Annotated in this window: 38 protein-coding genes (2 of these 38 cut by a window edge); 10 read left to right on the top strand and 28 right to left on the bottom strand. The window is 74.8% G+C overall.

Features of this window, described 5'->3' with window-relative positions:
- On the top strand, positions 1 to 809 hold the 3' portion of the coding sequence (locus tag ACA514_RS30425; RefSeq protein WP_375044699.1) for an amidohydrolase family protein. 370 nt of this gene lie to the left of the window's left edge; the window shows 809 of its 1,179 coding nt (coding positions 371–1,179); its start codon lies beyond the left edge, outside the window; the stop codon is at positions 807 to 809.
- A gap of 153 nt (positions 810 to 962) precedes the next feature.
- On the opposite strand, the gene ACA514_RS30420 is transcribed toward ACA514_RS30425, so the two are convergent.
- Entirely contained in the window at positions 963 to 1,262 is a 300-nt protein-coding gene (locus ACA514_RS30420) for a glyoxalase/bleomycin resistance/dioxygenase family protein (protein WP_375044698.1), read from the bottom strand.
- Between the two features lie 231 nt (positions 1,263 to 1,493).
- The gene (locus ACA514_RS30415; RefSeq protein ID WP_375044697.1) at positions 1,494 to 2,645 is read right to left on the bottom strand and encodes an epoxide hydrolase family protein; all 1,152 of its coding nucleotides are present in this window, start codon (positions 2,643 to 2,645) and stop codon (positions 1,494 to 1,496) included.
- Between the two features lie 103 nt (positions 2,646 to 2,748).
- Here ACA514_RS30415 and ACA514_RS30410 point away from each other — a divergent pair, with 103 nt between their 5' ends.
- Positions 2,749 to 3,324 (top strand): CGNR zinc finger domain-containing protein, encoded by a 576-nt coding sequence (locus ACA514_RS30410; RefSeq protein ID WP_375044696.1) that lies wholly within the window; start codon positions 2,749 to 2,751, stop codon positions 3,322 to 3,324.
- Between the two features lie 51 nt (positions 3,325 to 3,375).
- On the opposite strand, the gene ACA514_RS30405 is transcribed toward ACA514_RS30410, so the two are convergent.
- Positions 3,376 to 3,684 (bottom strand): hypothetical protein, encoded by a 309-nt coding sequence (locus tag ACA514_RS30405; RefSeq protein WP_375044695.1) that lies wholly within the window; start codon positions 3,682 to 3,684, stop codon positions 3,376 to 3,378.
- A gap of 143 nt (positions 3,685 to 3,827) precedes the next feature.
- Here ACA514_RS30405 and ACA514_RS30400 point away from each other — a divergent pair, with 143 nt between their 5' ends.
- From ACA514_RS30400 to ACA514_RS30380, 5 genes are all read left to right on the top strand, one after another.
- The gene (locus ACA514_RS30400) at positions 3,828 to 5,816 is read left to right on the top strand and encodes a sensor histidine kinase (protein WP_375044694.1); all 1,989 of its coding nucleotides are present in this window, start codon (positions 3,828 to 3,830) and stop codon (positions 5,814 to 5,816) included.
- Complete coding sequence (locus ACA514_RS30395) at positions 5,804 to 6,454, top strand: response regulator (protein WP_375044693.1); 651 nt, start codon at positions 5,804 to 5,806, stop codon at positions 6,452 to 6,454. Before ACA514_RS30400 ends, ACA514_RS30395 begins: the two co-directional genes overlap by 13 nt.
- 202 nt (positions 6,455 to 6,656) lie before the next feature.
- On the top strand, positions 6,657 to 7,736 hold the full coding sequence (locus ACA514_RS30390) for an endonuclease/exonuclease/phosphatase family protein (RefSeq protein ID WP_375044692.1): 1,080 nt from the start codon (positions 6,657 to 6,659) through the stop codon (positions 7,734 to 7,736).
- Positions 7,737 to 7,875: 139 nt separating this feature from the next.
- On the top strand, positions 7,876 to 9,093 hold the full coding sequence (locus ACA514_RS30385; protein WP_375044691.1) for a threonine synthase: 1,218 nt from the start codon (positions 7,876 to 7,878) through the stop codon (positions 9,091 to 9,093).
- A complete protein-coding gene (locus ACA514_RS30380) occupies positions 9,090 to 10,028 on the top strand; it encodes a DMT family transporter (RefSeq protein ID WP_375044690.1) in 939 nt (312 codons plus the stop codon). The genes ACA514_RS30385 and ACA514_RS30380 overlap by 4 nt, the downstream gene beginning before the upstream one ends.
- Before the next feature lie 12 nt (positions 10,029 to 10,040).
- Here the strand turns inward: ACA514_RS30380 and ACA514_RS30375 are convergent, their stop codons facing one another.
- Genes ACA514_RS30375 through ACA514_RS30360 form a run of 4 tightly spaced genes read right to left on the bottom strand, consistent with a single transcriptional unit; the run spans position 10,041 to position 13,951 of the window.
- Positions 10,041 to 11,054, bottom strand: coding sequence for an ABC transporter substrate-binding protein (locus ACA514_RS30375; RefSeq protein WP_375044689.1), 1,014 nt, complete (start codon positions 11,052 to 11,054; stop codon positions 10,041 to 10,043).
- Positions 11,051 to 11,917 carry an ABC transporter permease gene (locus ACA514_RS30370; protein WP_375044688.1) on the bottom strand — a complete coding sequence of 289 codons (867 nt, stop codon included), beginning with the start codon at positions 11,915 to 11,917 and terminating at the stop codon, positions 11,051 to 11,053. The genes ACA514_RS30375 and ACA514_RS30370 overlap by 4 nt, the downstream gene beginning before the upstream one ends.
- Positions 11,898 to 12,686 (bottom strand): ABC transporter ATP-binding protein, encoded by a 789-nt coding sequence (locus tag ACA514_RS30365; protein ID WP_375044687.1) that lies wholly within the window; start codon positions 12,684 to 12,686, stop codon positions 11,898 to 11,900. The genes ACA514_RS30370 and ACA514_RS30365 overlap by 20 nt, the downstream gene beginning before the upstream one ends.
- Positions 12,683 to 13,951 (bottom strand): amidohydrolase, encoded by a 1,269-nt coding sequence (locus ACA514_RS30360; protein ID WP_375044686.1) that lies wholly within the window; start codon positions 13,949 to 13,951, stop codon positions 12,683 to 12,685. The genes ACA514_RS30365 and ACA514_RS30360 overlap by 4 nt, the downstream gene beginning before the upstream one ends.
- A 237-nt stretch (positions 13,952 to 14,188) precedes the next feature.
- Between ACA514_RS30360 and ACA514_RS30355 the strand changes: the two genes are divergently transcribed.
- The 3 genes from ACA514_RS30355 (at position 14,189) to ACA514_RS30345 (ending at position 19,010) form a co-directional block, all read left to right on the top strand.
- Positions 14,189 to 15,604 (top strand): dihydrolipoyl dehydrogenase family protein, encoded by a 1,416-nt coding sequence (locus tag ACA514_RS30355; RefSeq protein ID WP_375044685.1) that lies wholly within the window; start codon positions 14,189 to 14,191, stop codon positions 15,602 to 15,604.
- Between the two features lie 179 nt (positions 15,605 to 15,783).
- Complete coding sequence (locus tag ACA514_RS30350; RefSeq protein WP_375044684.1) at positions 15,784 to 16,545, top strand: ABC transporter ATP-binding protein; 762 nt, start codon at positions 15,784 to 15,786, stop codon at positions 16,543 to 16,545.
- Positions 16,539 to 19,010, top strand: coding sequence for an FtsX-like permease family protein (locus tag ACA514_RS30345; protein ID WP_375044683.1), 2,472 nt, complete (start codon positions 16,539 to 16,541; stop codon positions 19,008 to 19,010). Before ACA514_RS30350 ends, ACA514_RS30345 begins: the two co-directional genes overlap by 7 nt.
- 33 nt (positions 19,011 to 19,043) lie before the next feature.
- Here ACA514_RS30345 and ACA514_RS30340 read toward each other — a convergent pair whose 3' ends face one another.
- From ACA514_RS30340 to ACA514_RS30240, 21 genes are all read right to left on the bottom strand, one after another.
- A complete protein-coding gene (locus tag ACA514_RS30340; protein ID WP_375044682.1) occupies positions 19,044 to 20,315 on the bottom strand; it encodes an MFS transporter in 1,272 nt (423 codons plus the stop codon).
- On the bottom strand, positions 20,308 to 21,336 hold the full coding sequence (locus ACA514_RS30335; RefSeq protein WP_375044681.1) for a serine hydrolase domain-containing protein: 1,029 nt from the start codon (positions 21,334 to 21,336) through the stop codon (positions 20,308 to 20,310). The genes ACA514_RS30340 and ACA514_RS30335 overlap by 8 nt, the downstream gene beginning before the upstream one ends.
- Positions 21,333 to 32,033 carry an amino acid adenylation domain-containing protein gene (locus ACA514_RS30330; protein WP_375044680.1) on the bottom strand — a complete coding sequence of 3,567 codons (10,701 nt, stop codon included), beginning with the start codon at positions 32,031 to 32,033 and terminating at the stop codon, positions 21,333 to 21,335. The genes ACA514_RS30335 and ACA514_RS30330 overlap by 4 nt, the downstream gene beginning before the upstream one ends.
- Positions 32,034 to 32,095: 62 nt before the next feature.
- Entirely contained in the window at positions 32,096 to 34,525 is a 2,430-nt protein-coding gene (locus tag ACA514_RS30325; protein WP_375044679.1) for an MMPL family transporter, read from the bottom strand.
- Between the two features lie 59 nt (positions 34,526 to 34,584).
- The gene (locus tag ACA514_RS30320; protein ID WP_375044678.1) at positions 34,585 to 35,007 is read right to left on the bottom strand and encodes a hypothetical protein; all 423 of its coding nucleotides are present in this window, start codon (positions 35,005 to 35,007) and stop codon (positions 34,585 to 34,587) included.
- A 122-nt stretch (positions 35,008 to 35,129) separates the two neighbouring features.
- Positions 35,130 to 35,402, bottom strand: a complete 273-nt coding sequence (locus ACA514_RS30315) for a hypothetical protein (RefSeq protein WP_375044677.1) — start codon at positions 35,400 to 35,402, stop codon at positions 35,130 to 35,132.
- Positions 35,395 to 35,751: an ArsR/SmtB family transcription factor gene (locus ACA514_RS30310; protein ID WP_375044676.1), complete on the bottom strand. Its 357-nt coding sequence runs from the start codon at positions 35,749 to 35,751 to the stop codon at positions 35,395 to 35,397. The genes ACA514_RS30315 and ACA514_RS30310 overlap by 8 nt, the downstream gene beginning before the upstream one ends.
- A 155-nt stretch (positions 35,752 to 35,906) precedes the next feature.
- Positions 35,907 to 37,499, bottom strand: coding sequence for a tryptophan halogenase family protein (locus tag ACA514_RS30305; protein WP_375044675.1), 1,593 nt, complete (start codon positions 37,497 to 37,499; stop codon positions 35,907 to 35,909).
- Between the two features lie 10 nt (positions 37,500 to 37,509).
- Positions 37,510 to 37,848 carry an acyl carrier protein gene (locus tag ACA514_RS30300; RefSeq protein WP_375044674.1) on the bottom strand — a complete coding sequence of 113 codons (339 nt, stop codon included), beginning with the start codon at positions 37,846 to 37,848 and terminating at the stop codon, positions 37,510 to 37,512.
- A gap of 51 nt (positions 37,849 to 37,899) precedes the next feature.
- Positions 37,900 to 39,609, bottom strand: a complete 1,710-nt coding sequence (locus ACA514_RS30295; RefSeq protein ID WP_375044673.1) for an acyl-CoA dehydrogenase — start codon at positions 39,607 to 39,609, stop codon at positions 37,900 to 37,902.
- Complete coding sequence (locus ACA514_RS30290; protein ID WP_375044672.1) at positions 39,606 to 41,318, bottom strand: acyl-CoA dehydrogenase family protein; 1,713 nt, start codon at positions 41,316 to 41,318, stop codon at positions 39,606 to 39,608. Before ACA514_RS30290 ends, ACA514_RS30295 begins: the two co-directional genes overlap by 4 nt.
- Complete coding sequence (locus tag ACA514_RS30285; protein ID WP_375044671.1) at positions 41,315 to 43,030, bottom strand: fatty acyl-AMP ligase; 1,716 nt, start codon at positions 43,028 to 43,030, stop codon at positions 41,315 to 41,317. Before ACA514_RS30285 ends, ACA514_RS30290 begins: the two co-directional genes overlap by 4 nt.
- Positions 43,027 to 43,707, bottom strand: a complete 681-nt coding sequence (locus ACA514_RS30280) for an NADPH-dependent FMN reductase (protein ID WP_375044670.1) — start codon at positions 43,705 to 43,707, stop codon at positions 43,027 to 43,029. Before ACA514_RS30280 ends, ACA514_RS30285 begins: the two co-directional genes overlap by 4 nt.
- Positions 43,708 to 43,711: 4 nt before the next feature.
- Positions 43,712 to 45,037, bottom strand: a complete 1,326-nt coding sequence (locus ACA514_RS30275; RefSeq protein WP_375044669.1) for a cation:proton antiporter — start codon at positions 45,035 to 45,037, stop codon at positions 43,712 to 43,714.
- Between the two features lie 43 nt (positions 45,038 to 45,080).
- A complete protein-coding gene (locus ACA514_RS30270; protein ID WP_375044668.1) occupies positions 45,081 to 51,020 on the bottom strand; it encodes an amino acid adenylation domain-containing protein in 5,940 nt (1,979 codons plus the stop codon).
- Positions 51,013 to 51,783 carry a thioesterase II family protein gene (locus ACA514_RS30265; RefSeq protein ID WP_375044667.1) on the bottom strand — a complete coding sequence of 257 codons (771 nt, stop codon included), beginning with the start codon at positions 51,781 to 51,783 and terminating at the stop codon, positions 51,013 to 51,015. The genes ACA514_RS30270 and ACA514_RS30265 overlap by 8 nt, the downstream gene beginning before the upstream one ends.
- Before the next feature lie 3 nt (positions 51,784 to 51,786).
- Positions 51,787 to 52,788 (bottom strand): TauD/TfdA family dioxygenase, encoded by a 1,002-nt coding sequence (locus tag ACA514_RS30260; RefSeq protein WP_375044666.1) that lies wholly within the window; start codon positions 52,786 to 52,788, stop codon positions 51,787 to 51,789.
- Positions 52,789 to 52,827: 39 nt separating this feature from the next.
- Positions 52,828 to 53,769 (bottom strand): TauD/TfdA family dioxygenase, encoded by a 942-nt coding sequence (locus ACA514_RS30255; protein WP_375044665.1) that lies wholly within the window; start codon positions 53,767 to 53,769, stop codon positions 52,828 to 52,830.
- A gap of 52 nt (positions 53,770 to 53,821) precedes the next feature.
- Complete coding sequence (locus tag ACA514_RS30250; RefSeq protein WP_375044664.1) at positions 53,822 to 55,186, bottom strand: MFS transporter; 1,365 nt, start codon at positions 55,184 to 55,186, stop codon at positions 53,822 to 53,824.
- A complete protein-coding gene (locus ACA514_RS30245; protein WP_375044663.1) occupies positions 55,183 to 56,118 on the bottom strand; it encodes an ornithine carbamoyltransferase in 936 nt (311 codons plus the stop codon). Before ACA514_RS30245 ends, ACA514_RS30250 begins: the two co-directional genes overlap by 4 nt.
- Before the next feature lie 34 nt (positions 56,119 to 56,152).
- On the bottom strand, positions 56,153 to 57,671 hold the end of the coding sequence (locus ACA514_RS30240; protein WP_375044662.1) for an amino acid adenylation domain-containing protein. It continues 18,755 nt past the right edge of the window; the window shows 1,519 of its 20,274 coding nt (coding positions 18,756–20,274); its start codon lies off the right edge, out of view; it ends in the stop codon at positions 56,153 to 56,155.

Below are 57,671 nucleotides of genomic sequence, written 5' to 3'. Positions count from 1 at the left end.
CGAGCCTGCTCGAGGAGCGGATGCGCGACGACCCCGAACTGACCCACGTGGTCGTCCACGCGCTGAACCAGTGGATGGACGAGGTCTGGTCGTTCAACTACAAGGACCGCATCTTCCCCACCCCGGTGATCACCCTCCCGATCGTGGAGAAGGCCGTCGAGGAACTGGAGTGGTGCCTGGAGCGCGGTGCGCGCGCCATCCTGATCCGTCCGGCTCCGGTGCACGGATTCCACGGCCCCCGGTCGTTCGCCCTGGAGGAGTTCGACCCGTTCTGGAAGCTGGCGCAGGACAGCGGCGTGCTGGTGGCCTTCCACTCGTCCGACAGCGGCTACGAGCGCTACGCCGGTGAGTGGGAGGGGAAGCAGCGCGAGTTCCTGCCGTTCAAACCGCAGCCCTTCCGCCAGATCGGGCAGTGGCGGGCGATCGAGGACACCGTCGCGTCGATGATCTGCCACGGCTGCCTGTCCCGCTTCCCGGACCTCAAGATCGCCACCATCGAGACCGGCTCGGCCTGGGTCCGGCCGCTGCTGGAGAAGCTGGCCGACGCCTACAAGAAGATGCCGCAGGGCTTCCAGCACGACCCGGTCGAGCAGATGCAGCGCCTCATCCACGTCAGCCCCTTCATCGAGGACGACATGTCCGCCCTGGCCGACCTGCTCGGCATCGACCGGGTGCTGTTCGGCTCCGACTACCCCCACCCCGAAGGCAAGGCCGACCCCATCACCTACGTCGACGACCTGGCGGCCCTCAGCGACTCGGCCAAGGCCAAGATCATGGGCGGCAACCTCTCCCGGCTGATCCCCGCCTGACACGGACCCTGCCCCGGGCCTGCCGCCCGCTCACCGCGCGGCAGGCCCGAGCGCGCGCCGCCACGACGGCCCGGACGTCGTCGCGTCCCCATCGTCTCTGACCACGCCGGCCTCCCATCAGCAGCTTCGCGACTCACCGTGGCATTGGCGCGGTCACGGCTGGACGGCCGTGACGGTCACTTCGACGGCGCGGCCGTCGGGGTCTTGCAGTACGTGCCGTCCTGGCTCGAGCGTCGGGGCCGTCCGCGTGGTGAAGCCCAAGCGCAATCTGCCGGTCGGCTCCCCTGCGCCTGCCGGGTACAGCTCGAACACAACGCCCTCATCGAGGACGGCGGCGTAGTGAGCCGGGCCGGAGCCATGCCGTTCCGGGTGCAGGTGCAAGCCGAGCCCGGCGTAGAACGCGCGGCACTCCTCGAGCCGGGTGGTGTAGATGACGGTCAAAGCACTGCGCATGAGGTCCTTCCGGATGCGGGGCCGTGTCGAGGTACTACACCACGTCTCCGGTGGGGCGGATGAGGATGGAGATCTGTGCCACACGGCCGGGTTCGTCGAGTCGCCCGCCGAGCCCGTCCCCGGATCCCGCGGTGCGCCCGGACGCCAGGCGCAGCGCGGGCGTCTACCTGTCGAGCACGAGCGCGGGACGTGCGCGTTACCTGCACACGGGCCGGGCCGACGTTCGCGCGTTCACCGGTTAGCCGCCAGCACTGCCGCCAGGCCTTCTTGTAGGTCTTTGACGAAATACTCGGGAACCTCCAGCGACGGGAAATGTCCCCCGGTCTCGGGCGACCTCCATCGGACGATCTGTCGGTACCGCTCCTGGGCCCAGGGCCGCGGATACTTCTCGATGTCGCGGGGATACATGGTGATCGCCGACGGGACGTCGACCCGGAGTTCGGGGTCGAGCGAGTTATGGCTCTCGTAGTAAATGCGGGCCGACGATGCACCGGTCCGCGTCAGCCAATAGAGGGTGACGTCGTCAAGAATCCTGTCTCTGGAAATCGTCTCGAACGGGCTGTCTTCGGTGTCCGACCACTCGGCGAACTTGTCGAGGATCCAGGCGAGGAGCCCGACCGGTGAGTCGACGAGCGAGTAGCCGATGGTCTGCGGCCGGGCCGCCTGCTGCTTCGCGTACGCCGCGCGGTGATGCCAGAAATCGTGGGTTTCCTCGGTCCATCTGCGCTCGGCGGCCGTCAGCCCGTCCGTTGTCAATCCGGGCGGTGCCTGTGCGGTCGTTGTGTGGATGCCCAGCACGTGCTCCGGGAACCTGCCGCCGAGGATTGTGGTGATCACTCCTCCCCAGTCGCCGCCGTGGGCTACGAACTTGCTGTATCCGAGCCTTCCCATCAGCTTCACCCAGGCGGCCGCGATCTTCTCGGTTCCCCACCCGGTGGTGGCCGGCCTGTCGCTGTAACCGAAGCCGGGCAGCGATGGAACCACGACGTGGAACGCCGGCGTGTCCGCGTCTTTCGGATCCGCCAGCTCGTCCACCACATCGATGAACTCGGCAATGCTGCCGGGCCAGCCGTGCGTCAAGATCAGAGGAGTGGCGTCTGCACGCGTGGAACGGCGGTGCAGGAAGTGGATTCCCAGCCCGTCAATGGTCGTGCGGAACTGGCCGATCCGGTCGAGGCGCTCTTCGAACGACCGCCAGTCGTACCCGGTACGCCAGTAGTCCACGACCTCGACCAGGTCGGCGAGAGGAACGCCCTGTTCCCACCGGCGAGGGTCGGGTGCGGCGCGGTGGACCGTCTCGGCCTCCGGTAGCCGCGCCGCGGCCAGTCGCGCGCGCAGATCGTCGAGGTCGGCGTCGGTTGCGCGGGCTTCGAACGCTTGCACGTCGCCTGTTGGACGGGGCATGAGACCTCCCGGTCATCGCGGAACCAGCTAAGACGGTTCTAACATGTCGTCCTGCCGGCCTGCAACCGGCTAAGGTGGTTCCATGCGCGCCGGCTTCCCTGACTTTCGCCTCGGTACCGTGCTGGCGACCAGCTTCACGGCGACTCTGACGGAGCGTCGCGGCGACGCCGTGGAGCGCATTCCCACGCCGCAGCGACTCGTCGACTGGCTGGGGGTGAACGGCCTGGCCGTGGACTCCTGCACCACCGCCCAGCTCGATCTCGCCCGGGAACTGAGGGAGTCGATCCACGCCGCTGCGACAGCGGCCGCGATCCAGGACGCTCTCCCGGCATCCGCTGTCCAAGTCATCAATGACTGCAGCGCTCAAGGGCGGGCCGCGGCCATCCTGACGCCCGAGGGTAAGCGGCAATGGCGGCTCAGCTCGGCTTCCCGCGTGGAAGACGCCCTCAGCGTGATCGCCGCCGACGCGATCAGCATCATCGCCGGCGAACGGGACGGAAAATTGGCCCTGTGCGCGTCACCGACGTGCCGGGCCGCCTTCTTCGACACCAGCCAGAGCCGCACCCGCAAATGGTGTGACATGAACACGTGCGGGAATCGCCAGAAGAAGGCGCGCTTCAATGCCAAACAGCACAAGAATCCCGGATCGGCGGAGTGAGCGTACCTCGGGCGCCCTCCCGGTGAGGTGGGGGGACGCCCGGGCGGTTCGTCAGTGGGCGAGGTCGACGGCCTCGGCGTTGCGGCGGCGGAGGCGGGTGCGGACGGCGTGGCCGAGAGTCACGAGGCCGAAGCCCGCGGCATAGATGGCGACGTTGGCCAGCACGTACGACCACGGGACCGCGCCGGGGTCCTTCGGGAAGGCGGAGTGGTCGCCGCCCGACCACTCCCTCACCAGTTCCGTGTTCTGGAATGAGAACACGAAGGAATGGACCGCGATGTAGGCGACGTAGGCGGTCCCGCGGCTCCGGACGAAGAATCCGAGCGGGAATGCGACGACCAGGGTGACGATGAGTTCCATCTCCGGTTCCTTTCGGTGTGATGGTGTCCACGATCGCGTCCGGAAGGGCGGATGCCATCCGGGCCCGCGCCGGACCTCGTTGCGCGTCGGACCTACGTGCTCGCACTGATGACGGGCCGTTTCCGGTAAGGGATGATGACCCCGTGGCGGCGATTTCGCGGGTGCGTGCGGGCGTCGCACTGCCCGGCCTGGTCTTCGCCGGAGCCTGCGTGGCGCGAGCCGGTGCGACCTTCGGGGCGCGGGGCGTGTCGCCTGCGGACTGGGCGGTGACGGTGGCGCTGCTGGGCGTCCCCGTCGCGACGGGGTACCTGCTCCGGCTGCGGGCGCCGGGCACGCCGGTGGGCACGGCCCTGAGCTGGGTCGGCGCGGCACCGGCCGCGGTTTTCGCGGTAGAGGACTGGGGCGAGACGGTCACGGCGCCGCACCCGTGGCCGGGCGCCGAGATCCTCTACATGCTCAAGCTGGGCGCATGGGTGTGGAACCTCGCCGGTTTCGCCGCGCTGTGCCTGGTCTTCCCGGACGGTCTGCTCCCGGGCCGCGGCTGGCGGATCGCCGCCGCCGGAGCCGTCGTGGCAGGGGTAGGGCTCAACCTGACGATGTCGTTCGTCCAGCCGGCGGACGAGGTGGATCCGCACCTCCAGGAGCGGTTCGTCCTCGTCGTCCCGCGGCCCGCGGCGTTCACCCTGGCGGGGGTGGCGTTCGCGGGGGTCCTGGCGGCGCTGGTGGTCTGCGTGTCCGCGGTGGTCGTCCGCTACCGGCGCGGCGGAGCGGTCGTGCGGGAGCAGCTGCGGTGGCTGATGCTGGGCGCCGGGGCCGTCCCGGTCCTGCTCGCGGCCGGCTGGGCCGCCGAGATGCTCGGCGCTCCGCTCGGTGTGGCGTACCTGGGCTTCCTCGTGGCCATGGTCGCGGCGGTGCCGGGCGCGATCGCGGTGGCGGTGCTGCGGCACGACCTGTTCGACGTGGACCGGCTGCTGGGCGCCACGCTCGCGTGGCTGCTCACCTCGCTGCTGTCGGCGGCGACCTTCGCCGTCCTGGTGTACGGGACGGCGGTGCTCGCCGGGGCGGGCACCCGGGCCGGACTGACCGGGGCGGCGTTCGCGACCGCCATCTGCCTGCCGCCGACGCACCGGGTGCTGCACGGCCTGGCGGGACGGCTCGTCGACCGGGAGCGGACGGTCGTGCACGCCCGCGTCGGGGAGTTCGTCCGCCGGGTCCGCGACGGCGAGGCGGAGCCGGAGGAGGCGGAGGAGCTGATGCGCTCGGTGCTCGGCGACCCGGGGCTGCGGCTGCTCGTCCGGCTGCCGTCCGGGGCGTCCGGCGCCTATGTCGACCTGGCGGGCGACCCCGCCGAGGTGCCGGCCGGGGCGGCGCGCGTGCCGCTGACGGCCGGGGGCGCCGAGGCCGGCGTCATCGTGCTCGGGGCGGCGTCGGCGCGCGGGCTGCGGCGGGCGCGCGAGGTCGCGTCGCAGGCCCGGCTGCCGATCGAGGTGAGCCGGCTGCGGCTGGAGCTGCGGACGGCGCTGGAGGAGACCCGCTCCAGCCGGGCGCGGCTGGCGCTGGCCGCGGCGGCCGAGCGGGAGCGGCTGGCCCGCGACCTGCACGACGGGGCGCAGCAGCAGATCATCGCGGTCGGGATGCGGCTGCGGTCCGCGCAGCGGGCGCTGGACCCGGCGCAGCCCGTCCACCGGGACCTGGAGGCGGCCGTGGACGCCCTCGCCGGCACCGTGGCCGACCTGCGCCGGCTGGCGCACGGGGTGCGGCCGGGCCGGCTGGAGGACGGGCTGCCCGCCGCGCTGCGGGCGCTGGTCGCCGGCTGCCCGGTGCCGGTGCGGATCGAGGTGGCGGACGTGGCGGCGTCCGAGGCGGTCGCCACGACGGCGTACTTCGTCGTCGCCGAGGCGGTCGCGAACACGCTGAAGCACGCCCGCGCGTCCGCGATCCGCGTCGTGGTGGGGCCGCACGGCGGCGGGTTGCGCGTCGAGGTGTCCGACGACGGGGCCGGGGGCGCCCGGCCCGCGTTCGGGCTGACCTCCGTGCGGGACCGGGTCGCCTCGATCGGCGGCGAGTTGACGGTGCACAGCCCGGCGGGCGCGGGCACCACGATCCGGGCGACGTTCCGATGCGCATCGTGATCGCCGAGGACTCCGCGCTGTTCCGCGAGGGGCTGGCGCGCCTGCTCGCCGAGGCCGGCCACGAGATCGTGGCGGCGGTCGGGGACGCCGACGCCCTCGTCGACGCGGTGGCGCGGCACCGCCCCGACTTCGCGGTCATCGACGTGCGGATGCCGCCGACGATGACCTCGGACGGCGCGCGGGCCGCGCGGCGGCTCCGGGAGGAGCACCCGCGGCTGCCGATGCTGCTGCTGTCCCAGCACATCGAGACCCGCCAGTGCGTGCCGCTGGTCGCCGCGGGCGGGTTCGGCTACCTGCTGAAGGACCGGGTGCTGCGGGTGGACGACTTCCTCGACGCCGTCCGGCGGGTCGCCGCGGGCGGCTCGGCGCTGGACCCGGAGATCGTCGCGGCGCTGCTCGACTCGGCCGGGCGGGGCGACCCGCTCGGCGCGCTCAGCGGCCGGGAGCAGGAGGTCCTCGCGCTGGCCGCGGAGGGCCTGACGAACGCGGCGATCGCCCGACGGCTCGTCCTGTCCGGACGCACCGTCGAGACCCACATGCGGAGCGTCTTCCAGAAGCTCGGCGTCCCGGACACCGGCGACGGTCACCGCCGCGTCCTCGCCGTCCTCGCCTACATGAGCCGCACGACCCCGACCTGAGCGCAGGCGGCAGGCGGCAGGCCGACCCGGGTGGTTCATCAACGCACGCGTGCTCTCCAGGCTACGGGCCGGTGCATATCGTCGGCGTATCGAAAACCACATACGTGACGGCAACACCGCCTTGGCTTGACTGGCAGCATGATTCGGCCCCCCACCCAGGTCCGTGGATGCAGCAGTGACCGGTAGTGAGCGAGGACAGGCGATGGCGCAGGTGGACACGGCGGAGATCGAAGAGGACGGCGCAGTCCGCCCGGATGCCGTCGCCGAAGGCTGGCGCGCGGGCATCCGCCGGGCGGTCCGCAACGGCTCGCGGCCGGAGCCCTGGAGGCGCGGCCTGGTGCTTGCGGCGCTGGCGCTGCTGCTGGGTCTGTTCATGCTTCTGCACGCGGCGATCCCGAACCGGATCGGGAACCTCGGCAGCCTGGTGGAGTCCCTCCTGCCGTGGTTCGGTGTGTTCATCCCCGTCCTGATGATCGCGGCGCTGTGGCGTCGCTCCGCCTCCGCGGTGGCCGCGCTGCTGCTGCCGGTCGTGGTGTGGCTGAGCCTCTTCGGGGGCGTGCTCAGCCACAAGTCCCACTCGGGCGGCGACCTGACCGTGGTCAGCCACAACGTCGGCGCCGACAACCCCGATCCGGTCGGCACCGCCCGCAAGCTGGCCGCCTCGGGGGCGGACGTGCTGGCACTGGAGGAGATGACCGAGCAGGCCAGGGGCACGTACGGGAAGGAACTGGCGAAGGCGTACCCGTATCACACGGTGGGGGGCACGGTCGGGCTGTGGAGCAGGCTGCCGCTGTCGGACACCGAGCCGGTCGAGATCGAGACCGACTACGGGCCGCTGGCGGCGACCAGGCCGGCCGACGTCAGGCTGGCCTCCTCCCGGGCGCTGCGCACCACGGTGGCCACGAAGCAGGGGCCGCTGGCGGTGTACGTGGCCCACCTCGGGTCCGTACGGGTGAATCCCCGGGCCGGCTTCTGGACGGACACGCGGGACAGGAACGCGCAGGCGCTCGGCAAGGCCATCGCCGCCGAGCGGAACAAGCGGGTGGTGCTGCTCGGCGACATGAACGGCACCACGGACGACCGCGCGTTCGCCGACATCACCTCGCGGCTGAGCTCGGCCCAGGAGACGGCGGGGGACGGCTTCGGCTTCACCTGGCCGGCGAAGTTCCCGCTGGTGCGGATCGACCAGATCCTGGTCCGCGGCGTGAAGCCGAGGAGCTCATGGGTGCTGCCGACCACCGGCAGCGACCATCGGCCGGTGGCGGCGCGAATCAGCTGGTGAACACCGCCGCGCACCGGAACCGGAGCCCGCGCCTGCCTCCCGCGCCGACCGGCGGCCGACCGCCCACTCGTCAACGGCCCGCCAATTCCTACTAGTCTAGTGGGAATATTGCGATCGTGGGCGTCGGGAGGAGCCGGGCATGGCTTTCAGCCACCTTTCCCATCTGGAGTGCGGTTGGTGCGGGATCGAGCGGGACGCCGACGTCCTGCAGAACCTGTGCCCCGAATGCGGGAAGCCCCTGCTCGCCCGCTACGACCTGCCCGCGGTCCGCGCGGCGGTGCGCCCGGAGGACGTCGCCGGGCGCGGGCCCGACCTGTGGCGCTACCACGAGCTGCTGCCCGTCAGGGCCCCCGAGGCGGTGGTGAGCCTCGGCGAGGGCATGACGCCGCTGCTGCCGGTGCCCCGGTACGGCGGGCGCATCGGCCTGCCCGGGCTGCTGATGAAGGACGAGGGACTGCTCCCGTCCGGCTCGTTCAAGGCCCGCGGCGCGGCCGTCGGCGTCTCGCGGGCGGCCGAGCTCGGCGTCGAGCGGTTCGCGATGCCCACCAACGGCAACGCCGGTGCCGCCTGGGCCCTCTACGGCGCCCGGGCCGGCCTGACCGCCACGGTCGTGATGCCGGTCGACGCCCCGGAGATCACGCGGCGCGAGTGCGCGGCGTCCGGCGCCGACCTGCACCTGGTCGACGGCCTGATCAGTGACGCCGGGCGGATCGTCGGCGAGCTGGTCGCGGCGTCCGGGGGCCGGGTCTTCGACGCCTCGACGCTCAAGGAGCCCTACCGCATCGAGGGCAAGAAGACCATGGGCCTCGAGATCGTCGAGCAGCTGGGCTGGACCCTGCCCGACGTGATCCTCTACCCGACGGGCGGCGGCGTGGGGCTGATCGGGATCCACAAGGCCCTGACCGAGCTGCGCGAGCTGGGCTGGATCTCCGGCCCGTTCCCGCGCCTCGTGGCCGTCCAGGCGGAGGGCTGCGCCCCGGTCGTCGAGGCGTTCGAGCGGGGCGAGCGCGTGACCCGCCCCTGGGAGAAGACGAGCACGGTGGCGTTCGGCATCAACGTCCCCAAGCCCTTGGGCGACTTCCTGATCCTGGACGCGCTGCAGGAGACGTCCGGCACGGCGGTCGCCGTGACCGACGCCGAACTGCTGGCCGAACTCGGCGAGGTCACCGCGCTGGAGGGCGCGTTCGTCTGCCCCGAGGGCGCCGCCGCCTTCGCCGCCGCCCGCAAGCTGCGCGCGGCGGGCTGGTTGGAAGAGGACGAGCGCGTCGTCGTGCTCAACACCGGTGCCGGCCTGAAGTACCCCGAGACCGTGTCCGTCGAGGCGCCGGTCCTTCCGGTCGACGGACACCTCGCGTGAGCGCCGGGCCGGAGGCCGCGCCGTCCGAGTGCCGCGAGTCCGTAGGCGCGTCACCGCGGCGGTGGGCAGGGCGGCTCGCGGCGGCCGCCCTGCCCGTGGTGTTCGTGCCGATCTGGAGCAGCGGCTACCTGGCCGGGACGCTCGGGGCGCGCAGCGGGGCGTCGCTCGCGCTCGTCGCCTGGCGGTTCCTCGCCGCGTTCACCGTCCTGGGGACGGTCGCCCTCGTCACCCGTGCGCCGTGGCCGAAGGAGCGGCGCACGTACGCGCACCTGCTCGTGACGGGTGTGCTGCTCCAGACGGTGCAGCTCGGCGGGGTGTTCTTCGGGCTGGGGCACGGGGTGCCGGCGGGGCTGTCGTCGCTGATCCTGAGCGCCTGCCCGCTGATCGTCGCGGCGGTCGCGGTCCCGATGTTCGCCGAGCGGCTGACCGGCCGGCAGTGGGCCGGTCTCGCCCTGGGGCTGGCGGGCGTCGTCGTCTGCGTGAGCGGGAACGTGTCGGGCGGAGCCCGGACCGCCGGGTACGCCTACACGGGCCTGGCCCTGGCCGGCCTCGCCGCGGGGACGCTCTACCAGAAGCGGTTCGGAGGCTCGGTGGACCTGCGGACGGGGACCACCGTCCAGCTCCTCGGCGCGACCCTCACCACGTTCCCGCTGGCGATGGCGCACGGCGGGCTGCGCATCCCGCTGACCGGGCAGGCGCTCGGCTCGCTGGCGTGGCTGGCGGTCGTCAACTCGATCGGCGCGCTCATCCTGCTGTTCGTCCTGCTGCGGCGCGGAACGGGCGGCGCCGCGACCAGCCTGCTGTACCTGGTGCCTCCGGTGACCGCCGTGCTCGCGGTGCCGATCCTCGGGCAGGCCCTCACCGCGAGCGTGATCGTCGGCATGGCGGTCTCGGGAGCCGGCGTCCTGCTCGTGCTGGCCCGGGCTCCGCGGTGACGGGCGTCCGGGTCAGGAGCCGTTCTCCTTCTTCACGGTGTCGAAGACGGCGTCCCGCCAGTCGCCGGGGACCTTCTTGACGGCGCCGACCTCCTTCATGAAGGCGCCGATCTTCAGCAGCGCATGGGGCGTGGTGGTGAACTCGATGCCCTTGTAGGTCAGGTACTCCTTGTACTTCGCCGGGGACACCTTGCCCTTCTCGGCCTTCGACAGGATCTGCGCGGCCTCGTCCGGAGAGGCGACGATGAGCTGGTTGGCCTTGGCGATGTTGCGGTGGACGGCGTCGATGACGTCCTGGTTCTTCTCGGCGTACTGCTCCGTCGCCACCATGACGTTGAAGCCGTGCTGCCCGAACAGGTCGTAGCTGTCCACGAGCTTGCGGGCGCCCTGCTCGACGGCCTGGAACTGGAACGGCGGCGAGGTGTAGGCGGCGGCGATCTGCCCGCCGATCAGGGCCTGCAGGGCGTCCGGATGCGCCATCGAGACGATGTTGTGGTCCAGCGCGTGCGCGTCGCCGAGCTGCTGCTGGGCGGCCTTCTGCAGCATCACCGACTGGATCGAGCCGGGCGCGATCGCGGCGATCTTGTCGGCGGACCGGAAGTCCCGGAGGCCGCGCAGCCGCGGGTCCTTGGCCACCAGCCAGAGCGGCATGTCGTTGAGCGAGGACACGATCTTCCAGGGGACGCCGGCGCCCCAACCGATGAGGAACGGGCCGAGGCCGCTGCTGCCGAGGTGCAGCTTGCCGGAGACCAGGCCGTCCCGGGTGGCGTTGCCGCCGCTGACCGTCCGCCAGCTGACGGTGCGGCCGGGCAGGTCCTTCTCCAGCCAGCCCTTGGCCTGCGTGATGATCAGTGCGGCATAGCTGATCCCCGAGCCCTGGGAGATGACGATCTCCTTGCCGGAGCCGCCCGAGCCGCCGCAGGCCGACGCCATCGCCAGCGCTCCCGCGCCGACCGCGCCGAAGCGCAGGACGTCGCGTCGGCCGTAGCGACGCTCTCCCCCGAGGGGGGCCGAGGACCAGGTCATGCGGATGCGCCTTCCTTCATTCCCCAGCGGACCACCGTCCGCCGTTCGATCACGTTGAACACCAGGTCGAGGGCGATGCCGATGAGGGCGATCACGACCAGCCCGGCGAAGACGTCCGGGATCAGCGCGTAGTAGCGCGCGTTGTTGATGAAGAACCCGAGGCCGCCCTTGGAGCCGGCCGCGCCGAACACCAGCTCGGCGGCGATGATGGTGCGCCAGCCGAAGGCCCAGCCGGTCTTGAGGCCGGCGAGGGCGTGCGGCAGCGCGGCCGGCATCATCACGTCCCAGGTGAGGCGCCAGCCCTTCAGCCCCAGGTTGCGGCCCACCATGACGAGCGTGACCGGCGTGGTGCGCAGCCCCATGCTGACGCTGACGGTCATCGGCCAGAGCACCGCGTTCGCCGTCACGAAGATCAGCGCGGTGTCGGTCAGCCCGAACCAGAGCATGGCCAGCGGCAGGATCGCCACCGACGGCAGCGGATTGACCATGGACGAGACCAGGGACAGGACGTCGTCCCCGAGCGTGGTGGTCACCGCCAGCGCGGTCAGCACGACCGTGAGCGCGATCCCGATCGCCATGCCGGTGCCGAGCATGCGCAGGGTCGTCCAGGTCGAGGTGACGAGGTCGCCGCTGGACACGCCGTCGGCGAGCGCCTTCGCCACGTCCCACGGACCGGAGAAGACGAACGCGCTGACGCCGGACACCGAGGTGTAGAGCTGCCAGATCCCGATCAGCGCGGCGAACACGATGGTGCGCCGCAGCCAGGTCGGCAGGCGCGCCCACGGGCCCGCCGTCCGCCCGCCGTCGTCGGCCTCTTCGCCGGAGAAGGCGAGGGTGTCGGGGCTATTCGTAGACGCCGTCAAGGATCTCCCCCTCCTCGGCCAGCAGGGACCGCAGCCGGTGCCGGGCGTCGGCGAACCCCGGCGCGTCCGGGCCGTCGAGCGCGGACACGTCGACGATCTCCGCGACGTGCGAGGGCCGCCCGGCGAGGACCACGACGCGGTCGCCGAGCAGCACCGCCTCGTCGATGCTGTGGGTGACGAACAGCAGGGTCGACCTCGTGCGCGCGACGATCCGCGCCAGCTCGCCCTGGAGCCGGCCCCGGGTCTGCGCGTCGAGGGCGCCGAAGGGCTCGTCCATCAGCAGCATGAGCGGGTCGACGGCGAGCGCGCGGGCGATCGCCACCCGCTGCTTCATGCCTCCCGACAGCTGGTGCGGATGGCTGTCCAGCATGTCCCCGAGCCCCATGAGCTCCAGGTGTTCGGCGGCGCGCCGCCGGGCGGTGGCACGGTCCACTCCGGTCACCCGCAGCGCGTGGACGACGTTGCCCAGCACCGTGCGCCACGGGAAGAGCTGGTCGAACTCCTGGAAGACGACGGCGCGGTCGGGGCCGGGTCCGGGGTTGGCCCGGCCGTCCACGAGGACGCGCCCCGACGAGGGGCGCAGGTAGCCCGCGACGGCCTTGAGGACGGTCGACTTGCCCGACCCCGACGGGCCCAGCAGCATGATCTTCTCGCCCCGGCGCACGTCGAACGTCGCGTCCGCCACGGCGGGCACGAACCGCCCCCGCCGCCGGTAGCCGATCGCGACATGGTCGACCAGCAGCGCCCGGTCGTCACCGCCGCCGCTCATCCGCCACCGCCCGCCGCGCTCCGGACGGCGCGTTCCAGCACGTCCGCGGCGATGCCGAGGGACGCCTCGTCGATGTCGAACCCGGGGCTGTGGTGCGGCGCCGGGCTGGAGGCGCCGACGACGGCGTACGTCGCCGTCCCGCCCCGCGCCTGCACGTCCCGCATCAGCAGGGTGGCGTCGTCGCTCGCGCCGAACCGGTGGTCCTCGTGCACGGCGGTCACCGGGGGCAGCGAGCGCGCCGCTTCGGCGACGGCCCGCACGGCCGGCGGATCGCAGACGGCGGTCGTGGCGGCGCCGATCCGCTCGATGTCCACCTCCACCTCGCCGGCGGCCCCCGCGGCGGCCAGCACGTTGCGGGCGCGCCGCTCCAGCTCGTCACAGACGTCGCCGTCCGAGGCCCGCAGTTCGAGGGCCATCTCGGCGCGTCCCGCGACGATGTTGGGCGCGGTGCCCGCATGCAGGACCCCGACGTTCACCCGCGTGTCGGCGGCCGCGAAGCGGGGCAGCGCGTGCAGCGCCACCGTCGCCTGCGCCGCCGCGAGCAGGGCGTTGCGTCCCTCCTCCGGCGCGGCGGCGGCGTGCGATTGGCGCCCGGTGAAGACCGCTCGCACCTTCGCGTTGGCGAAGAAGCCGTGCGTGCCGGCGGCGACCTCGCCGACCGGCAGGCCCAGACCCAGGTGCAGCGCGTACAGCCGGTCGACGCCTGCGAGGGCTCCCGCGTCGAGCATCGCGCGAGCGCCTCTCCCGCCCTCCTCGGCGGGCTGGAACAGCAGCCGGACCCGCCCGGCGAGCCTGCCGGACGCCAGGCGGCGCGCCAGTTCGAGACCGACCGCGATATGACCGTCATGGCCGCAGGCGTGCATCGCGCCGGGTTCGAGCGAGGCGAACCCGTCGCGCGCGGGGGCGTGCTCCGGCGCCGACGACTCCGTGAGCGGCAGCGCGTCGATGTCCACGCGCACCGCGACCGTGGGGCCGGGTGCCTCGCCCTCGATGTCGGCGACCACCGCCGTGTGCCCGTCCCGGACGTGGGCGAGGTCGTCCTCTCCCGCGCCCCAGGCCCGGGCGCGATCGAGGGCCGCGTCCAGTTCGTCCCTGCCGGGCAGGGCCGGGACGCGGGAGAGGTCGATCGCGTCACGTCCGGTTCGCACGCGCAGGCCGAGCCGCCGCAGCTCCACCGCGATCGCGGTGGACGTCCACAGCTCGGTGAACGCCGTCTCCGGCCGCGCATGGAACAGGCGGCGCCGATCGACGAGATCCGCGCTCACGGGCGCCCGGCCGGCCGGGGCCGCACTCGGGCGCGCGGATCGTGCGGAGCTTCTCGGGCTGGCAACATGATCATGCAATTTAGCCAAGTATCCCGACATGTCAAGTAGGAAAGATGGGACGCGCCGTGTCGCGTGAGGTCGACACGCCCGTCGCACCGCAGCGTGGCCCGTCACCAGCAGTCTCGGATTCCGGAAGGATGCGAGGGGACTGACGGTGCTGTTCGGAGGGCGGGCGTGATGGACGAGTTCGATGTCGTGGTGCTGGGCGCAGGGCCGACCGGGGAGAACCTGGCGGACCGGGCGCACGCCGGCGGGCTCAGCGTGGCCATCGTGGAGAGCGAGCTGGTCGGCGGCGAATGCTCGTACTGGGCGTGCATGCCCAGCAAGGCGCTGCTGCGTCCGGCCGCCGCGCTGGCGGAGGCGCGGCGGCTGCCCGGTGCCCGCGAGGCGGCCGGCGGACGGCTCGACGCGGCGGCGGTGCTCGCCCGCCGCGACGAGTTCACCTCGCACTGGAAGGACGACGGCCAGGTCGACTGGCTGAAGGCGGCCGGGCTCGTGCTGGTACGCGGCCACGGGCGGCTGGACGGGGCCAAGCGCGTCGTGGTGCAGACCCCCGACGGCGAGCGGAGGGTGCTGACGGCCCGTCACGCCGTCGCGGTGTGCACGGGCACCCGCGCGGCACTGCCGGAGCTGCCGGGTCTGGCCGAGGTCCGCCCGTGGACCAGCCGTGAGGCGACCGCGTCGGCGCAGGTTCCGACGCGGCTCGCCGTCGTCGGCGGCGGCGTGGTGGCCTGCGAGATGGCCACGGCCTGGCGGGCGCTGGGCAGCGAGGTGGTGCAGCTGGTGCGCGGATCGCGGTTGCTGCCGCGGATGGAGCCGTTCGCGGGAGAGGCGGTGGCGGAGGGGCTGCGCGCGGCCGGCGTCGACCTGCGCTTCGGCGCGTCCGTCACCGGCGTCCGCCGCGACGGGCCGGTGACGCTCACCTTGGACGGCGGCGACACGGTCACCGCGGACGAGGTCCTGTTCGCCACCGGACGGGTGCCCGCCACGGCCGACCTCGGGCTGGAGACGGTCGGGCTGGCCGCGGGCCGTCCGATCGAGGTCGACTCCACCGGCCTGGCGGCCGGGGTGCCCGGCGGGTGGCTCTACGCGGCCGGGGACGTCAACGGACGGGCGCTGCTGACCCACCAGGGCAAGTACCAGGGGCGGATCTTCGGCGAGGTGATCGCCGACCGTGCCGCCGGACGGCCGCTCGACACCGCCGACTGGGGACGCAGCGTGGCGACCGCGGACGAGCGGGCGGTCCCGCAGGTCGTCTTCACCGACCCCGAGGCGGCGGCCGTCGGCCTCACCCTGGAGCAGGCCGCCCGCGAGGGGCACCGGGTCCGGGCGGTCGACTACGACCTCGGCGGCGTCGCCGGAGCCGCCCTGCACGCCGACGGCTACCAGGGCCACGCCCGCGCGGTGGTCGACCTGGACCGCGAGACGCTCCTCGGCGTCACCTTCGTCGGGGCCGGCGTGGCCGAACTGCTCCACTCGGCCACGATCGCCGTCACCGCCGAGGTCCCCGTCTCCCGCCTGTGGCACGCCGTCCCCTCCTACCCCACCATCAGCGAGGTCTGGCTCCGCCTCCTGGAGACCTACCGCGGCTGAGGGCGCTCTCGGCACTCGTGGCGCGTGCTCGGGCCGAGCCTCGGCATCACCCGGGCAGGCGCCTCGGGGCGGCGATATTGCTCCGGTATAGGGCGGGGCGAAAAGATTGCGCCTGTTCGCTTTGGTCCCGCTTCAAGGACGAGGTTGCCGGTGCGCATCAGGATCGATCGGCGTTCGGCGTGGTGACGGCGGAGCCGGCGGTACGGCTCTCGTCGCTGCGCAAGGCCTTCGGCGGCGCGGACCGCACGGTGACGGCGCTGGACGGGGTGTCGCTGGAGTTCGAGGCGGGCACGTTCACCGCGATCATGGGGCCGTCCGGGTCCGGGAAGTCGACGCTGCTGCAGTGCGCGGCGGGCCTCGACCGGGTGGACGGCGGGCAGGTCGTGATCGGCGGGACCACGCTCAACGGGATGCGCGAGAAGGCGCTCACCGAGTTCCGGCGCCGCCGCGTCGGGTTCGTCTTCCAGTCGTTCAACCTCATGCCCTCGCTGACGGCCCGGCAGAACGTCGAGCTGCCGCTGCTGCTCGGCGGCGCCCGGCCCGACCCGGCCGGTGCGCTCGAGGTGCTCGGACGCGTCGGGCTGGCCGAGCGCGCGGAGCACCGGCCGAGCGAGCTGTCGGGCGGCCAGCAGCAGCGCGTCGCGATCGCCCGGGCCCTGGTCACCCGTCCCGAGGTGCTGTTCGCCGACGAGCCGACCGGCGCGCTGGACTCGCGGACGTCGCGCGAGCTGCTGGAGATGCTGGCCGGGCTGGCCGGCGGGCAGGGGCAGGGGCAGGGGCAGGGGCAGACGATCATCATGGTCACGCACGACCCGGTGGCGGCGGCGTACGCCGGGCGGGTGGTCTTCCTGGCCGACGGCCGGGTGGTGGACGGGATGGACGCGCCGACGTCCGCGTCGGTGGCCGCGCGGATGGCGCGCCTGGAGGCGGCGTCTTGCTGAGGCTCGCGCTCGCGACGCTGCGCACCCGATGGGTGAGCTTCCTCGGGGCGTTCGTGGCGCTCGTCCTCGGCTCGGGCGTCATCGCGACGATGGCCCTGACGATGGCGGCCACGCTCGGCACGCCCTTCCCCGGGCCGCAGCGGTTCGCCGACGCGCCCGTGGTAGTGCTGCCCCACGACGGTGTTCGCTTCGCCGGCGACGACCCCGGTGAGGACCATGTCCTCGACCGGCCCCCGGGCGTGCCGCCGGATCTGGTCGCGAGGATCGCCGCGACGGGCCGGGCGGTCGCCGACCGCACGTTCCCGGTGGGCCTGCCGGGCGGGCCGTCCGACCAGGTCGGGCACCCGTGGTCGGCCGCCGCGCTCACCCCGTACCGGCTCGTGGCGGGGCGGGCCCCGCGGGGGGCCGGTGAGGTGGTGGTCGGCGGCGGCGCGGAGGCGAGCGTGGGCCGCACCGTGCCGGTCACCACGCTGGACGGCGTGCGCCGCGCCACGATCGTCGGCGTCACGGGCAAGGTCTGGTTCGAGCACGCGGTGTTCTTCGGCGACGCCGAGGCCGCGCGGATCTCGCCGCGGGTCGACGCCGTCGCCGCGTACGGGCCGGCGGGCAAGGTGCGGGACGCGGTCGGCAAGGCCGCCCAGGTGCTGACCGGCGACGGGCGCGGTCGGGCCGATCCCGACACCAGCGGCGGCCGGGACGGGCTGCTGAACGCCCAGGGCATGGCGGGCACCGCCACCGCGGTCGTGGTGTCGGTCGCGATCTTCCTGGTCGTGGTCACCTTCGCCTTCGTCGTCGACCAGCGGCGCCGCGAACTGGCGCTGCTGCGCACCGTGGGGGCCACCCCGGACCAGGTCCGCAAGCTCGTGCTGGCCGAGGCGGCGCTCGTCGGCGTCGCCGCATCGGTCACCGGATGCGTGCTCGGGACCCTGGCGGTCCCCGCGCTGGCGGACTGGATGGCCGGCCAGGGCGTGGCGCCCGAGTGGTTCACGATCGGCGTGAACCCGGTGGCGCTGGTCATCGCCTTCCTGCTCGGCCTGGTCGCCGCGGTCGCCGGGGCGGCGGCGGTGTCGCTGCGCGCCGGGCGGGTCCGGCCCACCGAGGCGCTGCGCGAGGCCGCGGTGGACCGCGGCGGGATGACCGTGGTGCGCTGGCTGCTGGGCCTGGCGCTGCTGGCCGGCGGGGTCGTCACCAGCTGGGTCATCACCACGCGGTATCCGATCTACGCCGGGAACCTGCGCAAGTACGCGGCGGTGCCGCTGCTGCTCGTCGGCGGGTTCGCGCTGTTCGCCCCCGTGGTCATGGGCCCGATCACGCGGCTGGCGACCCGGCCGATGGCCCGGCTGGGCGCGGGCGCGATGGTCGTCCGGGAGAACCTGCTCGGCGCGCGGCGGCGCACGGCGGCCACGGTCACGCCGGTCGTGGTCGCGATCGGGCTGTCGGCGTCGGTGCTGAGCGCGCAGGCCTCCGCCGACGACGCCAGGGTGGCCGAGGCGCGGCAGCAGACCCGCGCGCAGTACGTCGTCGTGCCCACCGGGATCGGGGAGCTCAACCAGCGGACCGCCGACGCGGTCCGGGCCGTGCCCGGCATCGACGTCGCGACGATGACGCCGACCCGGGCCTACCTGTCGACGCCGCAGGGCCGGTTCGTCGACACGCTGTCGCTCGACGCGGTGGAACCCGCGGCGCTGGCGTCGATGGAGCGGCTGCGGCTGGACGGCGGCTCGGTGACCGGGCTCGGCGACGACTTCCTGGTCCTCAACAGGCGGCTGGCCGGCAGCGACGACCTGGAGGTCGGGTCCCGGATGCGGGTGACCCTCCCCGACGGCGGCACGGCCGCCGTGCGGATCGCGGCCGTGACCAAGGACGGCATTGGGGGCGACACCGGCTTCCTGTCGGCGGCGCACGCCGCGGGCGGCCTCCCGTCCAGGATCGAGGTGCGGGTGCGGCCGGGCACCGACCCCGCCGCCGCGGTCCAGGGGCTGCGGGACGCGACGCGCGGGCAGCCCGCCGCGGTCGTCCCGGTCAGTGCCCTGAAGGGCGCGGTCGACGCGCAGCAGCGGCAGCACCGGTCGGCGGCGTACTCCATCCTGGCCATCGCGCTGGTCTACTCGTGCGTCGCGATCGCCAACGTGCTCATGATGGCGGCGGCCGGGCGGCGGCGCGAGATCGCGGCGCTGCACATGGCCGGGGCCACCCGGGTCCAGACGCTGCGGTTCATCGCCGCCGAGTCGCTCATGGTGGTGCTGATCGGCCTGGTCCTGTCGGCCGCCGCGGCCGCCGCGGTGCTGGCCGGGCAGTGGGCCGCGCTCGACACGCTGGTCGGCGGCACGGACCTGCACGTCCCGTGGCAGGCCATCATCGAGATCACCGGCCTGTGCGCGGCCATCGCGGTGGCGGCGGCGGTGCTGCCGGCCTGGCAGGCGCTGCGCGGCCGGGTGGTCGAGCTGGCCGGGCTGCGCGACTGACCCCGGCGGGGTCGCCGGCCGCGGGCCGCGCGGTCACAGCCGGTCGCGGGCCCGCCGCACGGCCGGGCTGGCGATCGCCAGCAGCGCCACGGCGGTCATCGCGCCGCCGAGCTCCAGCAGCGTCGGCGCGGCGCCCTGCGCGCCGAGCAACAGCCCGGCACCGAGCATGCCGAGCGCCGTGGTGCCCGAGCCGACCAGGCCCATGACGCCGCCGACCCGGCCCTGCATGGCGTCGGGCGTGGTCCGCACCTGGTAGACGCCGCCCGCGACGTTCAGCACCCCCGCGACGAACGAGATGCCGGCGAAGACCGGCCCGAGCCAGAGCGGCCCGGGCGCGAACGCGGCGGCGGGGATCAGCGCCGCCCACGCCGCGTTCCCGCCGATGACGATCGCGCGGACGCTCAGCCTGCGCAGCCACCAGGTGCCGCTGAGCGCGCCCAGCACGCCGCCCAGCCCGCGCCCGGCCACGATCACCGAGACCATGGCGGGCGAGCCGCCCTGCTCGTGGACCGCGACGAGCAGCGCCAGGCCCAGCCCCTGCAGCAGCAGGTTGCCCGCCGCCACGATGCCGAGCACGGCGCGCAGCAGGCGCTGCCGCCACACCCAGGCGACGGCCTCGCCGACCGCGCCCGCGACCGTGGACGGCCGCCCCGCCGGCTCCGACCTCAGGTCCCGGCGGATGAGCAGCAGCCCGGCCACCGACCCGAGATGGGCCAGGGTGGTGAAGCCGAACGGCGCCCAGTGCGCGAGCGCGAACAGCAGTCCGCCGCCCGGCTGGCCGAGCAGCCCCGCCGTCTGCCCGCGCGCCTCGTTCTGCGACAGCGCGGCCGCGAGCTGCCGCGGCGGCACCAGCGCGCGCACCCCGGCCCGTTCGGCGAGCCGGTAGACGATCCCGAGCGCGCTCTCGGTGAACGCGGCGGCCAGCAGGAAGGGCAGCCACAGCCGTCCGGCGGCGACGGTCGCCGCGACGCCCGCCGTGGCGAGGACCGCGCCGGCGTTGCAGAGGATCATCAGCCGCCGCCGGTCCCAGCGGTCGACCAGGGCCCCGGCGGGCAGCTGCACGACCAGGTAGGGCAGCTGGGCGACGAAGCCGAGCAGGCCCGCCGTGCGCGCCGACCCGGTGCTCCACAGCACCAGCAGCGGATAGGCGATGGTGTTGACCCGCGTTCCGAGGACGGACAGGCCCGCCCCGCCCCACAGGAGCAGGAAGTCGCGGTTGCGGCGCAGCGGCGGGTGCGGTTCGCCGGCCAGGGTCGCGGCCCCGGCGTCTCCGGCCCCGGCCGCCGGGCGCGGCGGCTCACCCACCGAACGCGGCCAGGATGATCCGCTGGGCCACCGGCGGCACCCGCAGGCGGCCCCGGACGGTGGGCGCGACCATGTAGACCAGCCGGCGCACCGGTTCCAGGGTGCCGGGGTCGACGGTCGCCGCGATCCCGCCGAGATGCCCGTGGACGATGCCCGCCATCCCCCACACGGTGGCGCCGCTGGGAATGACGACACTGTCCAGCCCGGCCCCGCAGAACGCCTCGCCACCGCCGAGATAGGGGACGCGCGGGACCCGGAACATCTGCCGGAGCTCCTTGCCGGGGATCACCTCGCCGGCCAGCAGCGCGGTCAGGAAGCGGTCCAGATCGTCGACCGTGGAGAGCATCTCGCCGGCCGCGCCGTGGATGGACGGGCTGTGCTCGGTGACGTCGATCCCCTCGTCGGTCCCGCGCAGGCACGGCTCCGGCAGCGCCGGGTCGGCGCCGGGCAGGATGGTGCGGCGCAGCCCCAGCGGGCGCAGGATCCGCGACCGGATCTCGGCGGCGTAGGGGTTGCCGGTGACCTGCTCGATGAGCATCCCGGCGAGGACGTAGCCGGCCCGGGTGATCTGCTGGGCGGTGCCGGGCGCGAACGCCGGCGGGAGCCGGACCGCCCTGGCGACGAGCTGCTGCGGGGTGAAGGTGTCGAACCGGTGCCGCAGGAACCAGCCGGTGTCGTTGTACCGGACGTCGCTCTCGTCGGCCAGCCCGGCGGTGTGGTCCAGCAGCTGCCGCACGGTCGCCGGCGCGCGCAGCAGGCCCGGCAGGTGGGTCGCGACCGGCTCGTCCGGATCGATCAGGCCCTCCGCGGCCAGGCTCAGCACGGTCGCCGCGACGAACGTCTTGGTCACCCCGCCGATCCGGAACACCAGGTCCGGCCCGACGGGCCGTCCCGTGGCGGGGTCGGCCAGGCCGGAGCCGCGCTCGGTGGTCCCGTCCGGGCCGGTGACCCGGGCGAGGACCGCGGCCGCCTCGCCGTCGGGGCGGTCGCCGACGGCCGCCGCCAGGTCCGTGGCGCTCATCGCCCGGCCGCCTCCACCGGCTCGTCCCGCGCGTCCGCCCACAGGGCGGCCATCTCGCCGCCGCCCAGCCCTCCGCCGGCCCGCCGGATCGCGTCCGCGAGGAACGCGTGCACCCGCTTGCCCGACTCGCCGTTGGTCAGGACGACGAAGCCCGCGCCGCCGCGGAGCCCGGTGAAGGTCATCAGCCGGTAGCCGACGGTCCGGCCGCCGTGGCCGTACTCCAGGTCCGGGCCGGTGTCGTCGAGGACGGTCCCGAGGCCGTAGAAGCTGCCGGGGTGCCGCACGGTCAGCATCTCCTCGGCGAGCCGGCGCGGGAGCAGGGCCGGGGTCCCGCCGAGGTGGCAGCGCCGGATCTCCAGTGCCAGCTTCGCCAGGTCCAGGGCCGTCGACCACAGGCCGCCCGCAGCCACCTCGTTGCGGATCCGCCAGCGCCCCGGGATCGGCACGCCGTGCTCGTCGTGGCCCACCGCGACCGGGACGGCCGAGTTCGCGGGGTGGGACTGGTCGAAGGTGCTGTCGTTCATGCCGAGCGGGTCCAGGACGAGCCGCCGCATGAGCGCGCCGAACGGCTCGCCCGTGACGTCGCGGAGCAGCTGCTCGACCACCGAGTAGTTGATGTTGGTCTTCCGGAAGACCTCGCCGGCCGGGTGCTCGGCGCGCACCGGCTCGTTGGGCGCGGGCGGGCGGCCGTTGAGGACGTCCAGCACGGTCGGCATCGCGGTGCCGGGCAGGTAGTTCTTCGGCGGCACGTGGCTGAGGCCCGCCCGGTGGCTGAGCAGCTCGCGCAACGGGATGCCGCCGGTCCCCGGCACCTGCCACGAGGTGAGGTAGGCGTTGACGTCCTCGTCCAGGTCCAGGACGCCGTCGGCGACCAGCCGCAGGACGCCCAGCGCGGTGACGTGCTTGCTGATCGAGGCCACCTGGAACGGAGTGCGGGGGGTGACCGGGTCGGTCCGGTCGGCGGCCACGACCCCGTAGCCGCGGACCGACGCGACGTCCCCGCCGCGCAGCAGTGCCACGCTCACTCCGGGGACGCCGCACCGGGCCATCTCCGCGACCGGCGACGGCAGCGCCGCGGCGTCCCGCGCCGCCGCCTCCTCGGGCGCGTCCCCCGGCTCGCGCACCGCCGCCGGTCTCGTCGCGACCGCCTCCGCCGTCGCCGCGGCCGTGCCCGCCGGCTCACCCGTCGTCATGTTCGCGCCTCCCGTCAGTGCGTCGACGGCCCCGGCGAGCTCGGCGAGGCTGTCGTACTCGTACAGCATCCGGAGGGTCAGCGGCACGCCGGCGCGGTGCGCCGCCCCGATGACCCGGATGATCGTCAGCGAGTCGCCGCCGAGTTCGAAGAAGCCGCGGTCCCGGTCGATCGGGCCGGTGCGCAGCAGCCGGGACCAGATCCCGGCGAGCAGCCGCTCGGTCGGCGTCCGCGGCGCCCCTCCGCCGGCCGCGCCCGCGTCGTGGACGGCGTCCGCCCCGGCGGGCGGCGCGGGAAGGGCCCGCCGGTCGAGCTTGCCGTTCGCCGTCAGCGGCAGCCGCTCCAGCGGGACGAACGCCGCGGGCACCATCGAGGCGGGCAGCCGCGCCGCGAGCCCGGCCGCCAGCTCGCGGGCGGCGGGCCGCCCGGCCCCGCCGGGCACCACGTACGCCACCAGCCGCCGGCCGCCGCGCCCGTCGTCGCGGGCCGCCACGGCCGCGTCGGCGACCCCCGGCAGGCCGCGCAGTGCCGCGGCCACCTCCTCCGGTTCGATGCGCACGCCGTTGACCTTGACCTGGTCGTCGGCGCGCCCGACGTACTCCAGCGCGCCGTCCGCGCGCAGCCGGACCAGGTCCCCGGTCCGGTACAGCCGCTCGCCGGCGGCGCCGAACGGGTCCGGGACGAAGCGGTCGGCGGTGAGCGCGGGACGGCCGCGGTAACCGCGCGCCAGCCCGACCCCGCCCACGTGCAGTTCGCCCACGACACCGGCCGGCACCCGCCGCATCGCGCCGTCCAGGACGTGCGCGCGCATGCCGGGCAGCGGGCGGCCGATCGGCACGGGCCCGTCCTCCTGGGCCGGGTCGAACCGCTGGGCCGTGGCGTCGATGCTGCATTCGGTGGGACCGTAGGTGTTCCACAGCTCCACCTCGCGCAGATCGAGCATCCGGGCGCACAGCCCGGCGTCGAGGGGCTCGCCCGCCGAGAACAGCAGCCGCAGCGCCGTGCAGCGCCGCCAGCCGGGCGCCTCCACCAGCAGACGCAGGATCGACGGCACGACCTGGAGAACGGTCACCTCGTGCGCGGCGACCGCCCGGACCATGGCGGCCGGGTCGGCCTCGGCTCCGGGCGGCGCGAGGACGACCGCGCCGCCGCTCACGAGCGGAGCGAAGATCTCCCAGCCCGCGGCGTCGAAGCCGGCCGAGGTCTTCTGCAGAACACGGTCCGCCGGGCCCAGCCGGTGCGCGCCGGCGGTCCAGCGGACGCGGTTGGCGATGCCCGCGTGCTCGATCACCACGCCCTTCGGACGCCCGGTGGACCCTGAGGTGTAGACGACGTACGCGGCGTCCCCCGGGTGAGGAACGGAGTCGGGGCCGGCGGCGGGCGGGTCGTCGACGGCCGCGACGTCCACCGCCGTGACCGGAAGATCGGCGTCCTGGTCGGTGAGCAGCAGCTCGGCTCCCGCGTCGGCCAGCATGAACCGCGTCCGCTCCGGCGGGTGCGACGGGTCCAGCGGGAGATACGCCGCGCCCGCCTTCCAGATCCCCAGCAGGGCGGCGACCAGATTGGGCCCGCGCTCCAGCAGCACCCCGACCACCGACTCGCGGCCCACCCCGGACCGGCGCAACCGCGCCGCGATCCGCCGCGCCCTGGTGTCCAGCTCCGCGTACGACCACGACGCCTCGCCCGCCACCACGGCCACCGCGTCCGGAGTCGCCGCCACCCGTTCGGCGAACAGCTCCGGGAGCGTCCGGTCCTGCGGCGCACCGGGCCCGGACGCGCACCGGTCGAGGAGGGCGAGCTCGGCCGCGGGCAGCGGGACGGCGCGGGCGTCGCCGTCGGGCCCGGCCGCCATCGCCTCCAGCACCGACCGGTACATCGCCGCGAGCCGGTCGGCGTTGGCGCGGGTCAGCACCCGGCTGTGGCTGCTCAGGCCGAGCCGGCCGGCGAGCGTGGTCACGGCGAGGCCGAACTCGGTGTTGCCGTCGCCCCGGGCCTGCCCGACGTCGATGAGGCCGGTGTCGACCTGGTGGAAGTCGAGGTAGTTGAACGAGACGTCCAGCAGCCGCCCGCCGCCCGCGATCCGCTGGACGGCGGGCAGCGGGAAGCGCCGGTGCGGCCAGAGCGCGACCTCCTGGGCGAACACCTCCTGGACCAGCTCCCGCCAGGTCCGCGCGCCCGGAGTGAACGTGAACGGGACCGTGTTGAGGTACATGCCGTAGAGCCGGTCGGCGCCGAGAGCCTCGGGCCGGGCGTCGCACACCAGCCCGGTGTAGAACCCGCGTTCCCCGGTCAGCGCGGCGAGGACCGTCAGATGCGCCGCCAGCAGCACGCTCTTCAGCGACACCCGGGCCTGCCGGGCCAGGTCGCGGAGCGGGCCCTCGAGGTCGTGGACCGCGACCCCGAACCGGTAGCGGCGGTCCGGGCCGCTGGGGTCCCCCCAGGCCGCGGGCAGCGCGAACCGCGGCCGGCCTTGGACGACTGCGGTCCAGAATCCGCGGTCCTCGTCGGAGGCGAGGGAACGCTGCTCCGCGGCGATGAAGTCGGCGTACCGGACCGCCGAGACGGCGGCGGGCGCCGGTTCCCTGCCGTCCCGGACGGCCCGGTAGCAGTCCAGCAGCTCCATCAGCAGGTTGTAGTGGCTCCAGCCCTCGGTGATCGCATGGCACCGGGTGACGGTCAGCCACCAGGCCGCCGCGTCCCCGCCCTCCCGTTGCGCGCAGAGCCGCAGCAGCGGCGCCCGTCCGAGGTCGAAGGGCGCGGCGCGTTCGCGGGCCTGGAAGTCGCGGAGGTCGCGGTCCCGTCCCGCCGGGTCGAGGCCGGACAGGTCCCGTCCGCTGACGGGGATCTCCGCCTCGGCGTGGACGAGCTGCATCGGCACCGAGAACGCGGTGAGGTCGAACGAGGTCCGCAGCATCTCGTGCCGTTCGCAGACCGTCCGCGCCGCCTCCCGCAGCGCCGCGAGGTCCACCGGCCGGTCGTCGCGGATCCGGAACGACGACACGCTGTGGTAGCGGTTCAGGTCCTGGTCGGCGAGCATCTCCACGACCATGCCGGTCTGGGTCTGCGACATGGGGTAGGCGTCCACCAGGCCGGGCGGCAGCGCGGCCCGGTCCGCCTCCGGGACCAGCGCGAACGGCTCGACCGGTGGCTCGGGCCGGGCCGGCGGGCGGCCCGACATCAGCTCGCACAGCGCCGCCACCGTGCGGCGGTCGAACACGTCGCGCACCGACACGTCCCAGCCCGCCGCCCGCAGCGCGCCCACGAGCGCGACCGCGCGGATCGAGTCGCCGCCCAGGTCGAAGAAGGAGTCCTCGACCCCGACCCGGTCGACGCCGAGGGCCGCGCACCAGGTCTCCGCGACGCGTTCCTCGTCCGGTGTGCGCGGCGCGACGTGAGGCCGTTCCGGCGGCCGGACGCGCGGCAGGGCGCGCCGGTCGAGCTTGCCGTTGGCCGTCAGCGGCAGCCGGTCCAGTGCGACGAACGCCGCCGGGACCATGTACCCGGGCAGCCGGGCCTCGCAATGCCCGCGCAGATCCACCGTTTCACCGGCGACGACATAGGCGACCAGCGCCCCGTCCTCCGCGACGACCGCCGCGTCCCGCACCTTCGGATGCGACAGCAGCACCGCCCGCACCTCGCCCGGCTCGACCCGGTACCCGCGGATCTTCACCTGGTCGTCCGTGCGGCCCGCGAACTCCACCGTCCCCTCGGCGTTCACCCGCGCCAGGTCGCCGGTGCGGTAGAGCCGGTCCCCCGGTCCGCCGAACGGGTCGGGCACGAATCGCTCCGCCGTCAGCGCGGGCCGCCCGAGATAACCGCGGGCGACGCCGCGGCCGCCGACGTACAGCTCGCCGACCACACCCTCCGGGACCGGGAACATGTCCCCGTCGAGGACGTGCATGGCGACGTTCGGCAGCGCCCGGCCGATCGGGACGACCTCCTCGCGGGGCGGACGGTCGACGGGATGCACGCAGGTGCCGACGGTGGCCTCGGTGGGGCCGTACTCGTTGACGAGCCGTCCCGGTCCGAGCAGCTCCAGCCAGCGGCGCGCGGCCGCCCCGGGGAACGCCTCGCCCGCCACGAGCACCGTGCGGGCGAGTCCGGCCGCCTGGTCCGGCGCCAGCTGGTGGGTGAGCGCCTCGAGGTGGCTCGGGGTCAGCTTGACGAAGTCGAACGGCCCGGCGTCCGCCAGCCGCGCACCGAGGTCCGCCAGGTCCAGGTCGGGCGGCAGGAGGCAGACCCGCCGCCCCGTGACGAGCGGGGCCCACAGGTTCGGCACGACCAGGTCGAACGCGACGGAGGAGAACAGCGGCGCTCCCCCGCCTTCGCCGTCCGCGCCGTCCGCGCCGCCGATCAGCGCTTCCGCCGCCCAGCCCACATGGTTGGCCAGCCCGCCGTGGGTGACCTGCACGCCCTTGGGCGCGCCGGTCGACCCGGACGTGTAGATCACGTACGCCAGGTCGGCGGGATCGGGACGGGGTGTCCCGGCCACCGGCGGGCCGTCGACCGGCGCCGGGTCGGCGTCCGTCAGCAGGATCTCGGCGCCCGCGTCGGACAGCACCAGATCCAGCCGCTCCCGCGGAAGCGCGGGGTCCAGCGGCAGGTAGGCCGCCCCCGCCCGCCACACGCCGAGCAGCGCCGCGACCAGCTCCGGCCCCCGCTCCATGAGCACTCCCACGACCGAGCCGCGCCCGGCACCCCGGCCGCGCAGGTGCCCGGCGATCCGCCCGGCCCTGGCGTCCAGCTCGGCGTACGACCACGACGTCCCGCCCGCAACCACCGCCACGGCGTCCGGGACGGCCGCGGCCCGCTCGGCGAACAGCTCGGGCAGCATCGCCCCGCCCGTCGCCCGCCCGGTCCGGTTCCGGGCCGCCGCCCGCTCCCGCTCGCCCGGTGGCGGGAACGCCGGCCGGGCGTCGCCGTCCGGGTCGTCCGCCATCGACTCCAGGACGTCCCGGTACATCGACGCGAGCCGGCCGGCGGCGGCGCGGCCGAGGACGCGGGTGTTCGACTTGAGCCCGATGTGGCCGGCCAGGGTGGTCACGGCGAGGTCGAACTCGGTGGTGCCCGGCGCGATGCTGCTGCCGAGGTCGAAGACGTCGTCGTCCAGCTGGTGGAAGTCGACGTGGTTGAACAGCACGTTGACGAGCCGCCCACCGCCGCCCGCGTCGCGCTGGACGGCCGGCATCGGGTAGTGCCGGTGCGGCCAGAGCGCGGCCTCCCCCTCGAAGACCTCCCGGACGAGCTCGCGCCACGTCCGCGCGCCGCGCCGGAAGGCGAACGGGACGGTGTTGAGGTGCATGCCGTAGACCCGGTCCGCGCCCGCCGCCTCCGGCCGCACGTGCACGACGAGGCCGCTGGTGAACTCCGTTTCCGGAGTGAGCAGGCTCAGCACCTTCAGGTGCGCGGCGGCCAGCACGCTCTTCAGGGAGGCGCGCGCCGCGGCGGCCAGCCTCCGCAGGCCCTCCTCCAGGTCGTGGAACGGGACGGAGACGCGGTAGTCCTCGCGCGGCGCGTCCGGGTCCGCCCACGCCTCGGGGAGCGTGAAGGCGGGGCGGCCGCCGGCCGCCTCCCTCCAGTAGGCGCGGTCCTCCTCCGACTTCAGCGACCGCAGCTCGGCGGCGATCGAGTCGGCGTACCGGACGGAGGGACGGGCGTACGCTCCGGGCCCGCGGCCCGAACGGACGCCCCGGTAGCACTCCAGCAGCTCCATCAGCAGCGAGTGGTAGCTCCAGCCCTCGATGATCGCGTGGAACTCGGTGATCGACAGCCACCAGCCGTCGTCGGTCGCGTGCGCGTGCAGCCGCAGCATCGGCGGCCGCTCCAGGTCGAAGGAGCGGGCGCGCTCGCGCTCGTGGAAGGCGCCGAACGCGCGGCGCAGCGCGGGCCCGTCCAGGCCGTGCAGGTCGTCCTCCTCCACCGGGATCCGCGCGGTGGCGTGGACGAGCTGCATCGGCACCGAGAACGCGGTGAGGTCGAACGAGGTCCGGAGCACCTCGTGGCGGTCGGCGACGATCCGCGCGGCCTCCCGCAGCGCCCCCGGATCGAGCGGGCCGTCGTCGCGCACCCGGCAGGAGGCGACGTTGTGGTAGCTGCCCCGGCGATCGTGCGCCAGCATGTCGACGACCATTCCGATCTGGGTCTGCGACATCGGGTAGGCGTCCACCAGGCCGGGCGGCAGCGCGGCCCGGTCCGCCTCCGGGATCAGCGCGAACGGCTCCACCGGCCGGTCCGGCTCGACGGGGGGACGTCCCGTCACGAGCTCGCCCAGGGCCGCCACGGTGCGCAGCTCGAACACGTCCTTGACCGAGACGTCCCAGCCCGCGGCGCGCAGCGCGCCCGCCAGCGCGACGGCGCGAATCGAGTCGCCGCCCAGGTCGAAGAAGGAGTCCTCGACCCCGACCGTCTCGATTCCCAGCACCTCGCGGTAGCCGGCGGCGATCCGCTCCTCGGTCACGGTCCGGGGCGGCACGGGCTCGCCTTGCGCGGCCAGCGCCCGGCGGTCCGGGGCGGGCAAGGCGCGCCGGTCGAGCTTGCCGTTGGCCGTCAGCGGCAGCCGGTCCAGCGCGACGAACGCCGCCGGGACCATGTACCCGGGCAACCGGGCCGCGCAATGCTCGCGCAGACCGGCCGTCCCATCGCCGACGACATAGGCCGCCAGCGTCCCGTCCTCGGCGACGACCGCCGCGTCCCGCACCTCCGGATGCGACAGCAGCACCGCCCGCACCTCACCCGGCTCGACCCGGTACCCGCGGATCTTCACCTGGTCATCGGCGCGGCCGAGGAACAGCAGGCCGCCGTCCGGCGTCCGGCGGGCGAGGTCGCCGCTGCGGTACAGCCGCGCGCCCGGCGGCCCGTACGGGTCGGGCACGAACCGCTCCGCCGTCAGCGCCGGCCGCCCGAGGTAGCCGCGGGCGAGGCCGGGGCCACCGACGTGGATCTCCCCCGCGACCCCGTCCGGGACGAGGTTGCCGTGCTCGTCGAGCAGGTGGATCCGCAGGTCGTCCAGCGGCCGGCCGATCCGGTCGCCGGTCGCGGGATCCAGGTCGGCCGGGACGACCCGGTGGAACGCGGCGTGCACGGTCGTCTCGGTGATGCCGTACATGTTCGCCAGCACCGGCCGGTCGAGCCCGGCCCGGTCCGCCCAGGGCGCCAGCGCCGGAGCGTCCAGCCGCTCCCCCGCGAAGATCACCACGCGCAGCGCCGCCGCCCGCACCCGCGGGTCCCCGGCCGCCGCCGCGGCCACCAGCCCGCCGAACGCCGACGGGGTCTGGTTGAGCACCGTGACCCGGTGCTCCACCAGCACGTCCAGCAGGTCGCCGGGCGAACGGGTCGCCTCGCGCGGGACCATGACCAGCCGGCCGCCGTACAGCAGCGCCCCCCACATCTCCCAGACCGAGACGTCGAAGGCGAACGAGTGGAACAGCGGCCACACGTCGGTCTCGTCGAAGCCGTAATGCCGGCGTCCCACGGCCATCAGCCGCGCGACGCAGTCGTGCGTGACGCAGACGCCCTTGGGCCGCCCCGTGGACCCCGACGTGTAGATCACGTACATCAGCCCGTCCGGATCGGCGCGCACCTCCGGCGGCACCGCCGGGTGCGCCTCGATCGCGGCCCGCTCCCGCTCGCCGTCCAGCACCGCCATCGCCCGGTTCCCGAGCGCGCCGGCGTGCGCTCTGTCGGTCACCACGAGAGCCGCATCGGCATCGCGCAGCATGAACGCGAGCCGTTCGCCGGGGTGCGACGGGTCGAGCGGCAGGTAGGCCGCTCCCGCCTTCAGCACCCCCAGCAGCGCGGGGACCAGGTCGGTCCCCGGTTCCAGGCAGACGCCGACGATGTCCTCGGGACCGACGCCGCGCGCCCGCAGCCGGTGCGCGATCCGGTTGGCCCGGACGTCCAGCTCCCCGTACGTCAGCTCGGCGCGCCCCGCCACCACCGCGACCGCATCCGGTGCCGCCGCCGCCCGCTCGGCGAAGATCTCGTGGACGCGGCGCCGCTCCCGCGGCTCCTCCGTGCGCCCCTCCCCGACGATCCGTGCCACCTCGGCTTCGCCGAGCATCGGCAGCCGCGACAGCGGGCGGTCCGGCTCCGCCACGGCCGCGCCCAGCAGCCGGACGTAGTGGTCCATCATCCGCTCGGCGGTGGACGGGTCGAAGAGCGCGGTGGCGTAGTCGAGGCGGCCGGTGAGCACCCCGCCGGCGCCCTCCTCCACCATGAGCGACAGGTCGCACCGCGCCCGGGTGGCATCCGGCTCCACCGGCTCCATCCGGACGCCCGGCAGGTCGAAGTCGCTGATCGGCTCGTCCCGCATGAGGAACATGACCTGGAAGAGCGGCGTCCGGGACAGGTCGCGCTCGGGTGCCAGCTCGTCCACCAGCCGCGGGAACGGCACCTCCTGGTGATCGAAGGCGGCCAGCACGGTCCCGCGGCCGGCGGCGAGCAGCGCGCCGAACGCCGGATCGCCGTCCCAGCGGGCCCGCAGCACCAGGCTGTTGACCACGTAACCGATCAGCCGCTGCAGTTCGGGGCGGCCGCGTCCCGAGACGACCGTGCCCACCGCGATGTCGCGGGCGCCGGTGTAGCGGGCGAGCAGCGCCTGGAAAGCGGTCAGCAGCACGGTGAACGGCGTGGTGTCGTAGCGGCGGGCCAGCTCGCGGACGCCTCGGGCGACCTCGTCCGGCACGGCGAAGGAGTGGCGGGCCCCGGCGTGGCCGCGCGTCGCCGGGCGCGGCCGGTCGGCCGGCAGGTCCAGGACGCCCAGCCCGTCGAGGTTCTCCCGCCAGTACGCCAGATGGCGCTCCAGGGCTTCGCCCGCCATGCGGTCCCGTTCCCACGCCGCGTAGTCCGCGTACTGGACGGGGAGGGCGTCCAGTAGGCCCGGCGCGTCCACCGGCTCCGCCGTGACGAGGCCGGTGTAGAGGGCCTTCACCTCTTCGGCGAAGAGCCGGGTGGACCACGCGTCGCAGGCGATGTGATGGACGACCACGACCAGGATGCGGTCGTCGGGCGCCAGTTCCAGCAGCCGGGCGCGGATCGGCCATTCCCGCTCCAGGTCCATCCCGGTCCGCGACTCGGCCGCGATCCGGGCCTTCGCGGCGGCGAGGCGCTCCCCGTCCGGCAGGGCCGACAGGTCCTCGACGGCCGGGTCCGCCCGGCGCGGCGGGTCCACCACCTGGACGGGCTCGCCGTCGAGGGACTCGTAGCGGGTCCGCAAAATCTCGTGACGCGCGAGGAGCCGTTCCCACGTCCGCAGGAACGCCTCCGTGTCGAGCGGGCCCCGCAGGCGCAACGCCAGGGGGATCAGGTACTCGTCGCTGCCGGGCTCCAGCCGGTTGAGGAACCACATCTGCAGTTGCCCGGCCGAGAGCCGCAGCGGCGCGGAACGGTCGGCGGGCCGGATCGACCCCCGCCGCCCGCCGCTCCGGCGGCGGCCCTGAAGCCGCCGCCGGAGCAGTTCCGCGCGCAGATCACCGCGCTCGACGGACCCGCCTTCGCTGGTGCCCATGACCGCACTCCCCTCGGCCCGGTAAGGACCCGAGTGTGCGCCGCGGAGCTATATTCGCCCTATCATCGCGCGGTCCTCACCGCGGCCTCGGGCCCGCCTCCGCCGGTCCGCGCCGGGGACGCGTCCGGCGGCGCGGGGACGGCCGCGGCGGCGTGCGCCCCCGCGTCGTCGCCGGGGAGCCGGCGCAGCCAGCCCGGCATGGACCAGGTGGCCCGGCCGAGCACGGTCATGATCGCCGGAAGCAGCACGCCGCGCACGATGGTGGCGTCGAGCAGGATCGCGACCGACATCCCCACGCCGAACATCTTGTACTCGATGGCCGACAGCGTGGTGAAGATCGTGAACACCGCGACCATCACCACCGCCGCGCTGGTCACCACCCCGGCGCTGGCGGCGATGCCGCCCACGATCGCGTCGCGGTGCGCGGCGCCGCCGAGGCGCCGCTCGCGGATCCGGCTGAGGATGAAGATGTGGTAGTCCATGCTCAGCCCGAACAGCATGACGAACATGAACAGCGGCAGCCAGCTCAGCACCGCCCCGTAGGAGGTGAAGTCGAGCACCGAGGTGAGATGGCCGTCCTGGAAGACCCAGGTCACCACCCCGTAGGCGGCGCCGACCGACAGCAGGTTCAGCGCGATCGACACCAGCGGGATCGCCACCGACCGGAACGCCGCGAGCAGCAGCACGAACGCCAGCGCGAGCACGAACGCGAACACGATCGGCGTGCGGCCGTGCAGCCGGACGGCGAAGTCGTGCGGACCGGCGGTCGTGCCGGTGACCGCGTAGTGGATCCCGTCCACCCTGCCGAGCGTCGCCGGCAGCGCCTTCTCCCGAAGCACCTCCAGCGCCCGCGTGGACGCGGCGTCCGACCCCGAGCCCGCCAGCGGCACGTTCACCACCAGCACCTTCCCCACCCGGTCGACCTGGATCGGCTCGCCCAGCGCGCCGCCGCTCGCCGCGACCTCCCGGTGCAGCCCGTCGACGGCCGCCGCCACCGCCGGGTCGTGCGCCCGGTCCCCCCAGACGACGACCTCGGCCGGGGACGGCCCGCCCGGGAACTCCTCCTGGATGCGCGCCGCCGCGTCCACCGTCGCGTTGCTGCGCGGCAGGTCGTTGGTGAGCGCCGGATCCTGCAACCGCATGCCGAACGCGGGGATCGCCAGCAGGCCCAGCAGCACCGCCGCGACGCCGCCCAGCAGCACCGGCCGCCGGACGACCGCGCGCGCGATCGCGGCCCAGGCCCGGGACTCGCCGGCCGCCGTGCGGCGCTTGCCGAGCCACGGGATCCGGCCCCGGTCCACCCAGCGGCCCAGCGCGGCCAGCAGCGCCGGCAGCACCGTCACCGAGCCGACCACGGTGAGGCCGACCACCAGGAGCGTGCCGACCGCCATGCCGCGGAAGACGTCGATGCCGGTGACGAACAGCCCGGACAGGCAGAGCATCACCGTGACGCCCGACATCACGACCGCGCGGCCCGAGGTGCGCGCGGTGATCCGCAGCGCCTCCCCCACCGTCCGCCCCGCGGCCCGCTCCTCGCGCTCGCGGCGCAGGTAGAACAGGGAGTAGTCGACGCCGACCGCCATGCCGATCAGCAGCACCATCGAGGCCACGGTGCTGTTGACCGGCATGAACTGCTTGATGACCTGGACCAGGCTGACGGTGGCGACGACCGCCGAAAGCGACAGCAGGACGGGGATGCCGGCGGCGATCAGCGCGCCGAAGACCACCACGAGGATGAGCAGGGTGAGCGGCAGCGACAGCATCTCCGAGCGCTTGAAGTCCCGGCCGTAGACCTCGTCGGTCGCCTTGGCGATGCTGCGGTCGCCGGCCTGCGCGATCCGCAGGTCCGGGTACCTGTCGCGGACCGAGTCGACGGCCTTCTTCGACGCGTCGAACTTCGCGTCCTTCTCGTCGTCGGTGCCCGTCATCTCGAAGACGACGAGGCCCGCCCTCCCGTCGGCGGAGACCAGCCGCTTGCCCGAGCCCGGGTCCAGCGGCGACAGGATCCCCGACACCGGTGTGGCCTTCAGCGCCGCCACGAGGTCCAGGGTCGCCTGCCGCAGCTTCGGATCCGAGGCGAACGCCCCGCCCGGCGTCCGCTCCTGGACGAGCACGTTCTCGCGCGCCGCCCCGTCCACGTCCTGCTCGTTCAGGATCCGCTGCCCGCGCCCGGCCTCACCGGGCCCGGTGGTGTGCGCCTGGTCGCCGGTGACCAGCCCGCTGAGCACGAACGCGATCACGACGAGGCCGAACCAGGCGGCGATGACCGGCCACTTGTGCCGCGCCGACCATGCCACGATCCGTTCCACCACCGGCGGCCGCACCGGCTTCGCGCCGGAGGCGGGCTCGGGCTCGGACGGGGCGGGCTCGGGTTCGGAGGCGGCGGTCGGGTCGGCGGCGTCCTCCGCGGCGGTCTCGGCCGAGGTCTCGGCCGCGGGGTCGCGGGACGGCTCGGGGACGTCCCCGGACGGTGCGGGGGGATTGTCGGACATGGTCGTCTCTCCTCGGTCAGCTCTTCGACGTCCGCGCGGTACGGGGCCCGCGCGGCGGATCACGCCGCCATGACCCGCGCGGTCGCCTGGACCTGGCCGGCCCGGACGGTGACCGACCGGCACGCCAGGCCGACCTCGGCCACCCAGAAGCGGTCCAGCAGGACGGCCGGGCGGGCGGGCACGGACCGCTGCCGCCTGCGGAACACCACCTCGACGGCGTCCGTGCTCAGCGGGATCTGCCCCCAGGCCAGTGACCAGGGGCGCCCGAGCCTGCGGCCGCGGCGGGCCCCGCGCAGCAGGGCGGGGCCCATGACCGCGGCCACCGAGACGTCCTCGAAACCGGCCCCGGAGTAGACCTCCAGGGCGGGGCGCCGCCCGGTTCCCCGGGCGATGCGCAGCAGCCAGCCGCTCAGCGGGAGAGAGAGTTCATGTGGATCGGAGTCGCCGGCACCGTCGCTGACCGACTTGCCATTGAGCAGCATGAGCTGCTCTCCTTTCCATGGAGGCGCGTTCTCTGCGGCCCCGCCCGCGGGCGGGGGGTGATGCGTCTTCCATTGCTGGGTCGCCGAGTTGCCGCTCGGCGGCCCAGATCACGCGAGGGCCGTTACTCGACCTCCTTGAGGATGCGTTCCATCGATTCCACCCGGGCGCCGATGTCGGCGAGCTGGACGGCGATCTCGCGGAGCTGGAGCTCGGTGTTCTCCTGGAGGAGCAGGGCGGTCTCGGCCAGCTTCCGGTGGTCCTGGTCGCGGTCGGCCTCCGCCCTGGCCCGCTTCACGCCCGCGTACTGCCGGATGCCCACCGTGATGACGGTGGTGAGCAGGACGAACACGCCGATGACCGAGACGACGTCCTCGACGATCCACGAGTCACCCATCGCGGGGCTCCTTCCGCGCGTCCCCGGCGTCCGCGTCGCGCGGCGCCAGCGTCTCGGCCGCCGCCGCGCAGGCCGCCGGGGTGAGGTTCAGCGCGAAGGGCGCGACCTCGTAGTACTTCATCGCCTTCCCGTCCTCCGACAACTCGAGGGTGGCCGTCACCAGCCCGACCGCTTCCAGCTTGCGCAGGTGGACCTGCAGGAGGGCCCGGCTGATGCCCAGGTCCCGGGCCAACTGGCTCACATAGTTCCGTTGCTTCGACAGGACCGCGATCACCCGTATCCGGTGCGGATTGGCGAGCGTCGCCAGCACCTTCACCAGGTCGTCTCCCGTCAGATCCCCGATGCCCATGTCAACCTCTTGCACATGCCAACAAACATTAGCGGGTGGCATGCGGAGGGGCCAGGCCTCCCGGGACGAACCAGGGTCCCCCTGAGAGGAATCAGGGGGACCCTGAGACGCGCGGCGGCCCCGGGCCTCGGCTCAGGGGGACGCCTGTCCGCCGGTCACCGGCCGTGCAGCCGGCGCAGGTACTCGTAGTTGCCGGGCAGCGTCTCCACCAGCTCCCGCTGCATCTGCTTGACCTGGCCGAACAGCGGCAGAGCGCCCTTGATGGACTCGGGCTTGTGCGCCAGCAGCGGCAGCGGGTGGTCGGGCGTCAGGCCGAGCCCCGCGAAGATGCAGTAGTAGCTGCCGTTGGTCCAGAAGTTGCGGAACTCGGCCTCGAAGTTCCCGTAGTAGGTGCTCTCGTCGGTCACCGGCGGGTTGACCGGCAGGCCGGCCCTGTACATCTCGACCTTCCGCCGGATGTTCTCCGGCAGGTGGATGTCCTTGGTCGCCCGCCAGAACGGGGTGTCGACGCGCGGCGACAGGAAGAAGTGCGCCTGGATGAAGTCGCGGGTGTCGTCGAACATGACCGCGATCTCCTCGTTGAACGAGTCGATGAGGGCCTGGTCGAACCCGGTGTCCGGGAAGTGCTTGACCAGCTGGTAGATCGCCGCGGTGATGAAGTAGATCCCGGTGGACTCCAGCGGCTCCAGGAAGAACGAGGACAGCCCGATGCCCACGCAGTTCTTGACCCAGGTGCGCTCGTTGCGGCCGACCCGGAAGCTCACCTGGTTCAGGGGCGTGGTCTCCGGGTCCAGGTTCCACATCGCGCAGAACTCGGCGGTCGCGTCCTGGCGGGACTGGAACCTGCTGGAGAAGACGTAGCCGGTGCCGAAGCGGCCCAGCATCGGGATCTTCCAGGCCCAGCCGCTGCTCATCGCGATGGCCGAGGTGTAGGGCTCCACGCCGTGCGCCTCGTCGTCGTGCGGCACCTGGGTCGCCACCGCGCCGTCGCACGGCAGGTGGTCGGCCATGTCGAGGAACGGCTCGCCCATCGCCTTGTTCATCAGCAGGCTGCGGAAGCCCGAGCAGTCGATGAACAGCTGCCCCTCCAGCCGCTCGCCGCCCTTGGTGGTCAGCGCGGTGACGAAGCCGCGCTCGTCCTTCTCGACGTCCTCGAGCTGGTCCTCGACGTGGATCACGCCCTGCTTGCCGGTGGCGAACCTCCGCAGGAAGTCGGCCACCAGGTGGGCGTCGAAGTGCCAGGCGTACCGGGTCGCCGGACGGCCCTCCGCGTCGCGCGGGGCGCGCTTGGCGTCCATGATGGCCGGTTCCCGGAAGCAGGCGTAGTCGAACGGCTCGTCGGTCCGGCCGTGGTGGCGCTCGTTGTACCAGTAGTGCGACAGCGGGATCTGGTCGTGGTCGGGCAGCAGCCCGAACGGGTGGTAGAAGTGGTCGCTGCCGTGCTCGTCCTCGCGGGCGACCGGGCTGGACTCCCCCGGCGTGCGCCAGTTGACGAACTTCACCGCCATCTTGAACGCGGCGTTGCACTCGGGCATCCACTCCTCCTCCGGGAGCCCGAGGTAGTCGAAGAACGTCTTCTGCAGGTTCGGCACGGTGGCCTCCCCCACGCCGATCCGGGGGATGCCCGGGGCCTCCAGCACGGTGATCCGCGCGGTGCCCTGCAGGGCCTTGCCGAGGTAGGAGGCGGTCATCCAGCCGGCCGTGCCGCCGCCGAGGATGACCACGCTGTCGATCTTGGTGTCGCGCATGAGGTGTCCCCTAGTGAGAGTGCGTTCGCGGGTGCGGCCCCGCCGCCCCGGTGTCCCCGGCGGCCCCGGCCAGGTGCGCGGCCAGCGCCGCGACGCTGTCGTGGTCCCATACCAGCGTGGGATCGACCAGGAGCCCGAAGGCGTCCTCGATGTCGCCGCAGATGGAGAAGGCGTAGACCGAGTCCAGTCCGTAGGAGGTCAGCGGGGCGTCGTCGTCGATCTCCGCCGGCTCCCGCTCCAGGTAGTAGGCGACCCGGCCGGCGAGCCAGGTCCGCAGCCGGTCGGCCGACGGTGCCTGCGGCGCGCCGGCGTCCCCCGGCGCGACGGTGTCGATGGTCGGTTCGGTCATGGGCATTCCTCCGTCAGGGGTGGGTGCGGAACGGGTGCCGGCGCGGCCGGGCTAGCCGGGGATCCCGCGGCCGGTCAGGTCCAGGAGCCGCCGCTCGTCGTGGCGGCGGCGGGCCAGGCGGAACATGGCCTCCTCCAGGTCCCGCCGCTCGGGCTCGGTGAGGACGCCCGGGCCGCCGAGCCGGCGGTCGAGCCGGTCGAGGGCGGCCGGCAGCCAGCGCTCGTCGATGCCGCCGAGCCCGTCCCCGCCGTACCGCCACACGCCCAGGCAGGCGGCGGCCGCGAGGACGACGGCGTAGCGGCCCGCCAGCGCGTACGCCTCCGGGCGGGCGTCGATGGTGAGGTCGCGCGGGCGCAGCGCGGCGCAGTCGCGGCGGAGCCGGTCCAGCTCGTCGCGGAAGCGGGCGGCGAAGCGGCCCGGCAGGCCGCCCGCGCCGCTCTCGGCGATCTCCACCAGCGTGCCGCTCAGCCCGTCCGTGCGCGGCGCCCCCGGCAGCAGCGCCCCGAAGTCCAGCGGTTCCAGGTCGCCGCCCAGCCGGAACAGCGCGGCGGGCGCCGCCCCGCCCTCGAACCAGGCGCGCCGCGCCAGCCGGGGCAGCTGCGGCAGGATCGTCACCTGGCAGGCGGCCCGGGACACGTGCGCGAACCCGGCGGGGGCGAGGTCGCGGGCCAGCTTCTGGAAGACGCCGTACGGGCCCTCGCGCAGGTACGACTGGGCGCCGAGCACCGTCGCCAGCCCGTCCATGGCGTCCATCAGCAGCCGCGAGACCAGGTACTTCACGGCCGGCGCCGACACCCCGGTCTCGCCGGGCAGCACGTGCAGCGCCCGGGTCACCACCGTGCCGAACGCGTCGGCGGCCAGCAGGTCGGCCTGGGCCCGCCCGATCACGGCCCGGACGTAGGGCAGGTCGGCGACGGCGCCGCCGTAGAGCCGCCGGTCGAGCGCGCAGGCCAGCGCGGCGCGCAGCCCGGTGTCCACGATCCCGACGCACATGGCGGGCAGCGCGCTGCGGGTGAGCTGGAACGAGCTGAGCGCGGTCTCGATCCCGCGGCCCGGCTCGCCCAGCAGCGCGTCGCCGGGCACGAGGCAGCCGCGGAACTCGGCGCCGCCGAGCTGCACCCCGCGCATGCCGGAGCTCGGGAACCGCGGCAGGTGGCGCAGGGCGCCGTCCGGGACGGCCGACGCGGGCACCAGGAACTGCGAGTGGCTGCGGCTGCCGGGGTCCGGCCGGGTCCTGGCGAAGATCACCATGGCGTCCGCGCGGCGCAGGTTGGTGACCACCTCCTTGCGGCCGTCCAGCCGCCAGCCCGAGCCCGCGCGGACGGCGGCGAACTCGGCGCGGGAGAAGTCGTTGCCGTGCGCCAGCTCGTGGTAGACGGAGGCGATCTTGCGGTTGGCCAGCAGCAGGCCGGCGGCCTCGCGCCGCTGCCGCGCGTCGCCCGCGCTCCAGACGTTGACCGACGCGATGAACGAGCTGGCGCCGTAGCCGAGCCCGAGGCAGGGGTCGCGGCGCCAGACGGTCCGCATCACCTCGACGAGCCGGTCGAGCCGCCGGAACCTGCCGCCGAGCGCGGCGGGAACGAACTCGGCGTTCAGCCCGTAGCCGTCCAGGACGCCCTCGGACTCGGCGTGCATCTCCTCGCGCTCGTCGGCCTCCAGCAGCGCGCCGAAGCCGGTGGGGTTGCCGGGCTCCCAGGGGTCGCCGAGCAGCTTGTCGAGCAGGTCCGCGTCCGTTCCGGGACCGGCAGTCGAAGTGGTCACGTCCGTTCTCCGTCCTGGTCGCCGCGGAAGGGCGACAGCGGCCGTCCCTCCGCGACCGCCCGGGCGAGCAGCCCGGCGATCCGTTCGTCGTCCGCCGGGTCGGAGCCCGGCCCGCGGCCCAGCCCGTCCAGCAGGTGCCGGAGGGCGACCCGCAGCCACAGCGCGCCGTCCGCGGCCCCGCCCGCGGCGCCCGCGGTCCACAGGTGCAGGCAGGACGCGGCGGCGAAGCACAGCTCGTAGTCGGCGGCGACCTCGAAGGCCTCGATGTCGGGACGGGCGGACGGGCGGATCGCCGCCATGCGTCCGTGCACCGCGTCGACGGCGGCGAGCACGTCGCGCACCAGCGGCTCCGCGCCCTCCACCGCCGACCCCTCCACCGCCGCTCGGAGCCCTTGGACGATGCTGCAACCCGTCCGCGACACCAGTGACAGCCGCGCCCACTCCAGCTCCCCGGGCGGCGTGCCCGCGCGGGCCGTCGCGGCGAGGCCCGCGGCGTCGCGGGTCCCGGCCGCGTGGCCGCGGACCAGCCGGGGGAACTGGTTGATCAGCGCGTTGCGGGCCACGACCGTGCTGCCGTCGAAGATGCCGACCACCCGGTGGTCGCGCTGGAGCTTCTGGAACGCGCCGGCGGCGTACTCGCGGGTGAGGAAGGCCCGCGAGCCGAGCAGCTCGGCCAGCTCGCCGAGCATCCGGTCGGTCAGCGTGGGCGCCAGCGCCTTCACCGCGGCGGAGACCACGCTCATCTCCCCCGTCAGCCCGTGCACGGCCCGCGCCCCCACGATCCCGGCGACTTCGACGGCGGCCAGCGCGCCCGCCGCGCGGGCGAGGACGGCGCGGACGTTGGGGCGCTCGATCAGGGGCCGGTCCTGGATGACCCGTTCGCCCGCGAACCGGACCGCCAGCCGCAGGCCGTGCTCGGCCGCGCCCGCCGACAGCGACGCGCAGACGGTCCGGGTGAGCTGGAGCCCGAGCAGCGCCGTCTCGGCCCCGCCTCCCTCCCGCCCCACCAGCGCGGACGCGGGAACGCGGGCGCCCTCGAAGGCGATGCCGCTGATGTCGGCGCCGCGGATCCCGTGCGTGCGCGCCCTGGGCAGCGGCCGGTGCGAGCCGGCGGGAAGCGCGGCCTTGTCCACCAGGAAGAAGCTGTGGCCGCGCGGCCCGCCCGCTTCGTCCGTCCGGGCCAGGACGCACAGGTGGCTTCCGGCCGTGGCGTTGTTGATCGGCCACTTGACGCCGTCGAGCCGGTATCCGCCGCCGGCCGCCCGGGCCGTCACCTCGCCCGCCAGCAGGTCGGCTCCGTGACCGGGCTCGGTCAGCGCCCAGCTCACCCGGGCCCCGTCGCGGATCCGGGCGCCGAGCCGACGGGCCTGCGCGGGGTCGCCGGCGACCCAGACCGGCATCGCGCCGAGGTAGGTCTTGCCGTGCGCCACCGCGGCCGTCAGGTCGCGGGCGGCCACGGTCCGCAGCAGGTGGAAGAGCAGCTCGTGGTCGTCGAGGCGCCCGCCGGCCTCGGCCGGGACGTAGTAGGCGGGCAGGCCGAACGCGTCGAGCAGCGCGCAGGCGTCGGCGGGGAGCTCCTCGGCCCGGTCCAGCTCCCCCGACCGTTCGGCGGAGAACACGTCGGGCCGCGCGTCGAGGAGGGCCTCCAGCTCGCCGGCGGGGCCGGTCCCCGGCCGGGTCGCCGCGGTCGCTCCGGTCGCGCCCGTCATGACGCGTCACCGGCGCCGACGAGCGGGCGGCCCGGCATCCGCCGCACGGCCGGTTCCAGCTCGGCGTGCAGCACCGCGACGTCGCCGTCCAGGAAACGCGCCCGCATCTCGCCCCGCCGGATCTTGCCGCTGGTGGTCCGGCGCACCGCGCCGCGGCGGACGAGCACCACGTTCCCGGCGGGGATGCCGAGCGTGGTGGCCAGCCGCCGGGACACCGCCCGCGCGATCCCGGGCAGGTCGGCGGCGGCGGTCCGCGGGGCCACCTCGTGCAGCAGCACCACCCGCTCGTCCGGGGCCCGCACCGCGAACGCGGCGCCGACCAGCCCGGACAGGGCCGGGTGGGCGTCCCGGGCGAGCTGCTCCAGGTCCTGCGGGAACAGGTTGCGGCCGTGCACGATGAGGATCTCGCGGAGCCGGCCGGTGATGTAGAGCTCGCCGTCCCGCAGGAGGCCGAGGTCGCCGGTGCGCAGCCACCGGCCGCCCTCGCCGTCGATCCCGGCGGCGAACACCTCGGCGCTTTCCCGCGGGCGCCGCCAGTACCCGCGCCCGACGCTGGCGCCGCTCAGCCAGATCTCGCCGGCCTCGCCGTCGGGCAGCGCGCGCCGCGTCCGCGGGTCGACGATGCGCACGTCCAGCCCGGCGACCGTCCCGCAGCCGACGACCTCCCGCCCGTCCACGGTGCGCACGACCGGCTCCGCCGTCCGCAGCGACACGAACACCGTCGCCTCCGCGAGGCCGTAGCCGGGGCTCATCGTCTCGGGGCGGAACCCGGCCCGGGCGAAGCGCTCGGTGAACGCCCGCATGGCGGGCGCGTGGATCGGCTCCGAGCCGTTCCACATGTAGCGCAGCCGGGACAGGTCCAGCTCCGCCAGGTGCTCGTCGGTGACCAGGCGGGCGCAGCGTTCGAAGGCGAAGCTGGGCGCGGCGGTGGCGGTGACGCCGTGCCGGTCGACCATGCGCAGCCACTCGACCGGGCGCTTGAGGAAGCCCACCGGCGACATCAGCACGCACGTGCCGCCGATCGCCAGGGCGGTGCTCAGCAGCACGAACAGGCCCATGTCGTGGTGCAGCGGGATCCAGCCGCCGAGCCGGTCGGCGGCCCCGAGCCCGCCCGCGGCCCGCAGCGCCTCGACGTTGGCGAGGATGTTGCCGTGCGTCAGCATGACGCCCTTGGGGTCGCCCGTGGACCCGGAGGTGTACTGCAGGACGGCCAGGTCGTCGCGTTCCGGCCCGGTTCCGAGGTCGGCGTCCTCGCCCTCGGCCAGGCCCGCGACGGTGACGCCGGCGAGCCCGTCCAGCCCGGTCTGGCCGATCCACTCCCGCGTGGCGCCGATGTCCCGCTCGTCGGCCAGGACCAGCGACGCGCCGCAGTCGCGGGCGATGCCCGCGACGCGCTCCCCCGCCTCCCGCCGGCCGTCCAGGGCCGGGACGGGCACCGCGACCATCCCCGCCATGAGGCAGCCGAGATAGCACTCGACGAACTCGGGACCGGTGGGAAGGGCCAGCATCACCCGCGAACCCGGGGCCGTCCGGTCGCGCAGCCGCCGCGCGACCGACAGCGCCCGCCGCCGCAGGTCGCGGTAGGTCAGCACGGTGTCCGGGCCCTGGCCCGGCTCGCGGGCGAACACGAAGGCGGGCTTGCCGGGCGTCGCCGCGGCGTGCTCGCCGAACGCCGCCGCGAGGGTGCGGCAGTCGGGCAGTGGCGTGGTCATCGTCGGCTCTCCCTGGTGTCGGTGCCGGCCGGCGTCACCCGGTGGGTCGCGCTCTCGGGCCCGAGCGCCGCCCGCGCCTGCGCCCGCCGCCGCGCCTCGGCGTTGCGCCGCGCGACCACGAGGACCTGGCCGAGCATGAGATCGAGGCGGTCGCGGGTCTCCGGCCGCGCGGGCTCCCCGTCCGGCCGCAGCGCGGCGGTCGCGCTGGTGAGCGTCACGCCGAGCGGCGTCGGCCAGCCGCGCAGCGCGTGCGCGACCGTGCGGAGCGTCGCGAGCGTCGAGGCGGCCCCCTGGTCGCCGAGGGCCAGCGCGACGCAGCCGACGGACCTGTCCTGAAGGAACGGCTGGCGCTCCTGCGACAGGTCGTTGACGTAGTCGAGCGCGTTCTTCAGCAGCCCCGACACCGTGCCGTGGTACGCCGGGGAGATCAGCACGATCCCGTCGGCCCACGCCAGCTCGTACAGGTAGCGGGTCAGCTGGGCGTGCCGCCCGCTGAGCCCCGGCCGGTAGTGCGGGAACTCCAGGTCCTCGCCGGTGAAGACCGTCGTGGTGGCCCCGCGGCACCGGCGCGCGCACCACGCCGCGATCCGGTCCGCCTTGGACCCCGCGTGCAGGGTCCCGCTGAGGAACACCAGATGGGGCGCCGTCGCCGCCATCGCCGTCTCCCTTCCTCTCATGTCCTCACCCGACCCGCTCTCCGGTCCCGGGTCCGAGCAGGTCGATCTCGCGGAGCCGCTCCTCCGCGGTGTGCTCGACGCGCCCCATGGCCAGCCGCAGGATCGGCGGCGCCATGAGCGACGTCGCGACCGCGACGAGGATCACGATCGTGAACGTCTCGGCGCTCAGCACGCCGAGGCTGAGCCCGGCCATGGCGACGACCACCTCGATGACGCCGCGGGCGTTCATGCCGGCGCCGAGCGCGAGCGCCTCCCAGCGGCCGAGCCGCCCGAGCCGCGCCCCGAGGTAGGCGCCGCCGAACTTGCCGAGCACCGCGACCAGCAGCACCGCCGTCCCGGTGGCCAGCACCTGCGGCCGCGCCAGCGCGGTGAGGTCGACCCGCAGCCCGACGGTGGCGAAGAACACCGGGGCGAGCACGCCGAGCACCACCGTCCGCAGCGGCGCCAGGGCGGCGGGCCCGGCCGCGCCGCAGGTGCCGATGACGATGCCCGTGACGAACGACCCGAAGATCGCCTCCAGGCCCATCGCCTGGGTCGCCGCCGCCCCGCCGAGCATCAGCACGGTGGCCGCCGCGACGGTCCCGCCGGGCCCGGCGGAGGCGGCCCGGCCCATGACCCACCGCACGAGCGGCCGGCCGGGCAGCGCGGCGAAGGCCACGACCGCGACGAGGTAGAGCAGGGAGAGCCCGAGCCGGGCGCCGTCCAGGTGCGACACCGCCAGCGCGGAGACGATCGACAGCATCAGCCAGCCGACGATGTCGTCCACGATCCCGGCGGCCAGGATGAGCTGCCCGATGTTGCGGTGCAGCAGGTTCATGTCGGTCAGCGTCTTGGCGATGACCGGGATGGCGCTCACGCACATGGCCACGCCCAGGAACAGGGCGAAGACGGTCCGGTCGGCGGTCGCGGGCATGAGCGAGCCCGGGACGAGGTATCCGGTGCCGATGCCGAGCGCGAGCGGGACGGCCAGACCGGTGACGCTGATCCGCACGGCGGTGCGCCCGCGCCGCCGCACCATGCCGAGGTCCAGGTGGCCGCCGGTGATGCCGACCAGGAGCAGCACGCCGATCTGGCCGAACGCGTCCAGCATGTGCATCTGCTCGGGCCGCCGCGGCAGCAGCCAGCCGGACAGGTCCGGGGCGAGGTGGCCGAGCAGCGACGGGCCGAGCAGCAGACCGACCAGCAGTTCCCCGACGAGCGCGGGCATGCCGATCCGGACCGCGCCGCGGCCGAGGAGCAGCGCGAGCCCGAGCAGGAGGAAGACCTGGAGCAGGAAGACCAGGAGCTGGTGCGGGGGCACCGGAGGGACGGGACTGGCGGCGAGAGGCATGGAGGTCTCCACAGAGCGGCCGATCGGGAGGGACGCCGGGCACCTACTGTCCGTAACCACCCCACTCGACCAGGAGGCGCCGCCGCTCCTGCGGCGTGAGCACGTCGACCTCCCGGACCGGGCGGTCCGGTTCGGCGGCGAAGGCCTCCAGCAGGCGGGTCAGCCGCGCCATCAGGCGCTCGATCTCGGGCCGTCCGAACGCGTCGGAGCGGTAGCCCAGCCACAGGCGGAGCCGGGGACCGGGGATCGCGATCAGGCGCAGCGGATAGTGGGTGCCCTCGTCGACCTCCAGGCCGGCGAGCCGCACCTCGCGCAGCGGCGTGTCCAGGGCCGCGACGTCGAGCGGGTAGTTGACGCACACCATCGTGCTGTCGAACCGCGCGCCCTCGCCCGCCCGCCGCTGGATCTCGGCGAGCCCGAGATGGTGGTGCGGGATGAGGCGGACCTGCTCGTCCTGCAGGCGGGTCAGGAAGCCGCGCACGGTCTCCCCGTCGCGCGGCGCGACGCGGACCGGTACCAGGTTGGTGAACAGCCCGACCATCCGCTCGATCCCGGGCAGCTCGGGCGGACGGCCGGACACCGAGCCGCCGAACACCACGTCGTCGCGGCCGGTCGCGTGCGAGAGCAGCAGCCCCCAGGCACCCTGGACGACGGTGTTGAGGGTGAGTCCGCTGCGGCGCGCCCAACCGGCCAGCCGCTCGGTGGAGTCCTCGGCCAGGCCGTCCTGGAGCTGCTCCTGGGGCGCGGACGGCAGGTCCTCGACGGCGGGGGCGACGAGCGTGGGCCCGGCGACGCCCTCCAGCGCCCGCGACCACGCGTCCCGCGCGGCGCGCCGGTCCTGTGCGGCGAGCCATTCCAGGTACCGCCCGTAACGGGTCACGCGGGGCAGGCCGGTGTCGTCGCCGTCCTGCTCGTACAGCGTGAACAGCTCCTCCAGCAAAACCGGGGTAGACCAGCCGTCCCACAGGATGTGGTGGATGGTGAGCACGAGCCGGTACCGCTCGGGCGCCAGTTTGAGCAGCAGGAACCGCAGCAGCGGGGGGCGCGCCATGTCGAAGCGGCGGACCCGCTCCTGCCCGGCCAGCCGGAGCGCCTCGTCCGCCGCGGCGGCCTCGCCCAGCGCGGTGAGGTCGACGTCGGTCCAGGGCGGCGCCATCTCGCCGCACAGCACCTGGACGGGGCGCGGCAGCCCGTCGTGGCGGAAGGCCGCGCGCAGGTTCGCGTGCCGGGCCAGGACGGCCCCGGCGGCCCGCCGCAGGGCCGCCGCGTCGAGCGGGCCGTCGAGATCGAACCGCAGCTGGGCGGTGTAGACGTCCACCTCGCGCTCGGTGATGAGGGCGTGGGACAGCAGCCCCTCCTGCATCGGCGCCAGCGGCAGGACGTCCACCAGCCCGGGGTGCGCGGCTTCGAGCTCCTCGATCCGGGCCTGGTCCAGGCCGGTCGCGGGCAGGTCGGACGGCGTCCGCCCGCCGCCGCCGTGCACGGCCAGGCCGCGCAGCGCCGCCTCCCACAGGCCGGCGAGCCCGGCGACCTCGTCCTCCCCGAGCAGGCCCGGCGCCCAGGTCACGGTGGCCTCCAGCTCGGGGCCTCCCGCGTCCGGCCGGTCGTGGGCGATGACGTCGAACGCGAGGACGTGGGTGAGCGGCATCCGAGGATCGGCGCCGCCCGCCACCGCCACGGGACTCCAGTCGCCGTCCTGCGCGAGGTCGAAGCGGCCGAGGTAGTTGAAGGCGATCTGCGGCGCGTTGTACTTGGCGAGGCGGGGACCGGTGTCGGCGTTGAGGTGGCGCAGCAGGCCGTAGCCGAGGCCGTGGTCGGGTGCGGCGCGCAGCTGCTCCTTGACCCGCTTCAGCGCCGCTCCGGCTCCCGGGCCTCCCGCGACGGCCTCGTCCCAGGCGACGCCGCCGGGGTCGAGGTGCACCGGGTGGCTGCTGGTGAACCAGCCGACCGTGCGGGACAGGTCCGCGCCGGGCACCACGTCCTCCTCCCGGCCGTGGCCCTCGACCTCCAGCAGCACACCGGGCGCGCCGGCGCGCCCGCCTCGGCCGCGCCACTCGCGGACCGCCAGTGCGAGGGCGGTCAGCAGCACGTCCGCCGTCCCCGCCCGGTACGCCGCGGGGACCTCGGCCAGCAGCGGCGCGCTCACCTCGGCGGGCAGGCGCAGCCGGAGCCGTCCGGCGTCGCCGGCGCGGTCGGCGGCCGGGTCGAGCGGCCGGCCGGCGAGCGGCGGGTCGGGCCGGTCCAGGACCCGCGTCCAGTGGTCCAGCTCGTCCGCGCGGGCGGGCGCCGCGGCGGCCTCGTTCAGCCGGCGCGCCCAGCGCCGCAGCGAGGTCGGGACCGGCGGCGGTTCGCCGCCGCCGAACGCCGTCGCCAGGTCGGGCAGCAGGATCCGCCAGGAGACCCCGTCCACGGCCAGATGGTGGATCAGCAGCAGGAGCCGTCCGGGGCTGCGGGGACCCGCGTCGAACCACACGGCCTGGAGCATCACGCCCTCGCGCGGTACGAGGCGGTCCCGTGCGCCGAGCGACTCCGCGGCGATGACCGCGTCGGTCTCCTCGCCGGTCAGCCCGGCGACGTCGACGCGCATGAGGGGGACGGCGGCGGCCGGACCGGACGGCGGCCGGACCGCCGGTCGCCCGTCCGGGCCCAGTTCGAGGCGGAGCGCGTCGTGGTGATCGACCAGCGTCCGCAGCGCCGCCGCGAGCCTCTCGCGGCCGAGCCCCGCGGGCGCGCGGACCAGGACCGACTGGTGGAACCCGTCGATCTCGTCCGCCGCCTCCAGCAGCCACCGCACGGCCGGGGTGGGCGGGACGGGCCCGAGGCGCTCCTCCGGCGGCTCGGCCTCGGCGGCGTCGCCCGTGCGGGCGGCCGCCGCGAGGGCCGCGGCGGTCCGGTGCTCGAACACCTCCCGCGAGGAGATCCGCAGCCCGGCGGCATGGGCCCGCGACACCAGCTGCAGCGCCACGATGCTGTCCCCGCCGAGGTCGAAGAACGAGTCCTCGGCCCCGACCGCCTCCAGGCCGAGCACCTCGGCGAACAGCCCGCACAGCAGCCGCTCGGCGGGCGTGCGCGGCGCCCGGCCCGACGCCGGCGCGGCGAAGTCGGGCTTCGGCAGGGCCCGCCGGTCCACCTTGCCGTTGGGCGTGAGGGGCAGCTCGTCGAGGACGACGACGGCGGCGGGCACCATGAAGTCCGGCAGCGCGCGGGCGGCGAACTCGCGCAGCTCGGCGGGCCGCACGTCCCGCCCCGGCTCGGGCACGGCGTAGGCGGCCAGCCGCCTGTCGCCCGGCCGGTCCTCCCGGGCCACGACGGCGGCGGCGCGGACGGCGGGATGCCCGGTCAGCACCGTCTCGATCTCGCTCGGCTCGATCCGGAACCCGCGGACCTTGACCTGGTCGTCGGTGCGGCCCAGGTACTCGAGGCTCCCGTCGGGCCGCCAGCGCACCAGGTCGCCGGTCCGGTACATGCGCCCGCCCGGCGCCCCGAACGGGCAGGGCAGGAAGCGGTCCGCGGTCAGCGCGGGCCTGCGCAGGTAGCCGCGGGCCAGGCCGTCCCCGGTGATGTACAGCTCCCCCGGCACGCCCGGCGGCAGCAGCCGCAGGCCCGGGTCGAGCACGTACACCCGCGTGTTGGCGACGGGCCGGCCGATCGGGGGCCGCTCGCGGCCGGTGAGCGGGTCGCTCGCGGTCGCGGCGACCGTGGTCTCGGTCGGGCCGTACACGTTGATCATCCGGCGCCCGGCCGCCCAGCGCGCCACCACCTCCGGCTCGGCGACCTCGCCGCCGGTGGCCAGCGTCACCAGGCCGGGCAGGTCCGGTTCGGGCAGCGCCGCCAGCACCACCGGCGGCAGCGCCGCGTGCGTGATCCGCTGCTCGGCGAGCCGCCGCAGCAGCGCCTCGCCGAGCGGCGGCCGGCCGGCCGGCGCGAGCACGAGGGTCGCGCCGGACAGCAGCGCGGGCCAGATGTCGGCGATCGAGGCGTCGAAGCTCGGCGAGACCAGCTGCAGCATCCGGGACCCGGGGCCGACGCCGAACCGCTCGATGTGGTCGGCGGCGATGTTCACCACGCCGGCGTGCGTGGCCACCACGCCCTTGGGCAGGCCGGTCGAGCCCGACGTGTAGATCACGTAGGCCGGGTGGGCGGTGCCGGATCCGGCGGCGGCCCGGCGCGGTCCGGCCGGCAGGTGGCCCGGCGCGAACGAGCGCACCCGGGCGTGGGCGTCCAGGTCGACGCGCGCGGGTCCCGGGACGGGCGGCGCCGCCGCGCCGGCCCCGGTGATCACGCAGATCGGGGCGGAGTCCTCCAGCATGTGGCGGATCCGCTCCACCGGGTAGTCCGGGTCGACCGGCAGGTATCCGCCGCCCGCCTTCAGCACGGCCAGCATCGCCACGACGAACTCCGGCGACCTCGGCAGCACCAGGGCCGCGAACCGCTCCGGGCCCACGCCGGCGGCGCGCAGCTCGGACGCCAGCGCGGACGACCGGGCGTCGAGCTCGGCGTAGCTCAGGGTCGCGCCGTCGGACTCCAGCGCGACCGCGTCGGGCGTCGCGGCGGCCTGCGCGGCGAACCTCCCGTCCAGGGTCCCGTCGCGGCCGGCCGGGCGGGCGGAGTCGTTCCAGCGGTGCAGCAGGGTGTCCCGTTCGGACGGCGTCAGCAGGTCGATCCCGCCGATCGGGCCCTCCGGGTCCGCCAGCGCCGCGGCGAGGAACCGGGGGAACCGGTCCCGGTGGTCGGCGACGTCGTCGCCGCCGTAGAAGTCCGGGTTGGCGTCGAACGCGAGCGCCGCGCCCGCGCCCTCGGCCCCCTCGTACACGCCCACCGTCAGGTCGATCGCGGGACCCGAGGACAGGTTGTGCGCGGTCGCCCGCGCCGCCCCGAAGGCCAGGTCGCGCGGGAACGACAGGATGTTGACCATCGCGCCGAGGAAGCCCCGGTCGTCGCCGGTGAGGCCGAGGTCGCGGCAGAGGTCCTCGTGCCGGTAGCGCTGGTGGGCCAGGGCCGCGCCGAACTCCGCCGCGACGGCCGGCAGCAGCCCGGCCAGGCCCGCGTGCGGCGGGATTTCGATCCGCAGCGGCACGGTGTTGGCCAGCATCCCGGGCGTGCGGCGGGCGGACGGCGACGTGCGGGCGGTCACCGGCAGGCCGAGGACGACCTCGCGGCGCCCGGTCATCCGCGCCAGGTAGGCCGCCACGGCGGCGACGAAGACCACCGGCCAGCCGGTGCGCGCGTCCCGGGCCACCGCCCGCAGCCGGGCGGTCGTCGAGGCGGGCAGCGAGGCGGTGCGGCGCAGCCCCGGCCGGGCGCCGCGCCCGCCCGCCTCGACGGCGCCGCGGATCAGGCGGGTCGGCGCGGGCATGTCGGCGAAGCGCTCCGTCCAGTACGCGCGGTCGCGGACGAAGTCGTCGGAGGCGCGGTAGGCGGTCTCCTCCTCGACCAGGCCGCGCAGCGTCCCGAAGCCGGCGGGCGCCGGTTCCTCGCCGCGCTCCAGCGCCGAGTAGAGCGCCGCGAGCCGCCGCGGGACCAGCGAGTAGCCGAAGCCGTCGGCCAGCACGTGGTGGTAGCGGTGGTAGAAGCTGTAGCGGTCGCCGGCCCGCTTGAGCAGCGCGAACGCGCAGAGGGGCCCGGCGGCCAGGTCGACCGGCCGGTCCATGTCCGCCCGCATCCAGGCCAGCGCCGCGGCGTCCGGGTCGGCCTCCCCGGTGAGGTCGGCGTACCGCAGTTCGGGGCCCTCGCCGTCCGCGCGGCCGAGGACCTGCCAGAGCCCGTCGCTCTCCTCGATCGAGCGGACCCGCAGGACGTCGGCCTCACCGCGCAGCCGCCGCCACGCCGCCTCCATCAGCGCCCGGTCCATCGGCCCGCCGATCTCCAGGTACTCGCCCACGACGTAGCGGCGGGCGGACGGGTCGCGCTGGTGCGCCAGCCACACGCCGGTCTGCGCGGCCGACAGCCTCAGCCGCTCGCCGGCTCCGCGGGGCTCAGCCATGGCGCGCCTCCACCCGGCCGGAGCCGTCCAGGTCGCCGTCCAGCCTCTCCAGCAGAAGTGCCACCAGTTCCCCCGGAACTTCCTCGTTGTAGAAATGGCCGCCCGGCAGGGACCGCGCCTCGAACCCGGCGACGGTGTGCGCCGACCACCGCCTCGCGTCCGAGGCGGTGAAGGCCGGGTCGCTCTCGCCCGAGATGGCCGTGATCGGGCAGGTCAGCGGGGCGCCCGGGACGTAGCGGTACTCGTCGGCCATCAGGAAGTCGTTGCGCAGCATCGGCAACGTGAGCCTCCACAGCTCCTCGTCCTGCAACGGGACGGCGCCCGAGCCGCCGAGCCGGCGGACGAACGCCCGGACCTCGTCGTCGTCGAACTCCAGCCCCGTGGGCTCGCAGGCGTCGGGCGCCTTGCGCGCCGAGGCGAACAGGTGCACCAGCGGCGACGGGTAGCGCGGCCGGACGCGGCGGGCCACCTCGAACGCCGCGATGGCGCCCATGCTGTGCCCGAAGAGCGCCGCCGGCCGGTCCAGGACCGCCATGACGTCCTCGGTGATCGCGTCGGCCATCGCGGTCAGGTCCCGGACCAGCGGTTCGCCGTAGCGGTCCTGCCTGCCGGGGTACTGCACGGCGATGACCTCGACCTGCGGCGGGAGCAGGCCGGGCCAGTCGCGGAAGGCCGAGGCCGCCCCGCCCGCGTTGGGGAAGCAGATCAGCCGCAGCCGCGCCGCGGGCCGCGGGTGGAAGGCGCGGAGCCAGCCGGAGCCCACGGGTCAGGCTCTCCCCGCCGGATCGGACGGCGCCGGATCGGCCGGCCCCGGGTCGGCCGGCCCCGGGTCGTACGACTCGGCCATGGCGACGGCGATGCTGCGCGGGCCGGTGAACGGCTCGCGGCCGTGCGAGGTGAGCATGTTGTCGATGACCAGCACGTCGTCCTGCCGCCAGTCCTCGCGGACGAGGTTGTCCCGGTAGCACTCGCGCAGGTGGTCCATGACGTCGTCGGGGATCCGGCCGCCGTCGCCGTAGTAGGTGTTGGTCGGCAGCCCGTCCTCGCCGAGGATCGCCAGCAGCCCTTCCTGCACGTCCTTGGGCAGCGTCGTGTAGTGGAAGAACGTGGCGTGGTTGAACCACACGGTCTCGCCGGTCTCGGGGTGGACGTGCGCGGCCTTGCGGACGGCCCGGGTGCGCAGTCCGTCGGTGCCGCGCCACTCGAACTCCAGGCCGCGCCGCCGGCAGTACTCCTCGACCTCGGCCCGGTCCCCGGTGTTGAACGTGTCCCGCCACGTCACGCCGAACCGCTCGTGGAAGTTGCGGACCAGCATCCAGCCGCGCCGGGCGAACTCCTCGCGCACCGCGGGGTCGATCGACGCGTGGACGCGGCGCGAGTCGGCCAGCGGGGTGGCGCCCTGCGTCTCGGGCGGGCGGTCGCAGTAGAAGTACAGGAACCTCGGCCAGGTGACCTGGTAGGAGCTCTCGTTGTGCAGGAAGATCTCCTCGTCCGGCGGGTAGTCGGTCGAGGTGTAGACGTGCCCCTTGATGGTCGAGCGGGGCGAGGACCGCTCGGCGTACTTCAGCGGCGGCTCGCCCGACAGGGCGCGCACGACGGCCTCGAAGCCCTCGACCCCGCCGATGGGGAAGCCGCGCAGCAGGATCGCGCCGTGCTCGGACAGCAGCGCGCGCAGCCGCGGCCGGTGGGCCGCGATGTAGTCGGTGGCGTCCGCGCCGGCCGGCTCGGCCGGCACGGCGTACGGGAGCATCCGCCCTTGATCGGTCATCGGTGTCGAGGTCCTTTGCTCGTTCCGCGCCCGGCGCGGTCAGTCCGACATCGCGACGAGCACCCGGCGCGGCCCGGTGAAGGGGCGGCGGCCGTGCCCGACGAGGACGTTGTCGATCAGCAGGAGGTCGCCGGCCCGCCAGCCGACGTCGACGGCGGCCGCGAGGCCCCGGTCGCGCACCTGGACGACGTGCTCGGGCGGGATCGGCGAGCCGTCGGCGTAGGTCACCGACTGCGGCAGGTCCTCCGCCGGCATGATCTTGGCGAGCGCCGCGGCCGTCTCGTCGCCGAGCCCGGCGGCGTGCCACTGGTCGGCCTGGTTGAACCACACCTCGTCGCCGGTGACCGGGTGCCGGGTCGTGGCGGGGCGCAGCTGGCTCACCCGCAGCCCGCCGTCCGGCCGCCACTCCCACTCGGCCCCCGACTCCTTCAGGTAGGCCTCGACGTCCGCGCGGTCCCCGGTCTCGAAGGTGTCCTGCCAGCTCTTGCCGAGCCCGAGGCCGTCGTGCAGGTTCTGGTTGTAGCGGACGCCCGCGGCGAAGGCGTCCCGGACCTCCGCGTCCAGCGCCCCCAGCCAGCGGGTCCCGTCGACGAGGGGCGTGGCGCCGCCGGTCTCCGGCGCCCGCTCGCAGAAGAACGCCAGCCGGGCCGGCCACCGGTGCGCGTACGACATCTCGTTGTGCATCGAGATGGTGTACTTCGGCGGGTACTCGGTCGAGGTGTAGACGTTCTTGCCGACCTTCGTGCGCGGCGAGTTCCCGTGCACGTACGCCAGCCGGTTGGGGAGCAGCAGGTCCAGGACCGGGTCCAGCTCGCCCGGGCCGATGCCGAAGCCGCGGAAGACCAGTGCCTTCTCGCGGGTGAGGAGGCCCTCCAGGTCGGCGAGGCCGCGCAGGTGGCGGGCCAGCCCGTCCGGCGTCGCCTCGGCTCCGGCGCCCGCCGGGTCGATCTCCAGTGGCGCCCACTGCGGGCCGTTGCCCATCTGCCTCTCCCTCGTCGTCCGCGGGTCGTGGTCTCCAGGGTGCGCCGGGCGCCTATATTTCTTCGCTATCCCGTCTAGCGGCGACGGGCTCGGGCTCGGGCGCGGCGGCGGGTTCGGGCTCGGGCTTGGTTTCGGGCTCGGCGCCGTCCGCCTCACCGGTGAGGCGGATGTCGTTGCCGCTGCGGATCGCCGGGCTCACGGCCGCTCCGACCGTGATGAGGAGCATCACGACGCCGACGCCCACGAGGGTCGGGGTGGAGCCGAAGCCGCTGAGCAGGAAGCCCGCCCCCATGACGCCGAACGAGTTGGCGCCCGAGGTGACCAGGAGGATGACGCTGCTGATCCGGCCCTGCATCCGGTCCGGGGTGATCTGCACCTGGTAGACCCCGGCGGTCACGTTCATCACCGCGCCGCAGAACGTCATCCCGGCGAACAGCCCGCCGAGCGCGAACAGGTTCGCGGTCAGCGCGACCGCCGGCATCAGCAGGGTCCAGGCCGCGAACGACAGGATGATCACGGTCGCCAGCGGCAGCCTCTTCACCCACCACGAGCCCGACAGCGCGCCGAGCACCCCGCCGACGCCCGACACGACGCTGATGACGCCGACCGCCGCCGGCGAGCCGCCGCTGTCCTTGATGATGACCACCAGCGCCAGGCCCATCACCTGGAAGAGGATGTTGGTGGCGGCGACCAGGACGACGGCCGCGCGCAGGAACCGCTGCCGCAGCAGCCAGCCGATGCCCTCTCGGATCTCGGCCTTCAGGCGCCGCGGCTCGTCGCTCCGCCCGGTCTGGAAGTCGCGCTTGATCAGCAGCAGCATGACCAGCGCCAGCACGTGGCCGATCGCGGTGGCGACGAACGGCGACCAGCGGACCAGCGCGAACAGCGAGCTGCCCGCGGGCCCGCCGACCAGCCCGAAGGCCCGCCCGCGCGCCTCGTTCTGCGCCAGCGCCGCGGGCAGGTGCCTGGGATGGACGACGTTGCGCACGGCGGCGCGCTCGGCCAGCCGGTAGAAGATCGTCGCGCCGCCCTCGACGAAGGCGGCGGCCATCAGGTGCGGCAGCCAGACGTGCCCGAACAGCAGGGCGACGCCGACGCTGCCCATGGCGGCGAACCCGGCCACGTCGCACCAGATCATCAGCCGCCGCCGGTCCCAGCGGTCCACCAGCACGCCCGCGGGCAGCTGCACCAGCAGCGTGGGCAGCAGCGCCGCGAAGCCCACCAGGCCGGCGCCGATCGTCGAGCCGCCCTGCCAGATCATCACCAGCGGGTAGGCCACGACGCTCAGCCGCCCGCCGAGCATGGACAGCCCCGCGCCGAACCACAGCATGAGGAAGTCGCGGTTGCGGCGCAGCGGAGCGGACGGCTCGCCGCGCGGCTCGTCGGGCGCGGCGACCTTCTCGACGACGCCGCTCACGCGAGGTCCCCGCGGCACCACTCCAGCACGGCCATGGCGCTGTACAGCTTGTTGGCGGCCTGTTCGAAGGCGATGCTGTCCGGGCCGTCCAGGACCCCGGGCGTCACCTCCTCGCCGCGGTGGGCGGGCAGATCGTGCATGAAGGCCGCCTTCGGGCTGTGCGCCCAGAGTTTCTCGGTGACCTGGAACGGCCCGAAGGCCGTCCGCCAGTCCGGGTCCTTCTTGGTGGTGCCGGTGGTCTGCCAGCGCGTCGTGTAGATCACGTCGACGTCGTCGGGCGGGGAGTGCATGGTGTGCAGTTCGGTGATGCGCGCGCCGCGCCGCGCGGCGTGCCCGCCGGCCGCGGCCAGCACGTCGGGCGCGAGCCCGTGGCCGGGCGGCGTGCGCAGCTCCAGCTCGACCCCGCGGAAGCGGCTCAGCGCCAGCGCCAGCGCGGCGGCGGTGCTGTTGCCCTCCCCGACGTAGAGGATCCGCAGCCCCTCCACGTCGCCGAACCGCAGGCGCATCGTGGTCAGGTCGGCGAGCGCCTGGGTGGGGTGCTCGGTCCCGCTCATCGCGTTCACCACCGACATGCGGTCCTGCGCCGCCCAGCCGCGCAGCTCCGCGACCGCCCCGCCGGTCCTGGCGACGATCAGGTCCAGCATCCCGGCCAGCACCCGCCCGGTGTCGGCGGACGTCTCCCCGGTGCCGGTCTGCAGGTCGCCGGGGCCGAGCGCCAGCACGTGCGCGCCGAGCCGCAGCGCGCCCACCGAGAAGGCGGCCCGGGTCCGGGTCGAGGTCATCCGGAAGTGCATCCCGGCGACCTGCCCGTCCAGGGGCCGCGGCGGATCCGCCTCGCCCCGGGACAGGGCCGCCCCGCGGTCGACGAGGGCGCGCAGATCCGCGTCGCTCACGTCGTCGATCGACAGCAGATGTCGGGCAGGACGTCGCATGGTGGACCACTCCAGGGGTGCCGGCGGGAACCGATCAGTAGTCGAGCGGGGCGGTGCCCGGGTCGGCGCGGGACATCAGCTCCCGCACCGCCTCCCGGCCCGCCGAGCCGTTGGTGAGCACGGCGGCGCCGGTGCCCGCGCCGAGCCGCAGCACGGTGAGACCGTGGTAGCCGGACGGTTCGCCGCCGTGCCCGAACTGCGGGTCGGCGCCGGTGGGATCGACGACCGTGCCGAGGCCGTAGAACGCGCCCTCGTGCTGGACGGTGAGCATCTCCCGGGCGGTCTCCCGCGACAGCGGCGCCAGCGGACGGCCGAGGTGGGAGCGGCGGATCGCCAGCGCGAGCCCGGCCAGGTCCGCCGCCGTCGTCCAGAGGCCGGCGGCCGCCATGTCCGGGCGGACGAGCCAGCCGCCGCGAACCTGCTCGCCGGCCGCGTCGTGCCCGCGGGCGGCCCGGCGTCCCTTCCCCTCGGGGAAGGAGTGCTCGAAGCCGCTCCCGGTCATGCCGACCGGTTCGAGGACGAGCTCGCGCATCAGATCCGGGAAGGGCCGTCCGGTGGCGTCGGTCATGACCTGTTGCAGGACCGAGTAGTGCACGTTCGCCTTGCGGAAGACGGCGCCCGGTTCCGCGTCCATCGTCACCGGTGGGTTGGTCGCGGGCGGCCGACCGTTCAGCACGTCCAGGACCGTGGGGACCGGCCCCCCTCGCGGGTACCCCTTGCCGGGGTTCGGCGTGAGCCCCGACAGGTGCGCGAGGAGATGCCGGACGGTCACGCGCGCGCCGCCGGGCACCCGCCAGCCGGTGAGGTAGGCCGCGACGTCCTCGTCGAGGTCCAGCACGCCCTCGTCGACCAGGCGCAGCGCGCCGAACGCCGTGACGTGCTTGCTCATCGAGCCGGCCTGGAAGCAGGTGTCCGGGGTGACGGGGTCGCTCCCGCCCGCCGCCAGGACGCCGCGCGTCTCGAGGGCGACGAGTTCGCCGTCCTGGACGATCGCGGCGCTCAGCCCCGGCACGTTGCCCGGCAGCGGCTCCTGCTTCGCCGGGGCCCGCCCCGGTGCCGTCCGCCGGGGCTCGGGCTCTGTTCCGGCCTGCGGCTCGGGCCGGGGCCGGGCGTCGACCGCCGCCGCCAGCTCGCGCAGGGTCTCGTGCTGGTAGAACATCAGCAGCGTCACCGGCAGCCCGGCCTGGACCGCCTCCAGCACGACCTGGATCAGCAGGATCGAGTGCCCGCCGAGTTCGAAGAACCCGTCGTCGCGGCCGACCCGCTCCACCTTCAGCGCACCGGCCCAGATCTCCGCCATGCGCCGCTCGGTCGGCGTCGCCGGCTCGGCGTGCGGCCGGTCGGGCCGCCCCCCGGCCGCCGGCAGGGCCGACCGGTCGAGCTTGCCGTTGGCGTTCAGCGGCAGGGCGTCCAGCGGCACGATGACCGCGGGGACCATGGCGGCCGGAAGCTCGGCCGCGCAGTACGCGGCGAGGTCGGCCTCAGCGTCGCCGGTGACCGCGTAGGCCACCAGCCGGACGTCGCCCGCGGCGGTCCGGTCGGCGACCACGGCG

This window comes from Actinomadura sp. NTSP31 (assembly GCF_041951385.1).
Lineage (GTDB): Bacteria > Actinomycetota > Actinomycetes > Streptosporangiales > Streptosporangiaceae > Spirillospora > Spirillospora napierensis.
The sequence above is the reverse complement of the archived record's forward strand: the minus strand, read 5'-3'. Positions and strand labels throughout refer to the sequence as shown.

Coding starts and splice junctions, on each gene's coding strand:
- ACA514_RS30420 (WP_375044698.1), bottom strand. CDS start 1,262: ATGCGCAGTGCTTTGACCGTCATCTACACCACCCGGCTCGAGGAGTGC.
- ACA514_RS30410 (WP_375044696.1), top strand. CDS start 2,749: ATGCGCGCCGGCTTCCCTGACTTTCGCCTCGGTACCGTGCTGGCGACC.
- ACA514_RS30405 (WP_375044695.1), bottom strand. CDS start 3,684: ATGGAACTCATCGTCACCCTGGTCGTCGCATTCCCGCTCGGATTCTTC.
- ACA514_RS30395 (WP_375044693.1), top strand. CDS start 5,804: ATGCGCATCGTGATCGCCGAGGACTCCGCGCTGTTCCGCGAGGGGCTG.
- ACA514_RS30390 (WP_375044692.1), top strand. CDS start 6,657: ATGGCGCAGGTGGACACGGCGGAGATCGAAGAGGACGGCGCAGTCCGC.
- ACA514_RS30385 (WP_375044691.1), top strand. CDS start 7,876: ATGGCTTTCAGCCACCTTTCCCATCTGGAGTGCGGTTGGTGCGGGATC.
- ACA514_RS30375 (WP_375044689.1), bottom strand. CDS start 11,054: ATGACCTGGTCCTCGGCCCCCCTCGGGGGAGAGCGTCGCTACGGCCGA.
- ACA514_RS30365 (WP_375044687.1), bottom strand. CDS start 12,686: ATGAGCGGCGGCGGTGACGACCGGGCGCTGCTGGTCGACCATGTCGCG.
- ACA514_RS30355 (WP_375044685.1), top strand. CDS start 14,189: ATGGACGAGTTCGATGTCGTGGTGCTGGGCGCAGGGCCGACCGGGGAG.
- ACA514_RS30335 (WP_375044681.1), bottom strand. CDS start 21,336: ATGAGCGCCACGGACCTGGCGGCGGCCGTCGGCGACCGCCCCGACGGC.
- ACA514_RS30330 (WP_375044680.1), bottom strand. CDS start 32,033: ATGGGCACCAGCGAAGGCGGGTCCGTCGAGCGCGGTGATCTGCGCGCG.
- ACA514_RS30325 (WP_375044679.1), bottom strand. CDS start 34,525: ATGTCCGACAATCCCCCCGCACCGTCCGGGGACGTCCCCGAGCCGTCC.
- ACA514_RS30320 (WP_375044678.1), bottom strand. CDS start 35,007: ATGCTGCTCAATGGCAAGTCGGTCAGCGACGGTGCCGGCGACTCCGAT.
- ACA514_RS30315 (WP_375044677.1), bottom strand. CDS start 35,402: ATGGGTGACTCGTGGATCGTCGAGGACGTCGTCTCGGTCATCGGCGTG.
- ACA514_RS30310 (WP_375044676.1), bottom strand. CDS start 35,751: ATGGGCATCGGGGATCTGACGGGAGACGACCTGGTGAAGGTGCTGGCG.
- ACA514_RS30305 (WP_375044675.1), bottom strand. CDS start 37,499: ATGCGCGACACCAAGATCGACAGCGTGGTCATCCTCGGCGGCGGCACG.
- ACA514_RS30300 (WP_375044674.1), bottom strand. CDS start 37,848: ATGACCGAACCGACCATCGACACCGTCGCGCCGGGGGACGCCGGCGCG.
- ACA514_RS30290 (WP_375044672.1), bottom strand. CDS start 41,318: ATGACGGGCGCGACCGGAGCGACCGCGGCGACCCGGCCGGGGACCGGC.
- ACA514_RS30285 (WP_375044671.1), bottom strand. CDS start 43,030: ATGACCACGCCACTGCCCGACTGCCGCACCCTCGCGGCGGCGTTCGGC.
- ACA514_RS30280 (WP_375044670.1), bottom strand. CDS start 43,707: ATGAGAGGAAGGGAGACGGCGATGGCGGCGACGGCGCCCCATCTGGTG.
- ACA514_RS30275 (WP_375044669.1), bottom strand. CDS start 45,037: ATGCCTCTCGCCGCCAGTCCCGTCCCTCCGGTGCCCCCGCACCAGCTC.
- ACA514_RS30270 (WP_375044668.1), bottom strand. CDS start 51,020: ATGGCTGAGCCCCGCGGAGCCGGCGAGCGGCTGAGGCTGTCGGCCGCG.
- ACA514_RS30260 (WP_375044666.1), bottom strand. CDS start 52,788: ATGACCGATCAAGGGCGGATGCTCCCGTACGCCGTGCCGGCCGAGCCG.
- ACA514_RS30255 (WP_375044665.1), bottom strand. CDS start 53,769: ATGGGCAACGGCCCGCAGTGGGCGCCACTGGAGATCGACCCGGCGGGC.
- ACA514_RS30245 (WP_375044663.1), bottom strand. CDS start 56,118: ATGCGACGTCCTGCCCGACATCTGCTGTCGATCGACGACGTGAGCGAC.